This is a genomic window from Streptomyces sp. UW30 (assembly GCF_008042075.1).
Taxonomy (GTDB): Bacteria; Actinomycetota; Actinomycetes; order Streptomycetales; family Streptomycetaceae; genus Streptomyces.
Genome location: NZ_RDBN01000005.1, coordinates 915,052 through 965,745, shown reverse-complemented (window position 1 = coordinate 965,745; position 50,694 = coordinate 915,052). Strand labels below are relative to the sequence as shown.

At 71.2% G+C, this 50,694-nt stretch carries 44 protein-coding genes (1 of these 44 only partly in view); 12 read left to right on the top strand and 32 right to left on the bottom strand.

The features are described from left to right. Positions 1 to 51: 51 nt before the first annotated feature. From cimA to ureA, 8 genes are all read right to left on the bottom strand, one after another. A complete protein-coding gene (cimA, locus tag EAO75_RS06070) occupies positions 52 to 1,680 on the bottom strand; it encodes a citramalate synthase (protein WP_147993937.1) in 1,629 nt (542 codons plus the stop codon). A gap of 309 nt (positions 1,681 to 1,989) precedes the next feature. After that, positions 1,990 to 3,255, bottom strand: a complete 1,266-nt coding sequence (locus tag EAO75_RS06065; protein ID WP_147993936.1) for a TolB family protein — start codon at positions 3,253 to 3,255, stop codon at positions 1,990 to 1,992. Positions 3,256 to 3,292: 37 nt separating this feature from the next. Next, positions 3,293 to 3,520, bottom strand: a complete 228-nt coding sequence (locus EAO75_RS06060) for a hypothetical protein (RefSeq protein ID WP_261989157.1) — start codon at positions 3,518 to 3,520, stop codon at positions 3,293 to 3,295. 122 nt (positions 3,521 to 3,642) lie between these two features. Beyond that, positions 3,643 to 4,188, bottom strand: coding sequence for a TetR/AcrR family transcriptional regulator (locus EAO75_RS06055; protein WP_261989190.1), 546 nt, complete (start codon positions 4,186 to 4,188; stop codon positions 3,643 to 3,645). A 56-nt stretch (positions 4,189 to 4,244) separates the two neighbouring features. Further along, on the bottom strand, positions 4,245 to 4,736 hold the full coding sequence (locus tag EAO75_RS06050; protein ID WP_147993934.1) for a hypothetical protein: 492 nt from the start codon (positions 4,734 to 4,736) through the stop codon (positions 4,245 to 4,247). 9 nt (positions 4,737 to 4,745) lie between these two features. Next, entirely contained in the window at positions 4,746 to 5,795 is a 1,050-nt protein-coding gene (locus tag EAO75_RS06045; RefSeq protein WP_147993933.1) for an agmatine/peptidylarginine deiminase, read from the bottom strand. Between the two features lie 9 nt (positions 5,796 to 5,804). Continuing rightward, positions 5,805 to 7,517, bottom strand: coding sequence for an urease subunit alpha (locus EAO75_RS06040; protein ID WP_147993932.1), 1,713 nt, complete (start codon positions 7,515 to 7,517; stop codon positions 5,805 to 5,807). After that, entirely contained in the window at positions 7,514 to 8,218 is a 705-nt protein-coding gene (gene ureA / locus EAO75_RS06035; protein WP_147993931.1) for an urease subunit gamma, read from the bottom strand. The genes EAO75_RS06040 and ureA overlap by 4 nt, the downstream gene beginning before the upstream one ends. 129 nt (positions 8,219 to 8,347) lie before the next feature. Here ureA and EAO75_RS06030 point away from each other — a divergent pair, with 129 nt between their 5' ends. Beyond that, complete coding sequence (locus EAO75_RS06030) at positions 8,348 to 9,793, top strand: cytosine permease (RefSeq protein ID WP_147993930.1); 1,446 nt, start codon at positions 8,348 to 8,350, stop codon at positions 9,791 to 9,793. Positions 9,794 to 9,855: 62 nt separating this feature from the next. Here EAO75_RS06030 and EAO75_RS06025 read toward each other — a convergent pair whose 3' ends face one another. Beyond that, positions 9,856 to 10,944 carry a branched-chain amino acid aminotransferase gene (locus tag EAO75_RS06025; protein ID WP_147993929.1) on the bottom strand — a complete coding sequence of 363 codons (1,089 nt, stop codon included), beginning with the start codon at positions 10,942 to 10,944 and terminating at the stop codon, positions 9,856 to 9,858. 297 nt (positions 10,945 to 11,241) lie between these two features. Continuing rightward, complete coding sequence (locus EAO75_RS06020) at positions 11,242 to 12,285, bottom strand: 3-isopropylmalate dehydrogenase (protein ID WP_147993928.1); 1,044 nt, start codon at positions 12,283 to 12,285, stop codon at positions 11,242 to 11,244. 142 nt (positions 12,286 to 12,427) lie between these two features. Here EAO75_RS06020 and EAO75_RS06015 point away from each other — a divergent pair, with 142 nt between their 5' ends. Further along, on the top strand, positions 12,428 to 14,002 hold the full coding sequence (locus EAO75_RS06015) for a purple acid phosphatase family protein (protein ID WP_147993927.1): 1,575 nt from the start codon (positions 12,428 to 12,430) through the stop codon (positions 14,000 to 14,002). A 70-nt stretch (positions 14,003 to 14,072) separates the two neighbouring features. On the opposite strand, the gene EAO75_RS06010 is transcribed toward EAO75_RS06015, so the two are convergent. Further along, positions 14,073 to 14,213 carry a hypothetical protein gene (locus EAO75_RS06010; protein WP_093747366.1) on the bottom strand — a complete coding sequence of 47 codons (141 nt, stop codon included), beginning with the start codon at positions 14,211 to 14,213 and terminating at the stop codon, positions 14,073 to 14,075. A 252-nt stretch (positions 14,214 to 14,465) separates the two neighbouring features. After that, positions 14,466 to 15,023, bottom strand: a complete 558-nt coding sequence (locus EAO75_RS06005) for a GNAT family N-acetyltransferase (RefSeq protein ID WP_147993926.1) — start codon at positions 15,021 to 15,023, stop codon at positions 14,466 to 14,468. A 106-nt stretch (positions 15,024 to 15,129) separates the two neighbouring features. On the opposite strand from EAO75_RS06005, the gene EAO75_RS06000 reads away from it, so the two are divergent. Next, positions 15,130 to 15,336 (top strand): DUF5988 family protein, encoded by a 207-nt coding sequence (locus EAO75_RS06000; RefSeq protein ID WP_147993925.1) that lies wholly within the window; start codon positions 15,130 to 15,132, stop codon positions 15,334 to 15,336. 1 nt (position 15,337) lies between these two features. Here EAO75_RS06000 and EAO75_RS05995 read toward each other — a convergent pair whose 3' ends face one another. From EAO75_RS05995 to EAO75_RS05985, 3 genes are all read right to left on the bottom strand, one after another. Next, complete coding sequence (locus EAO75_RS05995) at positions 15,338 to 16,168, bottom strand: alpha/beta fold hydrolase (RefSeq protein ID WP_147993924.1); 831 nt, start codon at positions 16,166 to 16,168, stop codon at positions 15,338 to 15,340. Positions 16,169 to 16,237: 69 nt separating this feature from the next. Next, positions 16,238 to 17,869: an L-glutamate gamma-semialdehyde dehydrogenase gene (gene pruA / locus EAO75_RS05990; protein ID WP_147993923.1), complete on the bottom strand. Its 1,632-nt coding sequence runs from the start codon at positions 17,867 to 17,869 to the stop codon at positions 16,238 to 16,240. A gap of 31 nt (positions 17,870 to 17,900) precedes the next feature. Further along, on the bottom strand, positions 17,901 to 18,827 hold the full coding sequence (locus tag EAO75_RS05985) for a proline dehydrogenase family protein (protein WP_147993922.1): 927 nt from the start codon (positions 18,825 to 18,827) through the stop codon (positions 17,901 to 17,903). A 181-nt stretch (positions 18,828 to 19,008) separates the two neighbouring features. Between EAO75_RS05985 and EAO75_RS05980 the strand changes: the two genes are divergently transcribed. Next, entirely contained in the window at positions 19,009 to 20,205 is a 1,197-nt protein-coding gene (locus EAO75_RS05980; protein WP_147993921.1) for a PucR family transcriptional regulator, read from the top strand. Here EAO75_RS05980 and EAO75_RS05975 read toward each other — a convergent pair. Then, positions 20,200 to 20,583 (bottom strand): DUF6463 family protein, encoded by a 384-nt coding sequence (locus EAO75_RS05975; protein ID WP_147993920.1) that lies wholly within the window; start codon positions 20,581 to 20,583, stop codon positions 20,200 to 20,202. The genes EAO75_RS05980 and EAO75_RS05975 overlap by 6 nt on opposite strands. A gap of 2 nt (positions 20,584 to 20,585) precedes the next feature. Further along, positions 20,586 to 21,086, bottom strand: a complete 501-nt coding sequence (locus EAO75_RS05970; protein WP_187284320.1) for a DUF3995 domain-containing protein — start codon at positions 21,084 to 21,086, stop codon at positions 20,586 to 20,588. A 61-nt stretch (positions 21,087 to 21,147) separates the two neighbouring features. Between EAO75_RS05970 and EAO75_RS05965 the strand changes: the two genes are divergently transcribed. Then, positions 21,148 to 21,744, top strand: coding sequence for a TetR/AcrR family transcriptional regulator (locus EAO75_RS05965; protein WP_147993918.1), 597 nt, complete (start codon positions 21,148 to 21,150; stop codon positions 21,742 to 21,744). A gap of 45 nt (positions 21,745 to 21,789) precedes the next feature. On the opposite strand, the gene EAO75_RS05960 is transcribed toward EAO75_RS05965, so the two are convergent. Then, positions 21,790 to 23,340 carry an FAD-dependent monooxygenase gene (locus EAO75_RS05960; RefSeq protein WP_147993917.1) on the bottom strand — a complete coding sequence of 517 codons (1,551 nt, stop codon included), beginning with the start codon at positions 23,338 to 23,340 and terminating at the stop codon, positions 21,790 to 21,792. A 134-nt stretch (positions 23,341 to 23,474) separates the two neighbouring features. On the opposite strand from EAO75_RS05960, the gene EAO75_RS05955 reads away from it, so the two are divergent. The 4 genes from EAO75_RS05955 to EAO75_RS05940 are packed head-to-tail and all read left to right on the top strand — an operon-like array spanning position 23,475 to position 28,386. After that, a complete protein-coding gene (locus EAO75_RS05955) occupies positions 23,475 to 24,968 on the top strand; it encodes an ABC transporter substrate-binding protein (protein ID WP_147993916.1) in 1,494 nt (497 codons plus the stop codon). After that, entirely contained in the window at positions 24,965 to 26,713 is a 1,749-nt protein-coding gene (locus EAO75_RS05950) for an ABC transporter permease subunit (protein ID WP_261989156.1), read from the top strand. The genes EAO75_RS05955 and EAO75_RS05950 overlap by 4 nt, the downstream gene beginning before the upstream one ends. Then, positions 26,703 to 27,722 carry an ATP-binding cassette domain-containing protein gene (locus tag EAO75_RS48195; RefSeq protein ID WP_410092203.1) on the top strand — a complete coding sequence of 340 codons (1,020 nt, stop codon included), beginning with the start codon at positions 26,703 to 26,705 and terminating at the stop codon, positions 27,720 to 27,722. Before EAO75_RS05950 ends, EAO75_RS48195 begins: the two co-directional genes overlap by 11 nt. Then, complete coding sequence (locus tag EAO75_RS05940; protein WP_147993915.1) at positions 27,712 to 28,386, top strand: dipeptide/oligopeptide/nickel ABC transporter ATP-binding protein; 675 nt, start codon at positions 27,712 to 27,714, stop codon at positions 28,384 to 28,386. The genes EAO75_RS48195 and EAO75_RS05940 overlap by 11 nt, the downstream gene beginning before the upstream one ends. Here EAO75_RS05940 and EAO75_RS05935 read toward each other — a convergent pair. Then, positions 28,373 to 28,957 carry a TetR/AcrR family transcriptional regulator gene (locus tag EAO75_RS05935; protein ID WP_147993914.1) on the bottom strand — a complete coding sequence of 195 codons (585 nt, stop codon included), beginning with the start codon at positions 28,955 to 28,957 and terminating at the stop codon, positions 28,373 to 28,375. The genes EAO75_RS05940 and EAO75_RS05935 overlap by 14 nt on opposite strands. Positions 28,958 to 29,040: 83 nt before the next feature. On the opposite strand from EAO75_RS05935, the gene EAO75_RS05930 reads away from it, so the two are divergent. Beyond that, on the top strand, positions 29,041 to 30,576 hold the full coding sequence (locus EAO75_RS05930; RefSeq protein ID WP_147993913.1) for an MFS transporter: 1,536 nt from the start codon (positions 29,041 to 29,043) through the stop codon (positions 30,574 to 30,576). A 64-nt stretch (positions 30,577 to 30,640) separates the two neighbouring features. Here the strand turns inward: EAO75_RS05930 and serA are convergent, their stop codons facing one another. The 6 genes from serA to EAO75_RS05895 form a co-directional block, all read right to left on the bottom strand. Then, a complete protein-coding gene (gene serA, locus EAO75_RS05925) occupies positions 30,641 to 32,230 on the bottom strand; it encodes a phosphoglycerate dehydrogenase (protein ID WP_147993912.1) in 1,590 nt (529 codons plus the stop codon). A 231-nt stretch (positions 32,231 to 32,461) separates the two neighbouring features. Further along, positions 32,462 to 33,460: a ketol-acid reductoisomerase gene (gene ilvC / locus EAO75_RS05920; protein ID WP_147993911.1), complete on the bottom strand. Its 999-nt coding sequence runs from the start codon at positions 33,458 to 33,460 to the stop codon at positions 32,462 to 32,464. A 118-nt stretch (positions 33,461 to 33,578) separates the two neighbouring features. Next, entirely contained in the window at positions 33,579 to 34,106 is a 528-nt protein-coding gene (ilvN, locus tag EAO75_RS05915) for an acetolactate synthase small subunit (RefSeq protein WP_147993910.1), read from the bottom strand. Between the two features lie 22 nt (positions 34,107 to 34,128). Next, positions 34,129 to 35,985, bottom strand: coding sequence for an acetolactate synthase large subunit (locus tag EAO75_RS05910; protein WP_147993909.1), 1,857 nt, complete (start codon positions 35,983 to 35,985; stop codon positions 34,129 to 34,131). A gap of 237 nt (positions 35,986 to 36,222) precedes the next feature. Further along, positions 36,223 to 39,240 carry a putative bifunctional diguanylate cyclase/phosphodiesterase gene (locus EAO75_RS05905; protein WP_147993908.1) on the bottom strand — a complete coding sequence of 1,006 codons (3,018 nt, stop codon included), beginning with the start codon at positions 39,238 to 39,240 and terminating at the stop codon, positions 36,223 to 36,225. Between the two features lie 451 nt (positions 39,241 to 39,691). Further along, positions 39,692 to 40,642 (bottom strand): 2-hydroxyacid dehydrogenase, encoded by a 951-nt coding sequence (locus EAO75_RS05895; protein WP_147993907.1) that lies wholly within the window; start codon positions 40,640 to 40,642, stop codon positions 39,692 to 39,694. A 75-nt stretch (positions 40,643 to 40,717) separates the two neighbouring features. Here EAO75_RS05895 and EAO75_RS05890 point away from each other — a divergent pair, with 75 nt between their 5' ends. Beyond that, the gene (locus EAO75_RS05890; protein WP_147993906.1) at positions 40,718 to 41,716 is read left to right on the top strand and encodes an aldo/keto reductase; all 999 of its coding nucleotides are present in this window, start codon (positions 40,718 to 40,720) and stop codon (positions 41,714 to 41,716) included. A gap of 129 nt (positions 41,717 to 41,845) precedes the next feature. Beyond that, on the top strand, positions 41,846 to 43,006 hold the full coding sequence (locus EAO75_RS05885) for a PQQ-dependent sugar dehydrogenase (protein ID WP_261989155.1): 1,161 nt from the start codon (positions 41,846 to 41,848) through the stop codon (positions 43,004 to 43,006). A gap of 6 nt (positions 43,007 to 43,012) precedes the next feature. Here EAO75_RS05885 and EAO75_RS05880 read toward each other — a convergent pair whose 3' ends face one another. The 7 genes from EAO75_RS05880 to EAO75_RS05850 form a co-directional block, all read right to left on the bottom strand. Continuing rightward, on the bottom strand, positions 43,013 to 43,231 hold the full coding sequence (locus EAO75_RS05880; protein ID WP_147993904.1) for a DUF6191 domain-containing protein: 219 nt from the start codon (positions 43,229 to 43,231) through the stop codon (positions 43,013 to 43,015). Positions 43,232 to 43,270: 39 nt separating this feature from the next. Then, positions 43,271 to 46,366 carry a helix-turn-helix transcriptional regulator gene (locus EAO75_RS05875; RefSeq protein WP_147993903.1) on the bottom strand — a complete coding sequence of 1,032 codons (3,096 nt, stop codon included), beginning with the start codon at positions 46,364 to 46,366 and terminating at the stop codon, positions 43,271 to 43,273. Between the two features lie 128 nt (positions 46,367 to 46,494). Continuing rightward, positions 46,495 to 46,692 (bottom strand): hypothetical protein, encoded by a 198-nt coding sequence (locus EAO75_RS05870; RefSeq protein WP_147993902.1) that lies wholly within the window; start codon positions 46,690 to 46,692, stop codon positions 46,495 to 46,497. A gap of 207 nt (positions 46,693 to 46,899) precedes the next feature. Next, positions 46,900 to 47,472, bottom strand: a complete 573-nt coding sequence (locus tag EAO75_RS05865; RefSeq protein ID WP_147993901.1) for a hypothetical protein — start codon at positions 47,470 to 47,472, stop codon at positions 46,900 to 46,902. Positions 47,473 to 47,507: 35 nt separating this feature from the next. Continuing rightward, positions 47,508 to 48,083: a GNAT family N-acetyltransferase gene (locus tag EAO75_RS05860; protein WP_147993900.1), complete on the bottom strand. Its 576-nt coding sequence runs from the start codon at positions 48,081 to 48,083 to the stop codon at positions 47,508 to 47,510. After that, a complete protein-coding gene (locus tag EAO75_RS05855; RefSeq protein ID WP_147993899.1) occupies positions 48,061 to 50,289 on the bottom strand; it encodes an MMPL family transporter in 2,229 nt (742 codons plus the stop codon). The genes EAO75_RS05860 and EAO75_RS05855 overlap by 23 nt, the downstream gene beginning before the upstream one ends. A 213-nt stretch (positions 50,290 to 50,502) precedes the next feature. Further along, on the bottom strand, positions 50,503 to 50,694 hold the end of the coding sequence (locus EAO75_RS05850) for a hypothetical protein (RefSeq protein ID WP_147993898.1). Its footprint extends 195 nt past the window's final position; only the last 192 of its 387 coding nucleotides appear in the window; its start codon lies beyond the right edge, outside the window — the gene reads right to left on this strand; its stop codon occupies positions 50,503 to 50,505.

The window sequence follows — 50,694 nt, the reverse complement described above, 5'->3', positions numbered from 1 at the left end:
GGTGGCGCTGGAGAAGATCTACCCGCAGCTCGCCAAGCTGGACCTCGTCGACTACAAGGTCCGCATCCTGGAGGGCGTGCACGGCACCCAGTCCACGACCCGCAGCAGGCCGTACGTGTACGCGTCCTCCAGGGCCTGCCACGACGCGGCGATGACGTTCTCGGCGACGCCGACCGTGGACCACTCCCCCGTCCCGTCGGACGTGGAGATCAGGACGCGGGTCGTGGACTGGGTGCCGTGCACGCCCTCCAGGATGCGGACCTTGTAGTCGACGAGGTCCAGCTTGGCGAGCTGCGGGTAGATCTTCTCCAGCGCCACCCGCAGCGCGCGGTCCAGCGCGTTGACCGGGCCGTTGCCCTCCGCCGTGGCGACGATGCGCTCGCCCTTGGCGAAGAGCTTGACCGTGGCCTCGTTGGCGTGGCTGCCGTCGGGGCGGTCCTCGACGATCGCGCGCCAGGACTCGACCTGGAAGTACTTCAGGGGCTTGCCCTCGACCTCGGTGCGGAGCAGGAGTTCGAAGCTGGCGTCGGCGGCCTCGTACGTGTAGCCCTCGAGTTCGCGCTCCTTCACCCGCTCGACGACCCGGCCGACCAGCTCCCGGTCGCCGCCCAGGTCGATGCCGAGCTCCTTGCCCTTGAGCTCGATCGAGGCGCGGCCCGCCATGTCGGAGACCAGCATCCGCATGGTGTTGCCGACCTGCTCCGGGTCGATGTGCTGGTACAGGTCCGGGTCGACCTTGATCGCGGAGGCGTGCAGGCCGGCCTTGTGCGCGAAGGCGGAGACGCCGACGTAAGGCTGGTGCGTGGACGGGGTGAGGTTGACGACCTCGGCGATGGCGTGCGAGATACGGGTCATCTCGCGCAGGTGACCGGCGGGGAGGACCTGCTTGCCGTACTTGAGCTCCAGGGCGGCCACGACCGGGAACAGGTTGGCGTTGCCGACCCGCTCGCCGTAGCCGTTGGCCGTGCACTGGACGTGGGTCGCGCCCGCGTCGACCGCGGCGAGGGTGTTGGCGACCGCGCAGCCGGTGTCGTCCTGGGCGTGGATGCCGAGCCGGGCGCCGGTGTCGGCGAGGACCGTGGAGACGACCGCCTGGACCTGGGCGGGGAGCATGCCGCCGTTGGTGTCGCAGAGGATCACGACGTCGGCGCCGGCCTCCGAGGCCGCACGGACGACGGATTTCGCGTACTCGGGGTTGGCGCGGTAGCCGTCGAAGAAGTGCTCGCAGTCGACGAAGACGCGGCGGCCCTGCTCGCACAGGTAGGACACCGTGTCGCGGACCATCGCCAGGTTCTCGTCCAGGGTGGTGCGCAGGGCGAGCTCGACATGCCGGTCGTGGGACTTCGCGACCAGGGTGATCACCGGGGCGCCGGACTCCAGCAGCGCCCTGACCTGCGGGTCCTCGGACGCCTTGGTGCCCGCGCGCCGGGTGGAGCCGAAGGCGACCAGCTGGGCGTACTTGAAGTCGATCTCCTGCTGGGCGCGGGCGAAGAACTCGGTGTCCCGCGGGTTGGCGCCGGGCCAGCCGCCCTCGATGAAGCCCACGCCGAAGTCGTCCAGGTGCCGTGCGATGGCCAGCTTGTCCGCGACGGTGAGGTTGATGCCCTCACGCTGGGCGCCATCGCGCAGGGTGGTGTCGAAGACGTGGAACGAGTCGTCGAGCTCGCTGGTTTCCGTCATGGTCTGAAGGCTCCTGATGTATGGATCTCGGTCTGTACCGGAATGACCGGCTCCACCGTCCTCCAATGATCCCTCGCGCTGCGGTCCCGGCTGTAGGTGGGCCAGAAATGCGAAAAACCCCTCGCGGGTGCGAGAGGTCTGCGCGCGGGTCGAGGACGACGGTGTCCGCCCGTACCTGGTCGTACGTGGCGGTCACTGCGGACCGGCGCGCCTGCTGCCAATAATCATGGCGAACGAGAGCACGGGGGCAGTCTGGCACAGACCGCCCCCGAGCTCACCGTCCGTCTCAGGATGCGAGCACAGCGTTGATCACCGCAGGCGGCGGACGAAGCCGTCGTAGTGGCCGTTGGTGTCGTCCGGGACCAGTTGGGCGGAGCTGCTGCCCAGGCTGACCCGCCCGGCGCCCGCGCCGACCTCGTAGACCGACACGTACGCGTCCGTGACGGGCCCGCCGGTCACGGAGGCGCTGACCAGCCGGGTGCCGCCGGTGCGCAGATCGCGCAAGTAGACGTTGTCCGGCCCGTACTGCCCGTCCGCCAGCCGCGGTTCCGCTTCATAGGCCAGGTGGCGGCCGTCCGGGCTGAGCTGCGGGGAGTCGAGCCATCGCTCGCCGTCGGGGCCGGGGTCGATGCGCCGGGTCACGTCCGCGCGCAGATCGCGGACGTAGAGGTCGGAGGCGTCCCCCGGGGCATCGCCCTCGGCCAGGTCGTCGCCCGTGTACTTGAAGGCGATCGTCCGGCCGTCCGCCGAGAGTGAGACGGGCATCGCGAACCTCTCGGCCGCAGTGCCGTCCTGCTTGACGTTGACCTGTTCCTCGGTGCCCGTGCGGCGGTCGTGGACCCAGGTGACGCCGGACCCGCTGCGCGGCACCAGCTGCGTGTACGCCACGAAGCGGCCGTCGGCGCTGACGCTCTCCAGAAGCGCGGGGTTGGTCGGGCGGTCTCCGTTGCTGACCCGCTCGGTGCTGCCGGTGCGGCGGTCGAAGACGTACACCGCCCCGAACAGGTCGCGGGCGCCGCTCTCCATCCGGTCGGCCTTGGCGTTGAACACGATGTAGCGGGCATCGGCCGACATATGGGCGCCGGCCGAGAAGGCGGAGCCGCCGTCGAAGCCGACGCTGATCCGCTCGGTGCGGCCGGTGCGCCGGTCGTGCAGATAGACGTCCTCGGCCGCGTCGTTCGTGGGCGGCGGGTCCCAGGGCACCAGGTTCCGCGCGTTGGAACGGAACAGGACGTACCGCCCGTCGGCGCTGATGGCCGCCGTCGACGAGGGCATGTCGGCCTGGGTGCCGTCCGAGGCGACGCTGATCCGCTCGACGGTCCCCCTGCGCAGGTCGCGCACGAAGACGTCCGCGTGCCCGTTGGTGTCGCCGGGCACCAGGTTGGTCGCGTACGCCGTGAAGGCCGCGAACCGGCCGTCGGCACTGAACTGTGCCCCGTACGAGTCGCCGTCGCCCTGTTGCCCCGTCGACGTCAGCGTGACCCGCTCGGTGTCCGGCCCCGGTGCCGGGGACGCCGCTGTCGCCGTTGCGGCGATCAGCGCCCCCGCGAGTACGGCGACGGACGCCGCGCGCATGGTTCTCAGCAAGATTCCCCCTGTTGGTGCGTGGTTGTCAGTGAACTGTCCGCAGGAAGACGTCCGACACCCCGTTGGTGTCGCCCTCCACCAGATCGGGTGATGCCGACTCGAACGCGACGACGGTGCCGTCGGCGTTGACGGAAGGGTGCCCGGCCGGCGAGGGCTGGGCGCCCTTGACCCGGGTCGTGGCGCCGGTGCCGAGGTCGCGGACCCGGACGTCACGGCCCTGCTGGAAGGCGACCTTGCGGCCGGCTTCGGACATGGTCCCCCCTGTGGTCCCCGTGGACGCTTCTCCCCCGGCCCGCGCCGAGGGCTCCCCACGAGGCAAACGCACCACGCACTACAGGGTCAATCCGCCATATTGCGTACAACCAGGACCTTGGCTCAGGAGTCCGCGAGGAGGCTGTCGTCGAGGAACTCCCTTACGTGGCGCAGAATTTGCGCTCGGTCCGTGCCGCGCAGCCCGATCGCCACATGGATCGAGAAGCCGTCGAGCAGCGCCCGCAGCCGGGCCGCGAAACGATCCGGGTCGACCGCACGGAACTCCCCCCTCGACACGCCTTCCGCGACCAGCGCCACCAGGTCGCGGTGCCAGGCACCCTCGATCGCGGCCTGCCGTTCGCGGGCTTCCTCGTCGGCGTTCTGCGAGCGGTTCCAGACCTCCAGCCACAGCGTCCAGTGCGGGTCGCGGTGGCCGTAGGGGACGTACAGGTCGACGTACGCGTCGAGCCGCTCGCGGGCGGAGGCGGACCGGGTGAGGAGCCGGCCGCGCTCGGCGCCGAGCCGGCCCTCGCTCCACTCCAGGGTGCGCAGCAGCAGTTCGTCCTTGGAGTGGAAGTAGTAGAGCAGATGGCCGCTGCTCATCCCGACCTCACGGCCGAGCGCCGCCATGGTGAGCTTCTCCAGGCCCAGTTCCGCGATCATGTCCATGGCCGCGGCGAGGACGTCCTCGCGGGGTGGGGCGGGGGTGCGGCGGCGGGCGGGCGTCACGCGACGGCCTCCACACGGACGGCGTCCGGGACGAGCCGGGTCTCGTAGCCGCTCGAGCAGTCGGCGGCGACGATGGCCACCTCGGCCCCGCAGCCACAGACGTGGTTGACCCCGGCCGAGCCGTCCGGACCGCAGCAGCCGATGAGGCGGTACCTGTCGGAATGGGGGGTGAGGTCCACGACGTCGTCCGGGTGCAGGACGTAGGTGCCGCGTGGCCCGGCGGCGACCAGGAAGCCCCGCTCGTCGGACCTCCACTTGCCGCCGGGCACTTCCCCGTCGTACTCCTCGTCGGGGCCGATCGGCTCGAACGGCGCCCCGAAGGGCAGCGGGTCGACGACGTACGTCCCGCGCGGCACGCTCGGCGGGCCGTGCCGTCGGCCGTCCGGGCCCGGGAGGCCGTCCCAGCCGGGGTACTCGGGCTTCTCGTCGAGCCGCCGGACCGGCTCGGTCAGCCGGGTTCCGCAGGTGGCGCAGAGCAGTACGTTCACCCGTACGTTCTACCTGACCACGCCCCTCGGCTGCTGCTGAGTGATGCAGTGGATGCCGCCCCCGCCCGCGAAGAGCGTGCGCGCGTCGACGAGCGTCACCGTCCGCTCCGGGAAGAGCCGTCGGAAGATGCCGGCCGCGATCTCGTCGCGCGGGTCGTCGAAGCCGCAGAGCACCACGCCGCCGTTGCAGAGGTAGTGGTTGATGTAGGAGTAGTCGGCCCAGTGGCCGTCGGTCTCCAGGACGGTCGGGGCGGGGACCTCGACGACCTCCAGTCGGCGCCCGCGTGCGTCCGTCTGCGACTTCAGCAGGCCGAGGATCTCCTTGGTCACCTCGTGGTCGGGGTGCGCCGGGTCGGGCTGCACATGGGCCACGACGACGCCGGGCCGGGCGAAGGCGGCGACGATGTCGACATGGCCCAGGGTGCCGAAGCCGTAGGGCGGGTAGTCGCCGGTGAGGCCGCGGGGCAGCCAGATCGCCTTGCGGGTGCCGAGCATGGCGTGGATCTCGGCCTCGACCTCCTCCCGCGTCCAGTGCGGGTTGCGCTCCGGCCCGAGCTGGACGGTCTCGGTGAGCAGGACCGTCCCCTCGCCGTCGACATGGATCGCCCCGCCCTCGTTCACCAGCTTCGAGGCGTACGTCCTTGTCGAGCCGGCCAGGTCGGAGACATGACCGGCGATCTTCGCGTCGTGCTCCCAGCTGGCCCAGTCCTGCGCACCCCAGCCGTTGAACGTCCAGTCGACAGCGGCGAGTCGACCGGCGCCGTCGGTCAGGAAGGTGGGGCCGATGTCGCGCATCCAGGCGTCGTCGAGGTCCCGTTCGACGGTCTCCACACCCGGCCCGAGCAGCGTCCGGGCCTCCTCGGACTGTCCCGGGCCGCACACCATCGTCACCGGTTCGAAGCGTCGCACGGCATGGGCGACCGACGCCCAGGCCAGGCGGGCCGCCATGAGATCCTCGGCGTCCTCGAAGGTCACGTTCGGCCCCGGCCAGGCCATCCAGGTGCGCTCGTGCGGGGTCCACTCGGCGGGCATGCGGAAGCCGTCGGAGGCAGCAGACATGGGGTGTCCTTAGAGGAAGTAGAGGCGGTTGAGGGAGACGGACTCGGCCGGCTCCGAGCGCAGCGGCTCGCCGTCGAGGGTGACCAGGCCGGTGCGCTGGTCGACGTCGACGGCTCCGGTACGGGAGTTCAGGCGCAGATCGGCCGGCCCGATGCCGCGCGTGCCGCGCACGGCGACCCTGCGGCGCCGGGTCGGCATCGAGTCGTTGCCCTGGTCGACGGCGGCCTGTGCGACGAAGGCGACGGAGATGTCGGCGGGGGTGGCGCCGTACGCCCCGAACTGCGGGCCCAGGACGAGGGGTTCGCAGGTGTCGGTGGCGGCGTTCGGGTCGCCGACCACACCGTAGGCAGGGAAGCCGGACTTGAGCACGAGCTGCGGCTTGGCGCCGAAGTACTCCGGGCGCCAGAGCACGATGTCCGCCAGCTTGCCGACCTCGATCGAGCCGACCTCGTGGGCGAGGCCGTGCGCGATGGCCGGGTTGATGGTCAGCTTGGCCATGTAGCGCAGGACGCGTTCGTTGTCGTGGCCGTCGTCCGGGGCACCGAACTCGGCCTTCATCTTCCCGGCCATGGCGAACGTACGGCGGACGGTCTCGCCGGCCCGGCCCATGCCCTGCGCGTCCGACGAGGTGATGCCGATGGCGCCCAAGTCGTGCAGCACGTCCTCGGCGCCCATCGTCCCGGCGCGGATGCGGTCGCGGGCCATCGCCGCGTCGCCGGGCAGGTCGGTCTTCAGGTCGTGGACGGAGACGATCATGCCGTAGTGCTCGGCGACCGCGTCCCGGCCGAAGGGCAGGGTGGGGTTGGTGGAGGAGCCGATGACGTTCGGGACCCCGGCCATCTTCAGCACGTTGGGGACGTGACCGCCGCCGCAGCCCTCTATGTGGAAGGCGTGGATGGTGCGGCCGTCCAGGACGCGCAGGGTGTCCTCGACCGACAGGCACTCGTTCAGCCCGTCGCTGTGCAGGGCGACCTGCACGTCGTGTTCCTCGGCGACGCGCAACGCCGTGTCCAGCGCTCGGGTGTGGGCGCCCATGTCCTCGTGCACCTTGAAGCCACTCGCGCCGCCCTCGGCGAGGGCCTCGACGAGCGGGGCGTCGTGCGAGGACGAACCCCGGCCCAGGAAACCGATGTTGACGGGCCAGGCGTCGAAGGCGTTGAAGGCGTGCTTGAGCGCCCAGGGCGAGTTGACGCCGACGCCCCAGACCGGCCCGAACTCCTGGCCGATGATCGTGGTCACGCCGGAGGCGAGCGAGGCCTCCATGATGCGCGGCGACAGCAGATGGACATGGGTGTCGACGGCCCCGGCGGTGGCGATGAGCCCCTCGCCGGACACGATCGAGGTGCCCGTGCCGACGACGACGTCGACCCCGTCGAGGGTGTCGGGGTTCCCGGCCCGCCCGATCGAGCAGATCCGCCCCTCGCGGATCCCGATGGAGACCTTCCGGATCCCGAGCGCCGCGTCGATCACCACCACATTGCTGATGACGACGTCGCAGGTGTCCCGGACGGCGGCGGCCTTGAGGTGCAGGCCGTCCCGGGCGGTCTTGCCGAACCCGGCGAGGAACTCGTCGCCGTAGCGCTGGGAGTCGGACTCGACCCGGATCGTCAGCCCGGAGTCGCCGAGCCGGATCCGGTCGCCGGCGCGCGGGCCGTGGGTGGACGCGTACTCGTACGGGCTGAGGCGGCGGGCCTCGGCGGCGTGGCCTCCTGGGCGGCTCATCGCACGACCTCCTGATCAGGTGTTTCCGTGACGCCGAGGTAGCCGCATGCGGCGGCCCGGCGCAGAGCCTGCGCGCGGGCGCCGGGCGCGTCCAGCGGCCCGTCGACGAGCCCCGCGAACCCGATCGCGATCCGCTCGCCGCCGATCGGGACCAGCCCGACCTCGATGCTCTCCCCCGGCCCCAAGCGCACGGACGACCCGGCGGGCACGGCGAGCCGCATGCCGTAGGCCTGCTCGCGCGCGAAGTCCAGCCGCGGGTTGGCCTCGAAGAAGTGGAAGTGCGAGGTGACGGAGACCGGCACGGTCGCGGTGTTGGTGACCGTCAGCCGCAGCGCCGCCTCCGGCTCGGCGTGATCCGGACCCGGCAACAGCGCGCCGGGAGCCTGCGGGCCGAGCCCGCCCCCGATGGGGTCGGAGACGACCGCGAGGCGCGAGCCGTCGTCGAAGACCGCCTCGACATGGACCTCGGTGACGATGTCCGCCACACCCGGCAGCACGTCGTCCGGCCCGAGCACGCGGCGGGCACGCTCGATCGCCTCGGCGAGCCGGGCGCCGTCCCGGGCGGCCTCGCACACCGTGTCCGCGATGATCGCCGTCGCCTCCGGGACGTTCAGGCGCAGCCCGCGGGCCCGGCGCGCCCGGGCCAGTTCGGCGGCTCCGAAGAGCAGCAGCCGGTCACGTTCCGTGGGGGTCAGTCTCACGACGCGACACCTCCTTGCCAGACTCGACTTTAGAGCATCACTCTAAACATGAAATTCGCTGAACCGAAAGGTTGACAGCAAACCTCGGGGACTTCAGATTGAACGTCACTCAAACCGAGGGAGCCACCCATGCCGATGGAACAGCGCGGAGTCGACACCATCCCGGAGGAGGAACGCACGAGCGGCCCCCGGGACCTCGTCTCGATCCTGCTCGGGTCGAACCTGTGCCTCGGGGTGATCGTCTTCGGCTGGCTGCCGCCGTCCTTCGGCCTGGACTGGTGGGCATCGGTGAGCTCGATCGTGGTGGGCACGGTGGTCGGCACCGCCCTCACCGCCCCGCTGGCCCTGATCTCCCTGCGCACGGCGACGAACCTGTCCACCTCCTCGGGAGCCCAGTTCGGGGTGCGCGGCCGACTGGTCGGCTCGGTGGTCGGCCTGCTGCTCGCCCTCGGCTACACGGCCCTGACCGTGTGGATCGGCGGCGACGTCATGGTGGGCGTACTGGGCCGGCTGTTCGGGCTGCCGGCGAGCGGGGTGGCGTACGGCGTGGTCTACGGGCTGCTGGCCGCGGCGACCGTCGCGGGCGCGGTGTACGGCTACCGGGTGCTGCTCGCCATGTCCCGGATCCTCGCGGTCGGCATGACGGCGCTGCTGCTCCTCGGCGTGATCGCCTACGCCCCGCACTTCACGACGCAGGCGCTGCCCGAGGCGGGCGGCTATCTGCTGGGCGGCTTCTGGCCCACGTGGCTGCTGGCGACGGTGGCGGCGGGACTGTCGGGACCGATCGCCTTCATCACCCTGCTCGGCGACTACACCCGCTACATCTCCCCGGCCCGGCACTCCTCACGCCGGGTGCTGCACGCGACCTGGCTCGGCCTGATCCTGGGGCTGCTGGTCCCGCAGCTGTTCGGCACGTTCACCTCGTACGCGGCACGGGCCGCCCTCGACTACGCCGGTCCCCTGGTCGACGCCTCACCCGCCTGGTACCTGCTGCCGCTCCTCCTCGCCGCCTCCGCCGGTTCGGTCGGCAACGCGGGCCTGATGCTCTACTCCATGGGCCTCGACCTCGACGCCATCCTGCCGCGCGCCTCCCGCGCCCGGGCGACCTGCGCGGTCGCGGTCGTCGCCACGGTCTGCGTCTTCGTCGGCCACTACGCCTCGACCGCACAGGACGCGATGACGTCCTTCGTGCTGCTGCTGACCGCCGTCGGCACACCGTGGGCGGTCATCACCCTGATCGGGTTCGTGCGGTGCCGGGGCGTGTACGACGCGGACGCCCTCCAGGTCTTCAACCGCCGCGCGAAGGGCGGCGTCTACTGGTACCGCTCCGGCTGGAACATCCCGGCGACCGTGTCCTGGACCCTGGGCGCGACGGTCGGCCTGCTCGCCGTCTCCCTGCCGTCGTACGAGGGGCCTTTGCTCGGCCTGACGGGCGGGGTGGACTGCAGTTTCCTGCTGTCGGGGGTGGTGGGGGGTGTGGCGTACGCGCTGCTGCAGCCCCGGGCTCGGTCTCAGCAGAGCCCGGGGGCGGCATTTTCAGCCCGTCTGGGGGAGCTTGAGGACGAGGCCGTCTAGGCCGAAGCGGGGGTCCGGGGGCGCCGGCCCCCGGCGACCCCGGCCTCGACGCCGAGCACTGATCAGCCCAGCTTGTGCATCCACCCGTGCTGGTCCCGCGCAGTGCCCCGCTGGATGTCGAGGAGGGCCTGGCGGAGCTTCAGCGTGACCTCGCCGGGCTCCCCGTCGCTCTGCCGCCACTCGGCGCCCGTGCGCTTCACGGTGCCGACCGGCGTGATGACGGCCGCCGTGCCGCAGGCGAAGACCTCGGTGAGGCTGCCGTTGGCGGAGTCGCGCTGCCACTGGTCGATGGAGACGCGGCCCTCCTCGGCCTCGTACCCGAGGTCACGGGCGACCGTGAGCAGGGAGTCACGGGTGACGCCCTCCAGGATGGAGCCGGTGAGGGAGGGCGTGACGATCCTGTCGCCGTACACGAAGTACAGGTTCATGCCGCCGAGCTCCTCGACCCACTTGCGCTCGACCGCGTCGAGGTAGCAGACCTGGGCGCAGCCCTTGGCGGCGGCCTCGGCCTGGGCGAGCAGGGACGCGGCGTAGTTGCCGCCGGTCTTGGCGTCGCCCATGCCGCCCGGCACGGCGCGGACGTGGTCCTCGGAGACCCAGATGGACACCGGCTTGACGCCACCGGGGAAGTAGGCGCCGGCCGGGGAGGCGATGACGATGAAGAGGTACTCGCTCGCGGGCTTCACACCCAGGCCGACCTCGGTCGCGAACATGAACGGGCGCAGGTAGAGGGACTCCTCGCCGCCGTGCGCCGGCACCCAGTCCGCGTCCTGCGCGACCAGCGCGTCACACGCCTCGATGAACGTCTCCACCGGCAGCTCCGGCATGCCGAGCCGGCGGGCCGAGGCCTGGAAGCGCCGGGCGTTCTTCTCCGGGCGGAAGGAGGCGACGGACCCGTCGGGCTGGCGGTAGGCCTTCAGGCCCTCGAAGATCTCCTGCGCGTAGTGCAGGACCATGGTGGCCGGGTCCAGCGAGAGCGGCGCGTACGGCACGAGCTCGCCGTCGTGCCAGCCGCGGCCCTCGGTCCACTTGATCGTCACCATGTGGTCGGTGAAGTGGCGGCCGAATCCCGGGTTGGCCAGTATCGCCTCGCGCTCGGCGGCGGCGAGCGGGCTGGCGGAGGGCTTGAGCTCGATCGTGGGCGTCGTCATGAGTAGGTGTCCTTCACCGGTTTGGTTGTGGCGGGCCGCGCTCACGCCAGTACTGCCAAGGGCCAGTGCTAGGACGTCCGAGCATTCCCTCATTCCGCGGCTCCGCGTTCGATTATCGCAAGCGCGGAGCCGGATGAGGGCTCCCCCCGGCTCTTTGAGTGCTTGAGGGAGAAATCGGCCGGTACGGAGTGAATCGCGATCCAGGGGTCGATGGTGACACCCGGCGGCGGACATGGGGAAGCCGCCGGGTGCGAAGTGACCCGGCGGCTTCGAAGAGTGTTCGAGTGGCGCGCCGGATCAGCCGGCTACTCGTACGGCGAGCGCGTCGCCGATCTCCGAGGTGCTACGGGCGGGCTTGCCGGTGCGCTCCGCGAGGTCGGCCGACACGGCGTCCTCGATGCGGCCGGCCTCGGCGTCGTACCCGAGGTGGCGCAGGAGCAGGGCGACGGACAGGACCGTGGCGGTCGGGTCGGCCTTGCCCTGGCCGGCGATGTCCGGGGCCGAGCCGTGGACCGGCTCGAACATGGACGGGAACGCGCCGCTCGGGTTGATGTTCCCGCTCGCGGCGACGCCGATGCCGCCGGAGACGGCCGCGGCGAGGTCGGTGATGATGTCGCCGAAGAGGTTGTCGGTGACGATGACGTCGAAGCGCTCGGGCTGGGTCACCAGGTAGATGGTGGCCGCGTCGACGTGCATGTACTCGGTGGTGACCTCGGGGAACTCCTCGGCCACCTTGTTGAAGACGTTCGTCCACAGGTGACCCGCGAAGGTCAGCACGTTGTTCTTGTGGATCAGCGCCAGCTTCTTGCGCGGCCGGGCCTGGGCGCGGGCGAACGCGTCCCGGACGACCCGCTCGACACCGAAGGCCGTGTTGACGGAGACCTCGGTGGCGACCTCGTGCTCGGTGCCCTTGCGGATGGTGCCGCCGTTGCCGGTGTACGGGCCTTCCGTGCCCTCGCGGACGACGACGAAGTCGATCTGCGGCTCACCCGCGAGCGGGGTGGCGACACCCGGAAGGAGCTTCGACGGACGCAGGTTGACGTGGTGGTCGAAGGCGAAGCGGAGCTTGAGCAGGAAGCCGCGCTCCAGGACGCCGGAGGGGACGCCCGGGTCGCCGATCGCGCCCAGCAGGATCGCGTCGTGCTGCTTCAGGGCGTCGAGGTCGGCGTCGGTGAGGGTCTCACCGGTGGCGTGGTAGCGCCGGGCGCCGAAGTCGTACTCCTTGGTCTCCAGCTTCACATCCTGCTCAAGGACGGCGGAGAGGACCTTCAGGCCTTCGGCCACGACCTCCTGGCCGATGCCGTCACCGGGAATCACTGCGAGATTGAGGCTGCGAGACATGTCGGCACCCTACTCCTCGTCCCATGGGATGACATGCGGTGTCCGCGATGCGGACGGCCGGACGGGGGACGGCGTCTGCCCTTCGGCCGCCGTTCACCCGTATGTATGCAGGGTGTTGGCCGTCGCTGGGAACTTTCCCACCATGGACATCCCCGACTTCGGCATCCCCCCGCAGTTCGCCCGCCGCATGACCATGGCGGAGCAGCACGAGTACCTGCGCACCAAGCTGACCCGGCGCCGCACGCTGGTGACGGCGGGCGCGGTGGCGGGCGGGTTGTTGACCGGCTGCGCGGGGTCGCAGTCGGGTACGTCCGGCGCGAGGACCTCGGCGTCGGCGTCGGCGTCCACCCTCACGAAGGTGCCGGGCTCCGCCGTGGCCCCCTTCGGCCGCCATCTCGCCTTCGGCGCCGACCCGAAGTCGCAGATGCGGATCTCCTGGCAGGTCCCGGCCGCGGTGAAGAAGCCGTACATCCGGATCGGCCTGCGGCCCGACGACCTGAGCCGCAGGATCGACGCCGAGATCCGCGATCTGTACACCCCCGAACTGCAGGGCATCCGCGCGGCGCTGGAGCAGTACTACGTCCACGCGGCACTGGACTCCCTGAGCCCCGGCACGACGTACTACTACGGCGTGGGCCATGACGGCTTCGACCCGGCGGCCCCGAAGAACCGCGCGACGATCGCCTCCTTCCGCACGGCTCCCGCGAGCGCGGAGACCTTCACCTTCACGGCCTTCGGCGACCAGGGCGTCAGCGAGGCGGCCGCCACCAACGACAAGCTCCTGCTGGGCCAGAACCCGGCCTTCCACCTCCACGCCGGCGACATCTGCTACGCGAACGTCAAGGGCCTGGGCAAGGAGTCGGACGCCTACGACCCCGGCTACTGGGACGGGTACCTCAAGCAGACCGAGTCGGTGGCCAAGTCGGTGCCGTGGATGGTGACGACCGGCAACCACGACATGGAGGCCTGGTACTCGCCGGACGGCTACGGCGGCCAGCTGGCCCGCTGGTCCCTGCCGGACAGCGGCTTCGATTCCCGTACGGCCCCCGGCGTGTACTCCTTCACCTACGGCAACGTCGGCTTCGTGGCGCTGGACGCGAACGACGTGTCGTACGAGATTCCCGCCAACCGGGGCCACACGGACGGCCGTCAGACGAAGTGGCTGGACGAGCGGCTCGGTGAGCTGCGGGCGGCCAAGGGCGTCGACTTCATCGTCGTCTTCTTCCACCACTGCGCCTACTCGACGTCCTCGCACGCGTCCGACGGGGGTGTGCGGGCCGAGTGGGTGCCGCTGTTCGCCCGGCACGAGGTGGACCTGGTGATCAACGGGCACAACCACGTCTACGAGCGGACGGACGCCATCAAGAACGGCGAGGTCGGCCGGCAGGTGCCCATCGGCGCCTCGACGGACCCGACCCGGGACGGCATCGTGTACGTCACGGCGGGCGGGGGCGGCAAGGAGCTGTACGGCTTCCCCCCGGGCGTCGAGGAGAGCTACGAGGGGCATGTGACCGAGCGGGAGTCGGTCGACACCTTCAGGTGGACCAAGTCACGCAACACCAAGCCGGAGAGCGTGCAGTGGTCGCGGGTGCGCTACCGGGGCTTCTCCTTCCTCACGGTGGAGGCGGAGGGCGGCACGAAGCCCCGGCTGAAGGTGTCGGCACTGGCGCAGAACGGGGAGCGCATCGACCACTTCGAGGTGCGGCGCGGGGCCTGAGCCCACGCGCCGCACCTCGGTCGGGCGCGGCTCCCGGCCGGCGGCGTGCTGTTGACGTGCTGTTACGGCGTCAGGCGGCCTGGTGGCCGGTGCTGCCCCCGTTGTCCCGACGGTCGAGCGCGCGCTGCAGGGCAGCCGCGGCGTTCTTGCGGTCGGACTCGCTGGTACGGGAGATGTGACGGACTCGACGGCGGGCGGTCGTCTCGGCCATGGGAAATCGACTCCTTCGACAATCGGGAGTGCACAGAGGGGAGACGCCGGATGGGGCGGGGAGCGGTGCCGCAGGGGTTGCCTGCACGGGGCCCGCTCACGACCGCCATTCGCTTGATCGAGCGAGACGTTCGGCTTCTACAAAGCTAAGGGAGGACGGCGCATCTGTCTCCACAATTACTCGGACTTCCTACTATCTGAGACGGCGCAGTGGGTCACACGCCGCTGACCTGCCCTTTCTACCGACGGCTCGTCACAGCACATCCCCGTCCCGCCAGTCGAAGACCAGCTCGAATGCGGGATCGAGCGCAGCGGCCGGTGCGGTCCGCACGAACGTGGTGCCCTCCTCCTCGGGCAGATGGACGACCCCGTCGGGCCCGAGCGCACAGACCCGCCCGGGCCACACCTCCCAGCCCCGGGCGGCGTACAGCGCGGCCCCCTCGTCGCTCGCGGAGAGCATCCCCGCGTCGTAGGCCCGGTCGATCACCCGCTCCAGCTCGGCCATCGCCCGGCCGCCGAGCCCGGTACGGCGCGCGTCGGGCCGTACGGCGACCGCCTCGACGTACCCGACCCGCAGCCACCTGTCCCGGTGCCGCACCCGCCGCATGATCACCGACCCGTGCGCGACGAGCCGTCCGGCGTCGTCGTGGACGAGGGCGTGCATGCCGCCGAGCCCGTGCTCGAAGTCCTCGTCGGAGAAGTCGCCGTCGAAGGCGTCGTCCAACAGGGCGCGGATCGCGCGCAGTTCGGCGGGGGTGAGGTCCGCGGTGTGCGCGGTGCGGGCCGTGACGGCGGAAGCGGATGTGGTCATCCGACCAGTATCGGCGCCGCCGGCGGACACCGTCGAGGATCGCCCACTCGGCTGATCCTCCGGGCGGCACGGGACGGACGGGCTCGGCGAGGGGAACGGTGAGGTCATGAACGACACGGCGAAAGTGTTCCTCGAGGGCGGCCCGGACGACCTGCCCGACCGGATCGTCCCGGCCCCGGCCCCCGGGCCGGACGTGAAGATCAAGCTCCGCGGTGGATACGAGCACTTCCGGCCGACGACCCGGCAGACGGACACGCCGCAGGGCGCGCTGGCCGTCTACGAGTGGTGGGAGCGCACGGAGATCGCCGAGTAGCTCACCCCAGCGCGGCCGCCACCGCCTCCCGGAAGCCCTTCGGGTCCTCCACCCACGGCAGGTGCCCGGCGTCGGGCAGGGTCACCCGGCGCACCTGGGGCAGCGCCCGCTCCAGCGAGTCCACCGCCGAGCGCGGCCGGATGTCGTGGGCCCCGTCGACGATGAGCACGGGCAGGTCCAGGTCCCGGCAGGCGGCGTACAGCTCGGGGGTGCCCCAGGTGCGCCGGGTCTCGGCGTTCAGGGCCGCGCCGCACTCGGTGTTGATGCCGAACCACGGGTCGGCCATCCGCCGGGCGTGCTCCAGCGCCCGCGCCCGGTCCTCGAACTCGACCGACCACTGGAAGACCGCCCGTTCCGGGTCGTCCTTGGGCAACTCCCGCCAGCGAGCCAGCCGTTCGGGATCCTCGCCCAGCCTCGCGAGCAAGTTCTCCTCGTAGGCCGGGTGCCAGTCGTCGGGCGGCCCGATGCCCGTTCCGGCCACGTACACCAGCGTGCTCACCCGCTCCGGGTGCGCCAGTGCGTAGGCGAGCGCCAGCTGCGCGCCCCAGGAGTGGCCGAGCAGCGCCGTCCGACCGGGCCCGAAGTGCCGTCGGACGGCGTCGAGGTCGGCCACGAACCGGTCGGTCGTCCACGGGCCCGCGCAGCGCTCGGAGCGCCCGCATCCGCGCTGGTCCCATCGCACCACTGTGGCCGTGTCGTCGAGCATGGCGGACACGTCCTCGAACATGTCCCACAGCCCGGGCCCGCCGTGGCACAGGACCAGCGGCTCGCCCCGGCCGCTCGCGCTCGCGCTCGCCCACAGTCGTACGCCGTCGTCCGCCGTCACCGTCATGGCCGCATTCTCCCCGCACGGCAAAGGCCGGGTCCCTCAAGACCCGGCCTTTTCCGATGAGTTGGCGTGTCAGCCCATGTGCGGGTAGGTGTAGTCGGTCGGCGCGACCAGGGTCTCCTTGATGGCGCGGGTCAGCGTCCAGCGCATCAGGTTCTGCGGGGCGCCGGCCTTGTCGTTGGTGCCGGAGGCACGGCCGCCGCCGAAGGGCTGCTGGCCGACGACGGCGCCGGTCGACTTGTCGTTGATGTAGAAGTTGCCGGCCGCGTAGCGCAGCTTCTCCATGGTGTACGCCGTCGCCGCGCGGTCGGCCGAGATGACCGCGCCGGTCAGCGCGTAGGCGGACACCGACTCCATCTGCTCCAGCATCTCGTCGTAGCGGTCGTCCTCGTAGACGTGCACGGCGAGGACGGGGCCGAAGTACTCGGTCGTGAAGACCTCGTTCTCCGGGTCGCTGCACTCGATGACGGTCGGGCGGACGAAGTAGCCGACCGAGTCGTCGTAGGAGCCGCCCGCGACGATCGTGCAGGAGTCGTCCTCCTTGGCGCGGTCGATGGCGGCCTTGTTCTTGGCGAAGGCACGGTCGTCGATGACGGCGCCGATGAAGTTGGACAGGTCGGTGACGTCACCCATGGTGAGGTAGTCGACCTCGGCCGCGAACTCCTCCTTGAAGCCGGAGTTCCAGATCGACGCCGGGATGTACGCGCGGGAGGTCGCGGAGCACTTCTGGCCCTGGTACTCGAAGGCACCGCGGGTCAGGGCCGTCTTCAGGACCGCCTTGTCGGCGCTCGGGTGGGCGACGACGAAGTCCTTGCCGCCGGTCTCGCCGACGATGCGCGGGTAGGAGCGGTACTTCTCGATGTTGTTGCCGACCGTCTTCCACAGGTACTGGAAGGTCTTGGTCGAGCCGGTGAAGTGGATGCCCGCGAGGTCGCGGTGCTCAAGGGCGACCTTGGAGACCTCGATGCCGTCGCCGGTGACGAGGTTGATGACGCCCTTGGGCAGACCGGCCTCCTCCAGGAGCTGCATCAGCAGCACGGCGGCGTGGGTCTGCGTCGGGGACGGCTTCCAGACGACGACGTTGCCCATGAGCGCCGGGGCGGTCGGCAGGTTGCCCGCGATGGCCGTGAAGTTGAACGGCGTGATCGCGTAGACGAAGCCTTCGAGCGGGCGGTGGTCGAGGCGGTTCCAGACGCCCGGGGAGTTCGCCGGGGGCTGCTCGGCGAGCAGGTCACGGGCGTACTTGACGTTGAAGCGCCAGAAGTCGACGAGCTCGCAGGGGGTGTCGATCTCGGCCTGCTGAGCGGTCTTGGACTGGCCGAGCATGGTGGAGGCGGCCAGCGTCTCGCGCCAGGGGCCGGCCAGCAGCTCGGCGGCGCGCAGGATGATCGCGGCGCGGTCGTCGAAGGACATCGCGCGCCAGGCAGGCGCGGCGGCGAGCGCCGCGTCGATGGCGTCCTGGGCGTCCTGCTGGGTGGCGTTGCCGTAGGTGCCGAGGCGGGCCTTGTGGTTGTGCGGCTGCACGACGTCGACGCGCTCGCCACCGCCGAACCGCTTCTCGCCGCCGATGGTCATCGGCAGGTCGATCGGGTTCTCGGCCAGCTCCTTGAGCTTGACCTCCAGCCGGGCGCGCTCGGGCGAGCCGGGGGCGTAGCCGTGCACCGGCTCATTGACGGGGGTGGGGACCTGGGTCACAGCGTCCATGGGTTCCGTAACTCCTTACTGAGCGGGTGGGTCAGCCCTTGGTGAGGATCGAGCGGGCGAAGAACAGGAGGTTGGCCGGCTTCTCCGCCAGGCGCCGCATGAAGTAGCCGTACCAGTCGGTGCCGAAGGCGGTGTAGACGCGCATGCGGTGGCCCTCTGCGGCGAGGCGCAGGTGCTCGTCGCTGCGGATCCCGTAGAGCATCTGGAACTCGTACTCGTCGAGCTTTCGCCCGGCCGCCCGCGCGAGCTCCTGCGCGATGGAGATCAGACGCGGGTCGTGGGAGCCGATCATCGGGTACCCGGCGCCCTCCATCAGAATCTTCAGGATCCGGACGTAACCCTTGTCGATCTCGTGTTTCTGCTGGTAGGCGACCTCGGCGGGCTCCTTGTAGGCGCCCTTGACGAGCCGTACGCGGCTGCCGCTGTCCGCGAGGCGGCGGGCGTCGGCCTCGGTGCGGAAGAGGTAGGCCTGGATGACGCAGCCGGTCTGCGGGAAGTCCTTCCGCAGCTCCTCGTGGATGGCGAACATCGAGTCGAGGGTGGTGTGGTCCTCGGCGTCGAGGGTGACGGTGGTGCCGATCGCGGCGGCGGCCTCGACGACCGGCCGGACGTTGGCGAGGGCCAGCTCGTGGCCGCCCTCCAGCGCCTGCCCGAACATCGACAGCTTCACGGACATCTCGGCCCTGGTGCCCAGCTCCAGCTCCTTGAGCCGGTCGATGAGCAGCAGATAGGCGTCCCGGGCGGCCGCGGCCTGCTCCGGGCGCGTGATGTCCTCGCCGACGACGTCCATCGTCAGCTCCAGACCCCGGTCGCTGAGGTCCTTGATGATCGGCACGATCTCGTCGACCGTCTCGCCCGGGATGAAGCGGTCGACGACCTGCTTGGTCACCGGGGCCGCCGAGATCAGGCGTCGCATCCGGTCGCTGCGCGACGCGGCAAGAATCACGGGACCCAGCACGGGGCACCTCCACAGACAGGAGAAAAGCAGCCGAATCCCAACCAGTCGGGTACGGCACGGAGAACCACCGTGAAACCTAAGGATCCCTCCGATCGTCGGCCATCGACAGCTGTCACGCATCCGTGCCGCAGATCTCAGACAGATGTATGAAGCCCCTCGGGAAATGCGGGAGAATACCCGGGTGACGTCGGAATTCAAGGGTGACTACCAGGAGCTGGTCGACGAGATCTCGGAGCTGCTGGGCGCCCCCGCGACGCTGGAGAACCGGGACTTCGAGCTGATCGCGTTCGGGGCCTACGACAGCGAGGACGAGCTCGACGCGTCGGCCCTGGACCCCGTGCGCGCCCGCTCGATCCTGACGCGCCGCTCCACGTCGGCCGTACGGACCTGGTTCGAGGGCTTCGGCATCACGCGTGCCACGGGGCCGGTGCGGATCCCCCGCACTCCGGAGGCGGGGGTGTACCGCGGACGCATCTGCCTCCCCGTACGCCACAGGGGTGTCGTGCGGGGCTACGTCTGGCTCCTGGACGACGATCCGGGACCCACGGACGGGCAGCTGGCGGCCGCGATGGAGGTCGCGGCCCGGATCGGCGCGCTGCTCGCGGACGAGGCGCAGCACGGGGCGGACCTCAGCCGGGAGCTGCGGGCCGCGCTGACCGGCGAGCGCGGCTGGCAGGGGGACATGGCGATCGCCGAGCTGCGCACGGCCCTCGGCCCGCGGGCGGACGGTGTCCATACGGTGGTCTGCGTGGCCCCCTGGCCCTCGGCCGACCCCGACGACGCCCCGTCGGTGCGGACGGTGCCGCACGCGACCGCGCTGTGCACGGTCCCGTGGGGGGCCGCCGACCAGAGCCTGGCCGTGCTCGTACGGCTGCGCTCCCCCGAGGTGCGCACGGCGGCGCAGGCGGCGGCGACCCGGCTGCTGAAGGAGGGTCCGGCGGCCCGGCCGCGCGCGAAGGGCGGGGCACCGGCGGCGGCCGGTCTCGGCGAACCGCGCACCGGCCTCGCCGACCTGGGCGCGCTCTGGCAGGAGGCGTCGGCCGCGGCCCGAGCAGCGCTCGCGGAACCACGGCTCGGCCCGGTGGCGCAGTGGTCGCACATCGGCCCGTACCGCCTGCTGACCTCCCTGGCCCCGCAGACGGTGCACGACCCCGTGGTCGCCCCTCTCCTGTCCCCCGCGCATCACGAGCTCGCCCGCACCGCCGAGGTCTACCTCGACTGCGCGGGCCAGGCCGGCCGCACCGCCGCCGAGCTCGGCATCCACCGCCAGACCCTGTACTACCGCCTCTCCCGCGTCGAACAGCTCACGGGCCTGGACCTGGACGACGGCGAGGACCGGCTGCTGCTGCACATGGCGTTGAAGGGGGCGCGGCTATAGGGCAGTTGCAGGGTCCGCGATTTCCGTGCTGTCCCGCCGGGCCGCGATCAGGGCCAGCACCCCGAGCACGATCAGCCCCGGCGCGCCGGAGACCGGATAGAGGATCTGCAGCGGCACACCGATGGCCAGCAGATACCAGCCCAGCTGTGCCGGCAGCCTGCCGGTGTCACGGGCTATTCGTCGGCTGAGTGTGCCCAGGGCGAGGAGGCCGAACCCCGCGAGGAAGAACCACATCTCGTACTCGCGCTGCGGCTTTCCGGGAACGGCGTTCCAGAATCCGTCGCGGGCCACCTCACCGAAGGTGTCTGAGGCGATCAGGGCGACGGCGAAGTGCAATGCGGCCAGCGCGATCACCAGTCGGGGAATCAACCGGGTCATTGTCAGCTTCCTCGATTCCTGAGGTCCTTGAGTCTCCTGATGGCGTGGCGTCGGTCTTGGCGGCGCGGGGCGTGAGTGGAGGCAGCGACGTATGCCGTCAGCCCCCCGAGCGCCAGACACAGCGGGGAGTACAGCGCCAGGTCCCAGCGGGTGAAATCGGTCGGCCGGCCGGCCAGACCGGAGAAAACCAGACCAGCTGCACCTCGCAGAAGCAGCACGCCTGCGACGCCCCATACGCCCTGGTCCACCAAACGGCGCGGCCGCAACTGCGGGACCAACTCGGCCCGGGCCGCGACCACATAGGAGGCCGCCCCGAGCGCCGCCGCGACGGCGGCCGTCAACTCCGGTGCAGGCAGGTCGGCTTCAGCGACCCCGACGACCGTACGGGCGAACTCGGCGCGGCCGGCCAGTGGCCAGGGCGAGAAGGTCCAGATCCCGTGCAGTGCCCCGACCGCGCCGAGGCCGACCGCAGCCGTCCCACCAGCGAGTTTCGTCAGCGTCATACTGCTCCCCCAGCCACTCCGTACACCCCTGTATGGAATGACCATACAGTACTGTACGGAGATGGCGAGAAGGCACCTCACACCCCCGGACTGGTCGACCGCGGCGCTCAGCGCGATGGCACGCGGCGGAGTCGCCGCAGTATCGGTCAACGCACTCGCGGGCGAGCTGGGGGCGACCCGGGGCAGTTTTTACTGGCACTTCAAGGATCGCGACGCACTGCTGACGGCCGCGCTGGAAATGTGGGAGCAGGACGACACCGCGGCCTTGATCTCGGAGCTGGCCGACATCGCCGATCCCCGGCAAAGGCTGACGGCCCTGTTCACCACAGCGCTGGGGCAGGAAAGCATCAACGGCCTGGAGACGGCGATCGTCGCCCATGCCGATCACCCCGCCGTCGCCCCGGTCCTGCGCCGGGTCACCGAGCGACGGATCGCCTACCTCACGGACCTCTACACCGACCTGGGCCTGGCCCCCGCCCCCGCCCGGCGTCAGGCGGTCATTGCGTATGCCGCCTACCTCGGGTGGCTCGAACTGCGCCGCTCCGCCGGCGACATCGTGCCCGAGGTCGCCGCCTCCGGCACCACCGCCACCGCCGCGCTGGAGCACCTCATCACCGAGCTGACCCGATCCGCCACGCACCGGGCAGAACCGGAGTAGGCACACCACCGCCCCTCGGTGGCAATGGACCATCGTGCCGCTCGGTCAGCGGGCGGTGACAGTCGTGAGCGCCTTGTGCAGCGTGCCGTCGCTCGGCGGGCCGTCGTTCCAGCGGGCGGCGATGTGGCCGTCGGGGCGGATGAGGAGGGCTTCGTGCGGGCGTAGGTCCCAGCGGTGGGTGTGTTCTGCGGGGAGGGGCTCGACGCGTAGCGGCCAGGGCAGGGTGGCGCGCGGTTCCCAGGGGTCCACGGTGAGCAGGGTGAACCACTCGCCCAACGCGTCGAGCGTGGAGCGGCTTTCCGTGAGCCAGAGATGGGGCATGCGGTGGCCCGGTTTCGCCGTGGCGACGTAGGTCGTGCCCGTGTCGGACGGCTCGGGCGCGCCGGCGCCGTCGGTCAGCACGGCGGCGGAGCGGTAGGCGACGCCGAGTACCAGGCCGAGTTGCGCGAAGTACTGCTCCGACCAGGGCGGTTCAACGCGGTCCGGTGCCTGTGCCGCGGCCGCCTGGAGCTGTTCCCGGCGCACGTCCTGCACCTGGAACATCATCTTGGAGTTCTCCACCGCCTGGCCGAGCGTCCGGCGGGCGACGGGTTGTCGTTCCGTCTCGTAGCTGTCCAGCAGGTCCGGCCCGGCCCAACCGCGCAGCACGCCCGCCAACTTCCAGCAGAGGTTGTGCACATCGGCGACGCCGACGTTCATGCCCAGGCCCCCGGCGGGCGGGATCGCGTGCGCGGCGTCGCCGGCAAGCAGGATCCGGCCGTGCCGGAAGCGCTCGGCGACGAAGGCGTTCACGACCCAGTGCTCCACCCGCAGCACGTCGATGTCCATGTCGTCGCCGAGAGCGCGCGCGACGAGGCCGGGCCAGTCGGCGCCGGCGGTGTCCTCGGGTGTCGGCACGAACAGGGCCCAGCCGCCCTCGGGGTACAGCGGCAGAAGCGACCCCTGTGCGGTGAGGTAGACCCCGGCGGGATGGCGGGCGGACCAGCGGTTGAGGTCGGCGTCGAAGACGACGGTGGTGACGCGGCCCACCGCGCCGGGACCGCGGGTGTGAATGCCCAGCCGCTCGCGGACGGTGGAGTTCGCACCGTCGGCGGCCAGCACGTAGCGGGCGCGGATCTCCGTCGCCGCCCCGCCGCGGCTCTCGACGAGCCGCGCCACGACGCCCTCGTCCTCCTCGGCCAGGTCGACGAGTTCGACACCGAACCGCACCTCCGAGGCCGCCGCGCCGAGCAGGGCGGGCTCCAGCCGGTCCTGCGAGGTGACGACTCCGATCACGGGGCTCTCGGGCACGGGCGCGCTGACCCCGATCATCGCCGCCGAAGCGAAGTCGGAGGCGTGCAGGGTGTCCCGGAAGCGGATCCGGCCGTACTCCGGGGCGAACGCGGCGGCCGTGATCCGCTCGGCGAGTTCGAGCTGCCGGAAGATCTCCATCGAGCGCACGTTGACCAGCCGGGACCGGGGGAACGGCGACAGTTCCCGATGCTTCTCGACCAGCAGGACCCGCACTCCCCAACGTTCGAGCAGCGCACGGGCGGTGAGCCCGACGGGCCCGCCACCGACGATCAGAACGTCCACCTCGGCGCCTGCGACAGGCATGTCGGGCTGCATGAGTTCCATCATCCGCGCCCCGATCGGAAGCCACAAAGCCAACCCAGCTATTGGAAATGATTGTCATCATGCTACGGTCACAGCAACCGCTCTCTTGACCGCCCCTTTACCCGGAGGGTCCCGTGCGCCTGCCCGCGAACCGCCTGCTCCCCGTCACCGCCCTCACGGCGGCCTCCGCGCTGCTCACCGGCTGCTTCGCCGGTGCGCAGTCCACGGACGCGGGGGCCGACGGCCGGCGCGTCCGCGTAGCGATGCTGCAGCCCCCGCGCTCCGGGCTGTCCCCGCTCTCCGACGACGCCTTCAAGCTGTCCCGCTGGTCGACCGCCGAGACCCTGGTGAAGCTCGACGAGGCGGGCGACGCTCAGCCCGCACTCGCCGCCAAGTGGCAGCAGTCCGGCCGCACTTGGACCTTCGAGATACGCGACGGCGTGACCTTCCACGACGGAACGAAGCTGGACGCCAAGGCCGTCGCACTCTCCCTCACCAAGGCGGCCACCGCCTCCCCCAAGCCCCGCATCCTCGACGGCGTCGAGCTGACCGTGAAGGCCGAGGACGCCGGCACCGTCACCGTCACGACCGCCGTCGCGGACCCCCTGGTCCCGCAGCGCCTCAGCTCCCCGCAGCTGTCGGTCCTGGCGGCGAAGGCGTACCGCGGGAAGGCGGTGAACCCCGTCGGCACCGGCACCGGCCCCTTCGAGCTCACGAAGGTGAACGGCACCACCTCCGCCACTCTCGACCGCTACGACGCCTACTGGGGCGGCAAGGCCAAGGCCCCCGGAATCGACGTGACGTTCGTCCCCGACGGCACCGCCCGCGCGGCGGCGCTCCGCAGCGGCGAGGCCGACATCGTAGAGGCGATCCCGGTGTCGCAGGCCGCGGTGCTCGACCAGGACCTGATCACCGAGGTCCCGATGCCGCGCACCAACACGCTGTACCTGAACACCGGGAAGGGCGCCTTCAGGAACGGCGCGCTGCGAGCGGCGGCCCGCGCGGCGATCGACGCCAAGGCGCTGGTGAAGGGCGTGTACGAGGGTCGTGCCGATGTCGCCGAGGGCCTGCTGGGGCCCGCGCTGCCCTGGGCCGCCGAAGTTCGGTCGCCCGTCCGGCACACCAAGGCCGGGAAACCGAACGGCGAGGCGATCACCATCGGGACGTACACCGACCGGGCCGAGATGCCCGAGGTCGCCGCCACGTTGCAACAGCAGCTCCAGAAGGCCGGATTCAGGGTGAAGCTGGACGTCCGCGAGTACACCAACATCGAGGCCGACGCCCTCGCGGGCAGGTTCGACGCGTTCGTCCTCTCCCGCGCCACGGTCCTCGACTCCGGTGACCCGGCCGCCTATCTGTACAGCGACTTCGCCTCCGACGGCACCTTCAACCTGTCGCAGCTCACCGACAGGAGCGTGGACGCGGCCCTGAGGAAGGCCTCCGACACCAAGGTCGGCGACGCCCGCCGCGCAGCGATCATCGCGGCCGAGGCCGCCGTGCTCGCGACGGACGCGGCCGTCCCGATGCTCCACGAGCGGGTGATCCAGGGCGACGCGGCCGGTGTCGTGGACGCCGCCCACGACCCGCGCGAGCGTGAGCTCGTCACGGTGGACACGCACGTCAAGTGAGCTTCAAGGCAAGCAAGTTGATCAGCCCGGCCGCACTGACCCGCCTCGTATGCCTCGTCGCCGTCCTGGCCGCCGTCGGTCTGCTCCCCTGGCTCTCGCACCGGGACCCGGCACTCACCGTGCTGCGCGCCCGGTCGGCCGAGCGCGAGGCGACCGAGGAGGCCCTGGCCGCGATCCGCGCGGACCTCGGCCTGGACGCCGGTCCCCTTTCTCTGCTGGGGAATTGGGCCTCCGGCCTCCTGCACGGCGACTTCGGCACCTCCTGGGTGTCCGGGACCGACGTGCTGCCGTCCGTCGTCACCGGCGTCCAGGTGTCGCTGGGCCTGATGGGCGCGGCACTCGGCGTCGCGGTCGCGCTGGCCGCCGCGCTCGTGGCGCCGGTGCTGGTGCGCGGACGCGCCTCGGCCGGTTCCTTCGCCGCCATGCTCGCCGCCGTACCCGAGTTCCTGCTGGCCACGGTGGCGCTGCTGGTGTGCGGGGTGTGGCTGGGGTGGCTGCCGACGTCCGGCTGGGCGGGCCCCGAGTATCTGGTGCTGCCCGCGCTCGCCCTAGGCGTCCCGGCGGGCGGGCTGCTCGGCCGGCTGGTCGCGGACGCGCTGCCCGCCGTCCTCGACGAGCGGTGGGTGGAGCTGTGGCGGGGTGCGGGAGTGGGCCGTGCGACGATCTCGGCGGCCGCCCTCAAGCGCGTACTGCCGCCGCTGGTACCGCAGTTCGGGATGGTCGCCGTCGGTCTGACCGGCGGCGCGGTCGCGGTGGAGACGGTCTTCGCGGTGCCCGGCATCGGCCGCACCGCGCTCGGCGCGGCCAAGTCGCAGGACCTGCCGCTGCTCCAGGGCTCGGTGCTGGCCCTGCTGCTGCTCGGCCTGGCCGCGGGCGCAACGGCGGTGGGCGTACGGCGCCGGCTGCTCGGCCCCGCCCTGCGCGACGCGGGGCTGACGCTGCCCCCGGCCCGCCCGGTCCGCGCCCACCCGGCGCTCCCGCTGACGCTCGCCGCCGTCCTGCTGCTCACCGTCGGCTCGGGCCTGCTGCGCGACCCGTACACGGTGAACACGGCCGCCCGCCTGGCCGCCCCTTCCTCGGCGCACCCGCTCGGCACGGACGCCCTCGGCCGCGACGTGCTGGCCCGGCTCGGCCACGGCGCCGCCTCGACGGTCGGCACGGCCGCCGCGATCTGTGCGCTGAGCCTGCTGCTCGCGCTCGCGCTGGGCTTCCTGCCCGGCGTCGCGGCGGGCGCGGCGGACATCGCCAACGCCCTGCCCCCGGTGATCGTCGGCATCCTGGTCGCCGCGGCCACCGGCCCCGGCACCGCGGGCGCGGCCCTCGCCGTGGCGCTGATCTCCTGGCCGGCACTGTCGGCACACGCGGCGGCGCTCGTGCAGGAGGTGCGGGCATCGGCGTTCCTCACCGCCCAACGGGCCATGGGCGCGACCCCGTTCTGGATCCTCACCCGGCACGTCCTGCCGTCCGTCGCCGCCCCGGTCGCCCGCCACGCCCTGCTGCGCCTGCCCGGCATCGCCCTGGCCCTGGCCTCCCTCGGCTTCCTGGGCCTGGGCGCCCAGCCGCCGGCGCCCGAATGGGGCCTGCTGCTCGACGAGTCCCGCGCCTATGTCGAACGCGCCCCCTGGGCGGCCCTCGCCCCGGCCGCGGCGCTGGCCCTGCTGGCGGGCCTGGCGGTGTCGGGGGCGGCGGCCGTGCGGGGCCGGGGAGCACGGACCGTACGGAAGGAGCCCTCCGTTGCCGACTGACGCACTGCTGTCGGTGCGCGACCTGCGCATCGCCTTCGACGGCGTCGAGGCCGTACGCGGCCTGTCCTTCGACGTCCGCCCACGCGAAGTCCTGGCGATCGTCGGCGAGTCGGGCGCGGGCAAGTCCCTCACCGCCCGGGCGCTGCTGGGCATGCTGCCCAAGGGCGCGACGACGAGCGGAACGATCCGGCCGGACCTCACGGCGCACCGCGGCCGCCGTATCTCCCTCGTCCCGCAGGACGCCCTGTCCGCCCTCTCCCCCGTGCACCCGGTGGGCGACCAACTCGCCGCCGCCGTACGGTCGGTGGCCCGCGTCTCCCGCAAGGAGGCCCGCGCCCGGGCGGTCGCCGCGCTGGACCGGGTGGGCATCCCGGACGCCGGACGCAAGGCGCGGGCGTATCCGCACGAGTACTCCGGCGGCATGCGGCAGCGCGCCGTGATCGCCATGGCGACGGTCAACGAGCCCGAGATCGTCGTCGCCGACGAGCCGACGACCGCGCTGGACGAGGAGCACCGCGACCAGGTGCTGCGAGTGCTGGCCGAGCAGCGGGAGGCGGTCGGCGCCGCGCTCGTGCTCGTCACCCATGACATGGACGTCGTACGGGAGCACGCCGACCGCCTCCCGCTGCTCGGCCAGCACTCGCAGCACCTGGTCGCGGTGCTCCTCGTCCAGCGCGGTCGTCGGCTCGTCGGCGACGACGATCTCGGGCTCGTTGACCGTCGCCATGGCGATCACGGCGCGCTGCCGCATGCCGCCGGGGGCGCTGCGTGCGGACCCGCGCACCGCCCGCCTGCCCATCGTCCTGCTCACCGCCCGCGCCGGGCGCGCTCCCGCCGGGCTGCGCCTTCGCCCCGCGCTGCCCGCTCGCCGTGGACGCCTGCCGTACGGCGGACCCGGCACCGCAGCAAGTGGAGAACCGGCTGGTGGCCTGCCACCGCTGGACTGAAGTCCCGTATCCCGCAACGGAGTTGTTCCAGGAGAAGGAGCAGCAGTCCGCATGAGCACTGACGCCCTGCTCGACGTCCGCGACCTCGTGGTCCGCTACGGCGACGCCACCGCCGTGGACCACGTCTCCTTCACCCTGGACGCCGGCGAGACCCTCGCCCTGAACGGCCCCTCCGGTTGCGGCAAGTCCTCCACGGGCCTGGCGGTCCTGCAGCTGCGCCGCCCGGACTCCGGTGAAGTGCGCTTCGAGGGCCGGGAGTTGACGTCCCTCTCCGAACGCGAGCTGCGCCCGATCCGCCCGCGCATGCAGCCCGTCTTCCAGGATCCGTACGGCTCGCTCAGCCCCCGCCACCGCATCCGCGACGCGGTGGCGGAACCCCTGCGGATCCAGGGCCGTAGGCCCACTCCCGACCAGGTGGCCGAACTGCTCGACCGGGTCGGCCTGGACCCGTCGTACGGCGACCGTCGCCCGCACGAGCTCTCCGGCGGCCAGTGCCAACGGGTCGGAATCGCCCGCGCGTTGGCGTCGCAGCCGCGTCTGCTGGTCCTCGACGAACCGGTCTCGTCCCTCGACCCCTCGGTCCGGGCCGGCGTGCTGAACCTGCTCGCCGACCTCCAGGACGACCTCGGCCTCGGCTACCTGTTCATCTGCCACGACCGGGCCGTCGTACGGCACTTCGCGGACCGGGCGATCGAGATGCGCGAGGGACGCGTCATTTCCTCGTGACCGCCTCGAACACCTGGCGCAGCCCCGCGGTGAGCTGGTCCGCGCCGGGCGCGGTCTTCGGGTCGAAGGTCCACTGCGCGATGAGGCCCGTCATCAGGGTCACGTAGAACATGCCGAGCGTGTCCACGGCCTCCTCCGGGACGTCCTCCTCCCGTCCGCCCATGAGCAGCGGAATCAGCCCGCGCCCGGCCTCCCGCTGAGCGGCCGCCAGATGGTCGCGGAGCTCGGGCAGCCGGTCGCCCATGACGACGATCTCCATGCTGAGCCGCCACATCGAACCTGGCTCGCGCATGGTGCCGATGATGTTCGACCACACCTGCTCGAACCTCTCGAACGAGCCCGGCTCGGCGGTGATCCCGGCGCTCTCGTCGCCGTCGAAGGCATCGCTCATCCCCTCGACCAGAGATACGTACGCCTGCGCCAGCAGCGCGTCCTTGGAGCCGTAGTGGTAGCCGATCGAGGCCAGGTTGGTCCCCGACTCCTTGACGATGTCCCGCGCCGTCGTGCGCGCGAAGCCCTTGTCGAGCAGGCAGCGCTTGGCGCCCTCCAGCAGATCCTCACGGTGTCCCATGCGACCACCCTACCGCCGGTCCATACAAGCGTCCTATACAAACGTTCTAGACAAGCGTTTAAGACGCGCGTACATTCACCGTCATGACAACGAACCCGAGCACCACCACCGCGCCGCCCGCCCGGGCCGGCCGCCGCGAATGGACCGCCCTGGGCGTGCTGATGCTGCCGCTGCTGCTGGTCTCGATGGACGTCTCGGTCCTCTACTTCGCGATCCCGGCGATCAGCGCGGACCTGGAGCCGACCGGCACCCAGCAGCTGTGGATCTTCGACATCTACGCCTTCGTCCTGGCGGGCCTGCTGATGACGATGGGCTCGCTCGGCGACCGCATCGGCCACCGCCGGCTCCTGCTGATCGGCGCCGCCGCCTTCGGCGCCGCCTCACTGACGGCGGCGTACGCGAACAGCGCCGAGATGCTGATCGCGGCCCGCGCGGTCCTCGGCATCGGCGGCGCGACCCTGATGCCGTCGACGATGGCCATGCTCCGCACGATGTTCACCGACCCCGGCCAGCGCGCGAAGGCGATCGGCGTGTGGTCCGGCGTGATGACCGGCGGGATCGCGCTGGGCTCGGTGATGAGCGGCGTGCTGGTCGAGCACTTCTGGTGGGGCTCGGTCTTCCTGATCAACCTGCCCGCCATGGCGCTGCTGCTGATCCTCGGCCCGCTCCTGCTCCCCGAGTCGAAGAACCCGGCCCCCGGCCGATTCGACCTGCTGAGCGTCCCCCTGTCGATGGCGGCCGTGCTCCCCGTGGTCTACGGCCTGAAGGAGATTCCCTCCGAGGGCTGGAACGTCCGCTACGTCGTCTCGATCACCGTCGGCCTGCTGTTCGCGGCGCTGTTCGTGCACCGCCAGCGCACCGGCACCTCACCGATGATCTCCCCGGCCCTGTTCCGGGGGCGCGGCTTCGCGCCGTCGGTCGCCCTGAACCTCGTCTGCATGTTCGCGGTGATGGGCTCGTCGTACTTCACCACGCAGTACCTGCAGTCGGTGCTCGGCATGGGCGCGCTGGAGGCGGCCCTGTGGGCGCTGCTGCCGTCGGTGCCGATCGGGGCGGCGGGTCCGATCGCGACCCAGTTGGTGCAGAAGGGCGTCGATCGGGCCTACGTCGTCACGGCGGGCTTCGCGATCGCCGCGGCCGGCTTCGCACTGCTGGCCCTCGCCGGAACCGACTCGATGTGGCTGGTGCTGACCTCGTGCGCGGTCCTGGCCGTCGGAGGCGTCACGGTGATGTCCCAGATCATGGACCTCGCGATGGGCACCGCCCCGGTGGAGCGGGCCGGCGCCGCGTCCTCCCTGATGGAGACCGGCGGAGAGTTCGGCGGCGCGCTGGGCATGGCGGTGCTCGGCTCGATCGGTACGGCGATCTACCGTCACGACATCCCGGACTCGGCCCCGGACGCGGCCCGCGAGACGCTGGGCGGAGCACTGGCGGTCGCCGATCAGGTGCCGGGTCTTGCCACGGTCGCGCGCGAGGCGTTCACCAGCGGGATGCAGGGCGCGGCGATCGCGGGGGCGGCCCTGTTGGTGGGAGCGGCGGTGCTGGCGGCGGTGAGCCTGCCGCGACGGGCACGGCAAAACGCCGGACAGGCTGACCAACTCAGCCCGTCCGGCGTTTGAGAACGAGGCCCCTCAAGGGCCGAAGCCGGTGTCCGGGGGCCGCAGGCCCTCGGACACCCGCGTCTCAGACGAGGTTCACGGAACGCGCCGACGTGGCGCCGATCTCCTCGGCCACCTCCGTCAGCACCGCCTGCGTCACCGTGTCGTCGACGGTGAGGACGGCCAGCGCCTCGCCACCGGCGACCGCACGCGACACCTGCATACCGGCGATGTTGATCCCGGCCTCGCCGAGGATCCGGCCGACGGTGCCGACGACACCCGGACGGTCCTCGTACCGCAGCACGGCCATGTGGTCGGCCAGCGCGAGGTCCACGTCGTACTCGCCGACCGCGACGATCTTCTGAAGGTGCTTGGGACCGGCCAGCGTGCCGGACACCGACACCTCCTCGCCGTTCGACAGCGTGCCGCGCACGGTGACGACGTTGCGGTGGTCGGTCGCCTCCGAGCTGGTCGTCAGCCGCACCTCGACGCCACGCTCCTGGGCGAACAGCGGGGCGTTGACGTACGACACGGTCTCGTCGACCACGTCCTCGAAGACACCCTTGAGGGCGGACAGCTCCAGCACCTTCACATCGTGCTGCGTGATCTCGCCGTACACCTCGACGTCGAGGCGGACCGCGACCTCACCGGCGAGCGCCGTGAAGATCCGGCCGAGGCGCTCGGCGAGCGGCAGACCCGGCTTGACGTCCTCGGCGATGACACCGCCCTGGACGTTCACCGCGTCCGGGACCAGCTCACCGGCGAGCGCGAGGCGCACCGACTTGGCGACGGCGATACCGGCCTTCTCCTGCGCCTCGTCGGTGGAGGCACCGAGGTGCGGGGTGGCGACGACCTGGTCGAACTCGAAGAGCGGGGAGTCCGTGCAGGGCTCCTTCGCGTACACGTCCAGACCGGCACCGGCGACCCGGCCCTCCTTGAGGGCGGAGTACAGCGCCTCCTCGTCGACGATCCCGCCGCGCGCGGCGTTGACGATGCGCACGCTCGGCTTGACCTTGCGCAGCGCCTCGTCGCCGATGAGGCCGACGGTCTCGGGGGTCTTGGGCAGGTGGACGGTGATGAAGTCGGAGACCTCGAGCAGCTCGTCCAGCGACAGCACCTTGACGCCCATCTGCGCGGCGCGCGCGGGCTGGATGTAGGGGTCGTAGGCGACGACCTTCATGCCGAAGCCGGACATACGCTGGGCGACCAGCGCACCGATCCGCCCCAGACCCACGACACCCAGGGTCTTCTCGGCCAGCTCCACACCCGTGTACTTGCTGCGCTTCCACTCGCCGTTCTTCAGCGCGGCGTTGGCCTGCGGAATGTGGCGGGCGGTGGCGACGAGCAGACCGCAGGCCAGCTCGGCGGCGGTCACGATGTTCGAGGTGGGGGCGTTGACGACCATGACGCCGGCCTTGGTGGCGGCGGAGACGTCGACGTTGTCCAGGCCGACGCCGGCTCGTGCGACGACCTTGAGCTTCTTCGCGGCGGCGACCGCCTCGGCGTCCACCTTGGTGGCGGAGCGGATCAGGATCGCGTCGACCTCGGCGATGGCCGGGAGCAGCTCGGCTCGGTCCGCTCCGTTGCAGTGCCGGATCTCGAAGTCGGGGCCAAGCGCGTCGACAGTGGCAGGCGACAGCTCTTCAGCGATGAGTACGACGGGTTTCGAGCTCACGTGAGTCCTCACAAGTCCAATGCGGACGGCCGTCCCGACGGCCGCAGGCGGTGGAGGGTTGCTAGCCGCGTGGAAGACGCACGACGCTGTGGGCCTGACGCGTATGTAGTAAGGCAGTGTAGTGGCGCGGTGAGAGGCGTCTTGCGCCTCCGCGGAAGGATCACCCGTCCGTGATGCGACGGGTTGGACAACAGGGCCGGAGCAGCACGCTCCGGCCCCGTCGAATGAGGCTTACGCCTCCTCGTTCACCCAGCTCATGAGCTTGCGCAGCTCCTTGCCGGTGGTCTCCAGCAGGTGCTCGGAGTCCTGCTTCTTGTACTCGTTGTACTTCTTCAGACCGCCGTGGTACTCGTCCATCCAGGCCTGGGCGAAGGTGCCGTCCTGGATCTCGGCGAGGACCTGCTTCATCTCGGCCTTGGTGGCGTCGGTGATGATCCGCGGGCCGGTGACGTAGTCGCCCCACTCGGCGGTCTCGGAGATCGACCAGCGCATCTTCTCCAGGCCGCCCTCGTACATGAGGTCCACGATCAGCTTCAGCTCGTGCAGGCACTCGAAGTACGCGATCTCCGGCTGGTAGCCGGCCTCGGTCAGCGTCTCGAAACCGGCCTTGACCAGGGCGGCCGTACCACCACAGAGGACGGCCTGCTCACCGAACAGGTCGGTCTCGGTCTCCTCGGTGAAGGTCGTCTTGATGACGCCGGCGCGAGTGCCGCCGATGCCCTTGGCGTACGACAGCGCGAGCGCGAAGGCGCCTCCGGAGGCGTCCTGCTCGACGGCCGCGATGCAGGGAACGCCGCGGCCCTCCTCGTACTGGCGGCGGACCAGGTGGCCAGGGCCCTTCGGGGCGACCATGCAGACGTCGACGCCGGCCGGGGGCTTGATGAAGCCGAAGCGGATGTTGAAGCCGTGACCGAAGAACAGGGCGTCGCCGTCGTTCAGGTTCGGGGCGATGTGCTCCTCGTAGACCTGGCCCTGGATCGGGTCCGGCACCAGGATCATGATGACGTCGGCCTCGGCGGCGGCCTCCGACGGCGTCACCACGCGCAGGCCCTGCTCCTCGGCCTTCGCCTTGGACTTGGAGCCCTCGTGCAGACCGACACGCACGTCGACACCCGAGTCACGGAGCGACAGCGCGTGGGCGTGGCCCTGGCTGCCGTAACCGATGACCGCGACCTTGCGGCCCTGGATGATGGACAGGTCGGCGTCGGCGTCGTAGAACAGCTCGGCCACTTTGGGTTCTCTCCTTGTGTGCAGATGTTGCGTCCCACCGTATGACGGTGGCGGTGGGGGAAGTCGCAGGGTCTCGGAATACGGGCGGCCGGTTTCCCCCGGCCGCCCGAAAGCGTGGCTACGCCGACCGGTCGAGCGCGCGCAGCGACCGGTCCGTGATCGAACGCGCGCCGCGTCCGATCGCGATCGTGCCGGACTGGACGAGCTCCTTGATGCCGAACGGCTCCAGCATCTTCAGCATGGCCTCCAGCTTGTCGCTGGAGCCGGTGGCCTCGATGGTGACGGCCTCCGGGGAGACGTCGACGGTCTTGGCGCGGAACAGCTGGACGATCTCGACGATCTGGGAGCGGGTCTCGTTGTCGGCCCGCACCTTCACCAGAACGAGTTCGCGCTGAACGGCCGAACCCGCCTCCAGCTCAACGATCTTGAGCACGTTGACGAGCTTGTTGAGCTGCTTGGTCACCTGCTCCAGCGGCAGGTCCTCGATCACGTTCACCACAATGGTGATACGGGAGATCTCCGGGTGCTCGGTGACGCCGACCGCGAGCGAGTCGATGTTGAAGCCGCGGCGGGAGAACAGGGCGGCGATCCGGGCGAGGATGCCCGGCGTGTTCTCCACCAGGACGGAGAGCGTGTGCTTGGACATGGTCTTTTTACGTCTCTCTCGCTCAGTCGTCTTCGTTGTCGCCGAAGTCGGGGCGGACGTCCCGGGCGGCCATGATCTCGTCGTTGGAGGTGCCTGCGGCGACCATCGGCCACACCATCGCGTCCTCGTGGACGATGAAGTCGACGACGACCGGACGGTCGTTGATGGAGTTCGCCTCTTCGATGACCTTGTCGAGGTCGGCCGGGTTCTCGCAGCGGATCGCGTAGCAGCCCATGGCCTCCGACAGCTTCACGAAGTCGGGGACGCGGGTGCCGGCGCTCGGCTGCTTGCCGTCGGCCTCGGGGCCGGAGTGCAGCACGGTGTTGGAGTAGCGCTGGTTGTAGAAGAGGGTCTGCCACTGGCGGACCATCCCGAGGGCGCCGTTGTTGATGATGGCGACCTTGATCGGGATGTTGTTCAGGGCGCAGGTGGTGAGTTCCTGATTGGTCATCTGGAAGCAGCCGTCGCCGTCGATCGCCCAGACCGTCTTCTCCGGCACGCCGGCCTTGGCGCCCATCGCGGCCGGGACCGCGTAGCCCATCGTCCCGGCGCCGCCGGAGTTCAGCCAGGTCGCGGGCTTCTCGTACTGGACGAAGTGCGCGGCCCACATCTGGTGCTGGCCGACGCCGGCCGCGAAGACCGTGCCCTCGGGGGCGAGTTGGCCGATGCGCTCGATCACCTGCTGCGGGGACAGCGAGCCGTCCTCGGGCTGGTCGTAGCCGAGCGGGTAGGTGTCCCGCCAGCGGCTCAGGTCCTTCCACCAGGCGGTGTAGTCGCCCTTGTGGCCCTCGGCGTGCTCCTTCTGGACGGCCTGGACCAGGTCGGCGATGACCTCGCGGGCGTCACCGACGATCGGCACGTCGGCGGCGCGGTTCTTGCCGATCTCCGCGGGGTCGATGTCGGCGTGGACGATCTTGGCGTGCGGGGCGAAGCTGTCCAGCTTGCCGGTGACGCGGTCGTCGAAGCGGGCTCCGAGGGCGACGATCAGGTCGGCCTTCTGCAGCGCGGTGACGGCGGTGACCGCACCGTGCATGCCCGGCATTCCCACGTGCAGCGGGTGGCTGTCGGGGAATGCGCCGAGCGCCATCAGGGTGGTGGTGACGGGCGCTCCGGTGAGTTCGGCGAGGACCTTCAGCTCGGTGGTGGCACCGGCCTTGATGACGCCGCCGCCGACGTAGAGGACGGGCCGCTTGGCGGCGGTGATCAGCTTGGCGGCCTCGCGGATCTGCTTGGCGTGCGGCTTGGTGACGGGCCGGTAGCCGGGCAGGTCCATGACGGGCGGCCAGGAGAACGTGGTCTTCGCCTGCAGGGCGTCCTTGGCGATGTCGACCAGGACCGGGCCGGGGCGGCCGGTGGAGGCGATGTGGAACGCCTGCGCGATCACCCGGGGGATGTCCTCGGCCTTGGTGACCAGGAAGTTGTGCTTGGTGATCGGCATGGTGATGCCGACGATGTCCGCCTCCTGGAAGGCGTCCGTGCCGATCGCCTTGGAAGCGACCTGGCCGGTGATCGCGACCATCGGCACGGAGTCCATGTGCGCGTCGGCGATCGGCGTGACCAGGTTGGTGGCGCCCGGCCCCGAGGTCGCCATGCAGACGCCGACCCTGCCGGTGGCCTGCGCATAGCCGGTGGCGGCGTGACCGGCGCCCTGCTCGTGCCGGACCAGGACGTGGCGCACTCGGGTGGAGTCCATCAGCGGGTCGTACGCCGGAAGGATCGCACCACCGGGAATGCCGAATACCGTGTCGGCGCCGACCTCCTCGAGCGAACGGATCAGGGACTGCGCCCCCGTGACGTGCTCGGGGGCGGACTGCTGTCCTCCGGATCGGGGCCGCGGCTGCGGATTATGGGCCCCGGTGGCCTGCTCGGTCATCGGCATTCTCTTCTCGATGCTGAGGGTTTTTGCGAAGTTTGAGCGGAGTTTCGATGCTGCACGACTGGTGCCTGTGCAACAAAAAACCCCTCGTGCCGTAAGGCAAGCGAGGGGAGCGCGCCGGTGGTGGTCGCTGGGAGTTCCGGGTCTGTCCGGACGTCACCAGCTTCAGCCGACGCGCTTTCCAAGTACGAGAATTCGGGTGCGCATGGCACTGACCCTCCCCCCGGCGCACACCCACTGTCAAGTAGGTGGGACGGGAGTCTCATTATGTGAGCGAAGGGCACTGCCGCCTCCGAGAACAGCGGGGACACCACTGGTGTACACCCCCGCGCCCCCACCGGCGAACGCGGGCTCGGCCGGCCCGTGCGGTACCGGATAGTGGCCGGAACTGAGCGCCCGGCGCAGCCGGTACTCGTCCAGTGGCCCGGAGAACGCCATGCCCTGCCCGTGCGTGCACCCCATCGCCCGCAGTGCGACGACCTGCTCCGGCAGGTCCACGCCGTCGGCCACGGACTGCAGCCCGAGGTCGGCGGAGATCCGCAGCAGCCCACTGGTGATCTTGTGCAGCCGCGCGGACTCGACGACGCCCTCGACCAGACCGCGGTCGAGCCTGAGGACGTCGACGGGGAGCCTGCGCAGTGCGGTGATCGCCGCGTACCCGCTGCCGAAGCCGTCCAGGGCGACCCGGACACCGAGTCTGCGCAGGCCGCTCAGGCGGCGCTCCAGATCGTCCAGCGAGATCCGTGGGTCGAGGTCGGACACCTCGATGACCAGCGACCCGGACGGCAGCCCGTGCCGGGTCAGCAGCGCCTCGATCGACCCGAGCGGCATCGAACGGTCCAGCAGCCGGCGCGCGCCCATCCGTACCGCGATGGGTACGGCGAGCCCGGTCGCGGTGCGCTCGGCGGCCTGCTCGACGGCCTCCTCCAGCATCCAGCGGCCCAGCTCGGCGGTCTTGTCGCTGTCCTCGGCCACCCGCAGGAACTCGGCGGGCGTGAACAGCACCCCTTGCGAGGACCGCCAGCGCGCCTGGGCGGCGACCGATGCGATCCGGCCGTCCGCCAGGCACACCACGGGCTGGTGCAGCAGCGCGAACTCGCCTGCGTGCAGCGCGGCCCGCAGACGCGTGGCCAGCTCGGCCTTGCGGACGACGTCCTGCTGCATCTGCGGCTTGTAGAGCTCGACGCGTCCCTTGCCGCTCGCCTTGGCGCGGTACATGGCCAGGTCGGCGTTGCGCAGCAACTCCCCCGCGCCGAGGCTCGGTTCGGCGAAGGCGACGCCGATGGAGGCGTTGACCCGGACATCGTTGCCGTCGATGAGGTAGGGCTGCGACAGCGTCAGCCTGAGGCGGTCGGCGAGCTCCAGTATGTGGCGTTCACGGGCGGTGCGGTCACGGGTGTTGTCCCCGACGATCAGGGCGGCGAACTCGTCGCCGCCCAGCCGGGAGGCCGTGTCGCCCTGCCGGACCGCCTCCTGGAGTCTGCGGGCGGCCTGGACGAGCAGTTCGTCCCCGGCCTGGTGTCCGATGGTGTCGTTGACGCCCTTGAAGCCGTCGAGGTCGATGAAGAGGACGGCCGTGTTGCGCAGGGCGATGCCCCGGTCGGAGGCCCGGCGGCCGGACAGGGCCTGCTGGACGCGCTGGGTGAACAGCGCGCGGTTGGGCAGGTCGGTGAGCGGGTCGTGCTCGGCGTTGTGCTGGAGCTGCGCCTGGAGGCGCACTCTTTCGGTCACGTCCCGGCTGTTGAAGATGAGGCCGCCGTGGTGCCGGTTGACGGTCGACTCGACGTTGAGCCAGCGGTCCTCGCCGGACCGGAAGCGGCATTCGATGCGCGTAGTGGGTTCCTCGAGTGGGCTGGCGGCGAGGAAGCGGCGCACCTCGTGCACCACGCAGCCCAGGTCCTCCGGGTGGATGAGATTGGCCAGTTCCGTACCCACCAGGTCCTCGGCGGAGCGGCCGTAGACCCCGGCGGCGGCCGGGGAGACGTACCGGAGGATGCCGTTGGGCGCGGCGATCATGATGACGTCGCTGGAGCCCTGCACCAGGGAGCGGAAGTGGTTCTCCTTCTGCGCCAGTTCCTGGGTGAGGGTGATGTTGTCGAGCAGCATGATGCCCTGGCGCACCACGAGCGCCAGCACGACCGTGCCGCCGGTGATGAGCACCACGCGGTCGACGCTGCGGCCGTTGAGGACGTTGTAGAGGATCCCCAGGGTGCAGACGGCGGCTGCGAGGTACGGGGTGAGCGCGGCCAGGGAGCCGGCGATCGGGCGGGTGACCGGATACCGGAGGTGATCACCTCCCTGCGGGGGCGTGTGGTGATGGCTTCCGGAGCGCTGGCCCGGCAGGTGCTCGTGCACCACGCGCGTGTGCCCCGATGTGCCGTGCCGGTCGCAGTCCTCCTGCCCGTTCCGGGGCTGGGCCCACGGGGCGTAGGCCAGGAGCAGCGAGCCGGCGAACCAGCCCGCGTCGAGCAGCTGGCCGGAGCGGTAGTTGTTGTGCAGCAGCGGCGAGGTGAACAGGGCGTCGCACATCACGGTCAGTGCGAGCGCGCCGATCGCGGTGTTGACCGCGGTGCGGTTGGCGGAGGAGCGCCGGAAGTGCAGCGCGAGCACCATGCTGACCAGCGCGATGTCGAGCAGCGGGTAGGCCAGCGAGAGCGCGGTGTGCGCCACGCTCGCCCCTCCACTGGAGTCGATCTTGGCCGCCTGGGCCAGCGCGAGGCTCCACGCCAGCGTCAGGAGCGAGCCGCCGATCAGCCAGGCGTCCAGCCCGAGACAGACCCAGCCGGCCTTGGTCACCGGGCGCTTGGCGAGCACCAGGAGTCCCACGATGGCGGGCGGCGCGAAGCACAGGAAGAACCCGTCGGCGTACGAGGGGCTGGGCACGGGCAGCTCCAGGACGACCTCGTACCACCCCCAGACCAGGTTGCCGAGGGCCGCCATGGCCGAGGAGAGCGCGAACAGCAGCCATGCGGGTCGAAAGCGGATACGGCCCCTGCGGGCGTAGCGGAAGCAGGACACGGCGGCGGCGCCCGCCGCCGCGGCCAGCCCGAAGTCACCCATGACCAGCGCGACTTGGTCCGAACCCCAGCCGACCGCGGAACCGACGGCGTATCCCGCGCACACCAGAGCCAGAGCGAGTTGCGGAAACAGTCCCGAGCCGTTGCCGCTCGACGAGGGACGAGGCAGTGTCACCGCCGACGGGCGCCGGGCGCGCAGCGCTCCGTCGAGCGTCGTCGTGGGGGGCGGTGGCGAGCTCACCGGGCCCTCCCGGTCCGCGCCGCTCGCGGGTCCCGAGGGTCCCGTTGCGCTGGGTGCTCATGCCGCCTGCGGCTGCTGTGCCTGCGCTGGTGATGGTTGTGACGGCAGCCGTGGGTGCCGTGGTGGCCGCGTCTGCGCGCGGCCGTTCGCCAGGGTCGCCGCCGACGGCCCCGTCGCGTCGGATCGCTCGTCCATAGGCCGTGCATCGCCCGTCGCCCCCCTCACAAATCTGAAATGTCCATCCCCGGCGCCGAAAGTACGCGGCGCTGCCCCTGTCGGGACGATACACCAGTCTCGTCACTCAGGGACATAGCACCTCTACGCTCCGTGACGACCAGCGCATATGCGAGTACGGACCGCTTCCGTGGGGTTGCGGACGGTACTCGAACCGGATTATGGGCCTGTTACGCACGACACGCGCGGCACCCGCGCGATAGTCAACCCGTGAGCGTCACGCGTGCGTCGTGCCCGTCGTAAGGATCACGTTGCGCAACGGCTCCCGGTTCACATAACGACTCAACTGGTCCACCAGCAACCGCTTGGCGCGCGGCAGGAACGCCGACGTGGGACCGCCCACATGAGGGCTGATCAGGACGCCCGGGGCCTGCCACAGCGGGTGGTCCTGAGGCAGCGGCTCGGGGTCGGTGACGTCCAGGGCGGCGGTGACGCGCCCGCTCTCCAGCGCGGCCAGCAGCGCCTTGGTGTCCACGACGCCCCCACGGGCGACGTTGACCAGCAGCGCGCCGTCCTTCATCCGGGCCAGGAAGTCCGCGTCGACCAGGTGCCGGGTGGCGTCCGTCAAGGGCGTGGACAGGATGACGACGTCGGCTTCCGGAAGCAGAGCGGGCAGTTCGGTGAGCGGATGCACAACGCCGCGCGCCGTGGTGCGCTCAGAGCGCGCGACGCGCGCCACCCGCGCGAGCTCAAAGGGTGCGAGCCGGTCCTCGATGGCGGCCCCGATCGAGCCGTATCCCACGATGAGGACGTTCTTGTCCGCCAATGCGGGACGGAACCCGCCGAGCCACTCCCCCCGCTCCTGCGCCCGCACGAAGTCGGGAACGCCGCGCAGCGAGGCGAGGATCAGCGTGAGCGTGAGCTCGGCGGTGCTCGCCTCGTGCACCCCGCGTGCGTTGCACAGCCGTACGCCGGGCCGCAGATGCCTGAGGCCGGGCTCGACGTGGTCGGTGCCGGCGGACAGCGTCTGTACGACCTCCACGTTGGTCATCTGCGGCAGCGGACGCCGTCCCAGCGCGGGCGGCTTCATGTACGGGACGACGTAGAAGGCGCACTCGGCCGGGTCGGCGGGGAAGTCCTCGGCGCCGTTCCAGAAGCGGTAGTGGGGGCCTTCGGGGAGGCCCTCGATCTCCTGCGGCGGGATGGGGAGCCAGACGTCAGCAGTCATGGTCAGGAGGCTATGTCAGGGAACTGGAGTGCAGAGGTTAGGTTGGGGTGCCGGAAGAGGGAGGGTTACGGCCAGGTGGAGCGCAGGACGATCGGCGCGGCGGCACTCGCGGTGGGAGCCGTCGGGCTCGGGTGCATGCCGATGAGCTGGGCGTACAGCTCGTCGCGGCAGCGGGGCGAGGAGTCGGTCAGGGCGGTGCACCGGGCGCTCGATCTGGGCTCGACGCTGCTGGACACGGCCGACATGTACGGCCCGTTCACCAACGAGCTGCTGGTGGGGCGGGTGTTGAAGGAGCGCCGCCAGGACGCGTTCGTGTCGACCAAGGTCGGCCTGCTGGTCGGCGAACAGCACATCGTGGCCAACGGCCGCCCCGGCTATGTGAAGCGGGCCTGCGACGCCTCTCTGCGCCGCCTTCAGACGGACGTGATCGACCTCTACCAACTGCACCGCGCCGACCCCGAAGTGCCCGTCGAGGAGACGTGGGGCGCGATGGCGGACCTCGTCCGGGCGGGAAAGGTACGGGCGTTGGGGCTGTGCGCGGTGGGCGCGCGAGGCGGCCGCCGCCTCGGAACGCGCCTGCACGACGCAACGATCCGGCAGTTGCAGCGGGTGCAGCAGGTCTTCCCGGTGAGCGCGGTGCAGGCCGAGCTGTCGGTGTGGTCGCCGGAGGCACTGGAGGCGCTGCTGCCGTGGTGCGAGGCCCGCGGCGTCGGCTTCCTGGCGGCGATGCCGCTGGGCAACGGCTTCCTCACCGGCACGCTCACCCCGGGCCAGGGCTTCGAACCGGACGACGTGCGCGCCCGGCATCCCCGCTTCACCGCGGAGATGATGGCGGCGAACCAGCCGATCGTGGCCGGCCTGCGCCGCGTCGCGGCCCGCCACGGGGAGCAGGTCACGTCGGCGCAGGTGGCGCTGGCGTGGGTGCTGGCCCAGGGACGGCACGTCGTCGCGATACCGGGGACCAAGCAGGAACGCTGGGTGACGGAGAACGCGGGGGCCGGGGCGCTGCGGCTGACCCCGCAGGACCTGGCCGAGGTGGCGGAGCTGCCGGGGGCGCGAGGATCCTGGGACTGACGCCGCGAGGGTTCTGCGGCCCTGGAGGGAAACGACCCGGGGGCCGTCGCTGATCCAGGGTTCATGGATCGGGAACCTCTGAGGCGCGAGCGGTGTAAGAACAGTAGAACCCGCCGCATCGAAGGGACCGTGATCGTGCAACGTCGAGTTGTGTCGGCCGTACTGGCCACGGCTGCACTCCTGCTGACGGCCGGCTGTTCCTCCGACGACGGGGACTCGCCGGCCAAGGGCGGAGACAGGGCACCGAGCAGGACCTCGGCCTCGCCCACCGGGCAGGCGGCCGAGACCCCACCGGCGCAGGGCTCGGTCAAGGTGGTGCGCACGGTCGCCGAGGGCCTGAAGACCCCCTGGGGCCTCGCCCCGCTCCCGGACGGCGACCTGCTCGTCTCCTCCCGCGACGACGCCACGGTCACCCGCGTCGACGGCGAGACGGGCAAGAAGACCGAGCTGGGCGAGGTGGCAGGGGTGTCCCCGGCGGGCGAGGGCGGCCTGATGGGCCTGGCGCTGTCCCCGGACTACGCCGCGGACCACATGGTCTACGCGTACTTCACCTCGGCCTCGGACAACCGCATCGTCCGCATGCTGTACGACGAGCAGCGGCCTGCCGGCGACCAGCTGGGCGCGCCCGACACGATCTTCAAGGGCATCCCCAAGGGCTACATCCACAACGGCGGCCGGATCGCCTTCGGCCCGGACAAGATGCTGTACGCGGGCACCGGGGAGAGCGGTGACACGGGCCTGTCCCAGGACAAGGAGTCCCTGGGCGGCAAGATCCTCCGTCTGACACCGGAGGGCGAGCCGGCGCCGGGCAACCCGTTCCCCGACTCCCCTGTGTACTCGTACGGCCACCGCAATGTGCAGGGCCTGGCCTGGGACTCCGAACAGCGCCTGTTCGCCTCCGAGTTCGGCCAGGACACCTGGGACGAGCTGAACGCGATCAAGCCGGGTGACAACTACGGCTGGCCGGAGGCCGAGGGCAAGTCGGACGACACCGCGTTCCACAACCCCCTCGCCCAGTGGGGCACCGACGACGCCTCCCCGAGCGGCATCGCCCACGCCGAGGGCTCCCTCTGGATGGCGGGCCTGAAGGGCCAGCGGCTGTGGCGCATCCCCCTGAACGGCACGGAGGCCTCGGCGGACCCGCAGGCCTTCCTGGAGGGCGAGTACGGCCGGCTGCGGACGGTCGTCCCGGCGGGCGGGGACAAGCTGTGGCTGATGACGAGCAACACGGACGGGCGGGGTGACCCCAAGGACGGGGACGACCGGATCCTGGAGCTGCAGGTGACCTGAGCGGGCCTACTGCTTACCGCCGTCCTCGTCGGCCTCGGTGTCCTCGTCGGTCTTCTCGCCGGACGGCTCGGGCGGGCGCACGATGACCTTCCCGGACGCGAGATCTATCGGTCCGTGCCCGGGGTCGTTGTCGCCGACGTCCTCGCGGGTCAGTTCCAGACGGTTCTGTTCGTCCCGGGTGTGCTTGCGGCCGGGGGCGAAGAGTTCCTCGAACGCGTTGAACACGAAGCCCTCCCTGCGCCGACGTCCCTTACAGCGTAAACCTCAGCGGCTCGTCCCTGTTGTGAGTGTTTCGGCCGGAAACAGCCGCAGCCGATGCGCCACCGCCGCCGCCTCGCCCCTTCCCGAGACGCCGAGCTTGCCCAGGATGTTCGACACATGGACGCTGGCGGTCTTCGGGGAGATGAAGAGTTCCTCGGCGATCTGGCGGTTGGTGCGTCCGGCGGAGACCAGGCGCAGGACGTCCCGTTCGCGGGTGGTGAGGCCGAGGGAGTCGGCGGGGTCGTCCGCGGGCAGGGGCGGGGTCACGGCGAGGGTGAGGCGGGCTCGCTGGGCCAGGTGGGTCGAGGCGTCGACGAGTGGGCGGGCGCCCAGGTGGGCGGCGGTGGCCCGGGTCAGGCGGAGCAGTTCGGTGGCGCGGGCGCGCTCGTCGTCGCCGCCGATCGCGAGGAGGGCCTCGGCCAGGCGGTGGCGGACGCGGGCGAGGTCGTAGGGGCGCTCCAGGGGCTCGATCGCGGTGACCACCTCCGACCAGGCGTCGGCGCTGGCCCGGCCGTCGGCACGGTCGAGTTCGGCGCGGGTCCACTTCTCGTACGCCAGCCACAGGGGCGCGCCCGTGGTGAGTTTGCGGACGGCCTCGAAGAGCCGTGCGAGGAAGGCGGTGCGGCCCTCCTGGGCGGTGGGCAGTGCGTGGGTGCGGACGTCGGACTCGGCGACGGCGGCGGCCAGCAGCAGCGGCCAGGCGTAGCGCTGTGTGCCGGGCGGGAAGCCGGCGCTCAGGGCCCGTTCGGCTTCCGCTCGGGCGTCGAGGAAGCGGCCCTCGGCGGCGGCTATGCCCAGGGTGAGGAAGGACATCGGCAGGTTGTTCTGTGGCATGGGGTCGTGCGTGCCGTAGGAGGCGCGGGCGGCGGCGAGATGGCGGGCGGCCTCGGCGATGTCGCCGCGGGCGAGCGCGAGGTGGGCGAGGCGGTTGGAGCCGCCGCCGCGCGGCTTGGCGGACTGACCCGTGCGCTGGGCGTTCCTCGCGGCCTCGGCGGCCTCGTCCCAGCGGCCCAGGGAGAGCAGTGACTCGGCGAGGTTCGACCACATCCACGCCTCGGAGTCACGCAGGCCCCACTCCTGGGTGAGGCGCAGCCCCTCGCGCAGGATGCGGACGGCGTCCTGCGAGCGGCCGACGCCTTCCAGCACGGACGGCAGGTTCACATGGCTGCGGCCCACCACGGTGGTGAGGCCACGGGCCAGTACCTCGTCCTTGACCTCGTACATCTGGGCCAGGCCGGTCTCGATGTCGCCGGCGTCGACCATGAGGACGCCGAGGGTGAGGCGCGCGTTGAGTTCGATGTCCTCGGCGCCCACCATGCGGGCGTACTCCACGGCCCGTTCGGCGGCCGACATGGCGTCGGGGCCGGGGGCGCGGAGCATCGACCAGTTGGCCGCGGTGGCCAGCACCTCGGCGTGCACCTCGGACGGCGGCAGGCCGCGCACGAGTTCCTGGGCGGTGCCCAGCTCCTTCCAGCCGTCGCCGCGGGCCAGGGCCTGGACCAGCCGGGAGCGCTGGACCCAGAACCATGCGGCGCGCTGGGGGTCCCCCCGGCTCGAACGTAGTTGAGAGCTTGGGGGAGGATCGCCCTCTTCCTCCAGCAGGTGCAGGGCGCGCTTGGTGATCTTCAGGGCGCGTTCGCGCTCTCCGCAGCGCCGTCCGGCGACGGCGGCTTCGGCCATGAGGTCGAGGTAGCGCAGGGGTGTGGTGGCGGGGTCGCAGCCGCAGGGAGGGTAGACCTCGGTGTAGTCGACGGGGCGCAGTGTGGCGCGGGTGTCCTCGGGGGCGGAGTCCCAGAGCTCCATCGCGCGTTCCAGCAGCCGCAGTTGTTCGGAGTGGGCGTGCCGGCGGCGGGCGGTGACGGAGGCGTCCAGGACGGCGGGCAGGGCCTTGGCCGGGTCGTGGGCGTGGTACCAGTAGCTGGCCAGCCGCATGACGCGTTCGCCGGCCGGGACGAGCGTCGGGTCGGCCTCCAGGGCTTCGGCGTAGCGGCGGTTGAGGCGGGAGCGCTCACCGGGGAGCAGATCGTCGCCGACGGCCTCGCGGACCAGGGAGTGCCGGAAGCGGTAGCCGTCGTCGCCGGGCGCCGCGATGAGGATGTTGGCGCCCACGGCGGCTCGCAGCGCCTCGATGAGGTCGTCCTCGGCGAGCTGGGCGACGGCGGCGAGCAGCCGGTACTCGACGGTGGAGCCGCCCTCGGCGACGATCCGGGCGACCCGCTGGGCGCTCTCGGGCAGGCTCTCGACGCGGACCAGAAGCAGGTCGCGCAGGGTGTCGGTGAGGCCGGTGCAGCTGCCGTCGTGGGAGGCGACGGCGAGTTCCTCGACGAAGAAGGCGTTGCCGTCGGAGCGTTCGAAGATCTCGTCGACCTGGGCCGGGTCGGGTTCGCAGGCGAGGATGCCGGCGATCTGGCGGCCGACCTCGGCGCGGTTGAAGCGGCCGAGTTCGATGCGGCGGACCGTGCGCAGCCGGTCGAGTTCGGCGAGGAGCGGGCGCAGGGGGTGGCGGCGGTGGATGTCGTCGGAGCGGTAGGTGGCGAGGACGATCAGGCGGCCGGTGCGCAGGGTGCGCAAGAGGTAGGCGAGGAGGTGGCGGGTGGAGGCGTCGGCCCAGTGCAGGTCCTCCAGGGCCACGACGACGGTGCGGCCGGCGGCGACGCGCTCCAGGAGGCGGGCGGTGAGTTCGAAGAGGCGGGCGATGCCCTCCTCGTCGGAGCGGTCCGACCCTCGGGAAGGGGCGCTCTCCCCCAACTCGGGGAGCAGTCTGGCCAGTTCCTCTTCCTGGCCGGCGGCCGCGGCGGTCAGTTCGTCGGGCAGTTCGCGGCGCAGGGCGCGCAGCGCCGTGGAGAACGGGGCGAACGGCAGGCCGTCGGCGCCGATCTCGACGCAGCCGCCGAGCACGACGACGGCGCCCTCGCGGGCGGCGGCCGTCGCGAACTCCTCGACGAGGCGGGTCTTGCCGACTCCTGCCTCACCGCCGATCACCCATGCCTGCGGCTCGCCCGCGGCGGCACGGGCGAGCGCGTCGTTCAGCGTCTCCAACTCGGTTGCGCGACCGACGAACACGGGGCTGACTGACCGGTTTTCCACGGGGCCGAGCATCGCACGCGCCGCCGACAGGAGGGCACCGGTTTTTGCCGGGCCCGGCGTCGGTGTTGCTGCGATTGCCCGGCCCGGCGTCGGGAAGTGCGGCCCGGTGTCGACCGATGGCCGCGGACGGCCGCCCGCCCTCACGCGGCGCGCGGAGGCCGGTGCCTGCGGAGGCGGAGCGTATGCGACTCCGTCTCCGCGGAACCGTGCGCGGAGCGTTCCGCGGCCTCGCGGCGGGCCGCGCGGCGGCCACGTACGGCCTCGCGGACCAGGCGCTGGTGCTCGGCCCTGCGGATCAGTTCGGCGGAACGGATGTGGTGGAGTTCGTACCCGTACATGGATGGACCCTCGTTTTCGCTGGTGAGAGGTGGTTTCTGGCGTCGCTTTCCGCGATGTCTCAACCTTCCTCTCCCAGGCGGGTCCGCCACATCGGGAGAGTTCCGCATCTTCGCCGGCCGGTGGGGCCTTAGACGCGCGTGAGGGGCCTCAGGGCGCCGTCTAAGGTGCTTACGGCGGCTCTGAGACCCCTCGGGACCTGCGGTGACTCAGCCTGCTGAGGGCAGGCCGAGCAGTGCGTCGGTGTACTTGAGGACGGCCAGCAGGAGGCCGATGACGCCGAGTGCGACGCCGCCCCAGGCGACCGACTTGATCCACACGGCCTGCGGCTTGCCGGGCGCCCCGAACGCGGGACGGGCGAGCACGACGACGCCGACGATCAGCGCGGCCAGCGCGAACACGCCGGCCCACAGCGCGGAGGTCTGCCAGGCGTCGCCGTAGACCTCCTTGATCTGCTGGGAGACGCTCGCGTTCGAAGCGGTCTCCAGCTGGCCGACGAGGGTCTCGCGGGCGGCGGCGACCGTACCGATCCAGCCGCCGGTCAGGGACACGAGGCCGAGCGCCGCGGAGACGACCGCGCCCGCGCCCTGGCCGACGCCGGAGGGCGCCTCTTCCGTGGCCTCGGCGGCCACCTCCTCGTCCAGCTCGTCGGTCTCCGTCGCCTCGTCGGCGTCGGTGGAGTCAGTGGCGTCGGCCGTCTTGGTGACGTCCACCTTCTCCTCGTCGGTCTTCGCGTCGGTGCCCGTCTCGGCTCCGGTCTCGTCCACTGTCTTCGTTCCCATGTCTCGCACCGTACGGACGCTCTCTGAGAAGTGTCTTAATGATCGTTGTGTGCGGCACGCGCGCGTGCTTCACGCCACTCCGGGGCGAGGATCGACCACACCTCCAGGTCGTGCCGCACCCCACGATAGGGGTGAGCCTGGCGGCGTACGCCGTCGCGGGTCATTCCGAGCCGCCGGGCGACGTTCAGGCTGGGGGTGTTGCCGGAGGCTGCGACCCATTCGACGCGGTGGATGCCGCGTTCCTCGACCGCCCAGTCGATGAGCACCCGCATGGCCCGGGTGATGAGCCCGCGTCCGGTCGCGGCGGGCTCCAGCCAGCACCCGACCTCGCAGTTGCCGGTCGCCGCGTCGAAGTTCAGGGTGAGAACCCCTCCGACGAGTTTTCCGTCCAGCCAGATGCCGTGGTACGACGCCGTGTCCGCGGCGCGCATGTCCGCGTACCGCTGGAGTGTCTCCCGTGCCGACGCCACGTCGGTGGCGTTCGAGCCGAACGGGATGTACTCCCCGATGAACTCCCGGCCCCGCTCCAGGTTCGCGAGGAACTCCTCTGCGTGCCAGGGCTCCAGGGGCCTCAGCTCGGATCCGTCGTCACCCAGCGATATCGCGTACATCGCCCCGCTGCTCCTTCTCCAGTTCCGCCACGACGTCGGTGAGCCTCTCATGGGCGGCGCGGGACTCGGGCGGCTCGATGCTGATGCGGGGCATGCGCCGCTCCAGCCAGCGCGGCAGCCACCAGTTGGCGCCGCCGAGCATGTGCATCAGGGCGGGGACGAGGAGGGTGCGCAGGATGAAGGCGTCCAGGGCGACGGCGGCGGCGAGGGCTATGCCGAACATGGCGATCACGCGGTCGCCGCTGAGGACGAAGGCGAGGAAGACCGAGATCATGATGACCGCGGCGGAGTTGATCACCCGGCTGGTCTCGGCGAGGCCGATCCGGACGGCCCGCCGGTTGTCACCGGTCTCCAGCCACTCCTCGTACATCCGGCTGACCAGGAAGACCTGGTAGTCCATGGAGAGGCCGAACAGCACCGACACCATGATCACGGGGAGGAATGGCTCGATCGGCCCGGCGCGGCCCAGTCCGAGGAGCTCGCTCCCCCAGCCCCACTGGAAGATCGCGACGACGACACCGAAGGCGGCGGCGACGGCGGCCACGTTCATCACGGCGGCCTTCAGCGGGATGCCGACGGACCGGAAGGCGAGCAGGAGCAGCAGACAGCCCAGTCCGACGACGACGCCGACGAAGAGCGGCAGCTTGCCGACGATCACGTCGGCGAAGTCGTCGTAGCCGGCCGTCATGCCGCCGACGTTCACATCGAGCGAGGTGCCGGTCTGGGCGCGGGGCAGGATCTCGTCGCGCAGCCGGTCGACGAGGTCGCTGGTCTGCCGCGACTGCGGGGAGGACTCCGGTACGACGGTGAGGTACGCGGTGTCGCCGCCGGAGTTGTAGGTCACCGGCGTCACCGAAGCGACGCCCTCGGTGCCCCGGAGAGTGGCGTCGAGGTTGTCGAGGGCGAGCTTGTCGTCGCCGCCGTCGACCTTGGTGACGAGGGTGAGCGGGCCGTTCACGCCGGGGCCGAAGCCTTCGGCGAGGAGGTCGTAGGCCTGGCGGGTGGTGGAGGTCTGCGGGTCGTTTCCCTGGTCGGAGGTGCCCAGGCGCAGGCCCAGGGTGGGCAGTGCGAGGACCGTGATGACGGCCAGGGCGATCGCGCCGAGCGCCTTGGGGTGGCGCTCCACGAACGCCGACCAGCGGGCGGCGAACCCGGTGGGCAGCTCGGGCTCGGGGCCGTGCTCGGTCAGCCGGCGCCGCTCGCGGCGGCTGAGGGCGCGCAGGCCGATGAACGAGAGCAGGGCGGGCAGCAGGGTCACGGAGGCCGCGACGGTGAGGACCACGGTCAGCGAGGCGGCTATCGCGACGCCGTTGAGGAAGCTCAGCTGCAGGATCAGCATGCCGAGCAGGGCGATGCACACGGTCGCGCCCGCGAAGACCACCGCCCGTCCGGTGGTCGACACGGCGTTCGTGATCGACTCGGCGACGGGCAGGCCGCGTTTCAGTCCACGCCGGTGGCGGGTGACGATGAACAGGGCGTAGTCGATGCCGACGCCGAGCCCGATGAGCATCCCGAGCATGGGCGCGAAGTCGGCCACGGTCATGGCGTGCCCGAGGAGCGCTATTGCGGCGTACGCGGTGCCGACGCTGACCAGCGCGGTGGCGATGGGCAGCAGCGAGGCGGCGAGCGAGCCGAAGGCGAGGAACAGCACGACCGCGGCGACGGCCACGCCGACGACCTCGGCGAGATGGCCGCCCGAGGACTCGGTGAGGGCGACGGCGCTGCCGCCCAGCTCCACCTGGAGCCCGTCGGCCTCGGCGTCCTCGGCCGCGCTCACGACGGCCTGCGCCTCGCCCTGGTCGAGGTTCTCGGCGCTGTCGTCGAAGGTGACGGTGGCGTACGCCGTGTGCCCGTCCTCGCTGATCTGGGCGGTGCCCTGCTTGTCGTACGGGCTGGTGACGGCCGCGATGCCGGGCAGTTCCGCGATCTCGTCGAGGGTACGCGTCATGGTCTGTTCGACGTCGGCGGCGCGGACGGTGCCGGACGGGGTGTGCCAGACGACGGTGTCGCTGTCGCCTCCGAGGCCGGGGAAGCCGTCCTCCAGGAGCTGCGTGGCGCGGCCGGACTCGGTGCCGGGCACCTGGTAGTCGTTCGAGTACGCGGTGCCCGTCACGACGGCGCCCGCGGTCACCCCGCCGAAGGCGAGCAGCCAGAGCAGTACGGCGACGAGGCGACGTTGGACACACCAGCGTGCAAGAGCTGCCACGAACGTGCTCCCGGGGGACGATTTGTGGATCTTTGACCGGGATCAGTCGTTCAGGAAAGTGAACAGCCCGCAAAGAACGCATGAGCGATGTGAAGCAAACTCTCGCAGGAGGGCGAGATCGTTTGCCGCGTTCGTGGGTTTATTCACAGGAATGGGAGGCAGATCACAGGACAGTAACGGTCACTCTGTCATTGCCGAGTGGCGCCTGTCACATCAGTCGAACTGGTCCCCCAGCGCCATCACCATCACTCCGGCCACCAGCAGCCACAGCGCCCGCCGGGTGCGCCCCCGGGAGCCGAGGAACGCGGCGAGCGCGCAGACCGCGGCGCCGAAGGCGTAGGCGGCCGGGACGAGAGCCGGGGCCGATCCGCTGAGACGCAGCGCCGAGGCGGCCAGTCCCGCCAG

Coding starts and splice junctions, on each gene's coding strand:
- EAO75_RS06005 (WP_147993926.1), bottom strand. CDS start 15,023: ATGACCACATCCGCTTCCGCCGTCACGGCCCGCACCGCGCACACCGCG.
- EAO75_RS06015 (WP_147993927.1), top strand. CDS start 12,428: ATGGACATCCCCGACTTCGGCATCCCCCCGCAGTTCGCCCGCCGCATG.
- cimA (WP_147993937.1), bottom strand. CDS start 1,680: ATGACGGAAACCAGCGAGCTCGACGACTCGTTCCACGTCTTCGACACC.
- EAO75_RS05960 (WP_147993917.1), bottom strand. CDS start 23,340: ATGCCTGTCGCAGGCGCCGAGGTGGACGTTCTGATCGTCGGTGGCGGG.
- pruA (WP_147993923.1), bottom strand. CDS start 17,869: ATGGACGCTGTGACCCAGGTCCCCACCCCCGTCAATGAGCCGGTGCAC.
- EAO75_RS06020 (WP_147993928.1), bottom strand. CDS start 12,285: ATGTCTCGCAGCCTCAATCTCGCAGTGATTCCCGGTGACGGCATCGGC.
- EAO75_RS06000 (WP_147993925.1), top strand. CDS start 15,130: ATGAACGACACGGCGAAAGTGTTCCTCGAGGGCGGCCCGGACGACCTG.
- EAO75_RS06025 (WP_147993929.1), bottom strand. CDS start 10,944: ATGACGACGCCCACGATCGAGCTCAAGCCCTCCGCCAGCCCGCTCGCC.
- EAO75_RS06040 (WP_147993932.1), bottom strand. CDS start 7,517: ATGAGCCGCCCAGGAGGCCACGCCGCCGAGGCCCGCCGCCTCAGCCCG.
- EAO75_RS05935 (WP_147993914.1), bottom strand. CDS start 28,957: ATGGGACACCGTGAGGATCTGCTGGAGGGCGCCAAGCGCTGCCTGCTC.
- EAO75_RS05975 (WP_147993920.1), bottom strand. CDS start 20,583: ATGACCCGGTTGATTCCCCGACTGGTGATCGCGCTGGCCGCATTGCAC.
- EAO75_RS05995 (WP_147993924.1), bottom strand. CDS start 16,168: ATGACGGTGACGGCGGACGACGGCGTACGACTGTGGGCGAGCGCGAGC.
- EAO75_RS05930 (WP_147993913.1), top strand. CDS start 29,041: ATGACAACGAACCCGAGCACCACCACCGCGCCGCCCGCCCGGGCCGGC.
- EAO75_RS05875 (WP_147993903.1), bottom strand. CDS start 46,366: ATGCTCGGCCCCGTGGAAAACCGGTCAGTCAGCCCCGTGTTCGTCGGT.
- EAO75_RS05970 (WP_187284320.1), bottom strand. CDS start 21,086: ATGACGCTGACGAAACTCGCTGGTGGGACGGCTGCGGTCGGCCTCGGC.
- EAO75_RS05860 (WP_147993900.1), bottom strand. CDS start 48,083: ATGTACGCGATATCGCTGGGTGACGACGGATCCGAGCTGAGGCCCCTG.
- ilvN (WP_147993910.1), bottom strand. CDS start 34,106: ATGTCCAAGCACACGCTCTCCGTCCTGGTGGAGAACACGCCGGGCATC.
- EAO75_RS05870 (WP_147993902.1), bottom strand. CDS start 46,692: ATGTACGGGTACGAACTCCACCACATCCGTTCCGCCGAACTGATCCGC.
- EAO75_RS06030 (WP_147993930.1), top strand. CDS start 8,348: ATGCCGATGGAACAGCGCGGAGTCGACACCATCCCGGAGGAGGAACGC.
- EAO75_RS06055 (WP_261989190.1), bottom strand. CDS start 4,188: ATGGACATGATCGCGGAACTGGGCCTGGAGAAGCTCACCATGGCGGCG.
- EAO75_RS05910 (WP_147993909.1), bottom strand. CDS start 35,985: ATGCCGATGACCGAGCAGGCCACCGGGGCCCATAATCCGCAGCCGCGG.
- EAO75_RS06060 (WP_261989157.1), bottom strand. CDS start 3,520: ATGTCCGAAGCCGGCCGCAAGGTCGCCTTCCAGCAGGGCCGTGACGTC.
- EAO75_RS06065 (WP_147993936.1), bottom strand. CDS start 3,255: ATGCGCGCGGCGTCCGTCGCCGTACTCGCGGGGGCGCTGATCGCCGCA.
- EAO75_RS06045 (WP_147993933.1), bottom strand. CDS start 5,795: ATGTCTGCTGCCTCCGACGGCTTCCGCATGCCCGCCGAGTGGACCCCG.
- EAO75_RS05940 (WP_147993915.1), top strand. CDS start 27,712: ATGAGCACTGACGCCCTGCTCGACGTCCGCGACCTCGTGGTCCGCTAC.
- EAO75_RS05865 (WP_147993901.1), bottom strand. CDS start 47,472: ATGGGAACGAAGACAGTGGACGAGACCGGAGCCGAGACGGGCACCGAC.
- EAO75_RS05895 (WP_147993907.1), bottom strand. CDS start 40,642: ATGACTGCTGACGTCTGGCTCCCCATCCCGCCGCAGGAGATCGAGGGC.
- EAO75_RS05965 (WP_147993918.1), top strand. CDS start 21,148: ATGGCGAGAAGGCACCTCACACCCCCGGACTGGTCGACCGCGGCGCTC.
- EAO75_RS06010 (WP_093747366.1), bottom strand. CDS start 14,213: ATGGCCGAGACGACCGCCCGCCGTCGAGTCCGTCACATCTCCCGTACC.